The sequence below is a fragment of the Arthrobacter sp. fls2-241-R2A-200 genome, assembly GCF_030209745.1.
Lineage (GTDB): Bacteria > Actinomycetota > Actinomycetes > Actinomycetales > Micrococcaceae > Arthrobacter.
The window spans coordinates 1-57,671 of the sequence record NZ_JARVRJ010000002.1 but is presented as its reverse complement, the minus strand read 5'-3'; the positions used below and the strand labels follow the sequence as shown (position 1 = coordinate 57,671).

53 protein-coding genes and 3 pseudogenes are annotated in these 57,671 nt (G+C 61.3%); 33 read left to right on the top strand and 23 right to left on the bottom strand.

Annotated features, from left to right (window positions below; all coding sequences use genetic code 11):
* Positions 1–113: 113 nt before the first annotated feature.
* Positions 114–1,130, top strand: coding sequence for a DNA polymerase III subunit delta (gene holA / locus QRN42_RS02450; RefSeq protein ID WP_284977931.1), 1,017 nt, complete (start codon positions 114–116; stop codon positions 1,128–1,130).
* Positions 1,131–1,246: 116 nt separating this feature from the next.
* Here holA and rpsT read toward each other — a convergent pair whose 3' ends face one another.
* Positions 1,247–1,507: a 30S ribosomal protein S20 gene (gene rpsT / locus QRN42_RS02445; RefSeq protein WP_284974578.1), complete on the bottom strand. Its 261-nt coding sequence runs from the start codon at positions 1,505–1,507 to the stop codon at positions 1,247–1,249.
* Positions 1,508–1,673: 166 nt separating this feature from the next.
* Positions 1,674–2,222 (bottom strand): type II toxin-antitoxin system PemK/MazF family toxin, encoded by a 549-nt coding sequence (locus tag QRN42_RS02440; protein ID WP_284977930.1) that lies wholly within the window; start codon positions 2,220–2,222, stop codon positions 1,674–1,676.
* A 171-nt stretch (positions 2,223–2,393) separates the two neighbouring features.
* On the opposite strand from QRN42_RS02440, the gene lepA reads away from it, so the two are divergent.
* The gene (gene lepA, locus QRN42_RS02435; protein ID WP_284974580.1) at positions 2,394–4,247 is read left to right on the top strand and encodes a translation elongation factor 4; all 1,854 of its coding nucleotides are present in this window, start codon (positions 2,394–2,396) and stop codon (positions 4,245–4,247) included.
* Positions 4,248–5,477, top strand: coding sequence for a radical SAM family heme chaperone HemW (hemW, locus tag QRN42_RS02430; RefSeq protein ID WP_284977928.1), 1,230 nt, complete (start codon positions 4,248–4,250; stop codon positions 5,475–5,477).
* A 16-nt stretch (positions 5,478–5,493) separates the two neighbouring features.
* On the opposite strand, the gene QRN42_RS02425 is transcribed toward hemW, so the two are convergent.
* Entirely contained in the window at positions 5,494–5,907 is a 414-nt protein-coding gene (locus QRN42_RS02425; protein ID WP_284974582.1) for a DUF4870 domain-containing protein, read from the bottom strand.
* Between the two features lie 84 nt (positions 5,908–5,991).
* Entirely contained in the window at positions 5,992–6,840 is an 849-nt protein-coding gene (locus QRN42_RS02420; RefSeq protein WP_284977926.1) for a DUF3097 domain-containing protein, read from the bottom strand.
* A 165-nt stretch (positions 6,841–7,005) separates the two neighbouring features.
* Between QRN42_RS02420 and hrcA the strand changes: the two genes are divergently transcribed.
* The 3 genes from hrcA to QRN42_RS02405 are packed head-to-tail and all read left to right on the top strand — an operon-like array spanning position 7,006 to position 9,974.
* A complete protein-coding gene (hrcA, locus tag QRN42_RS02415) occupies positions 7,006–8,013 on the top strand; it encodes a heat-inducible transcriptional repressor HrcA (protein WP_284977924.1) in 1,008 nt (335 codons plus the stop codon).
* A 54-nt stretch (positions 8,014–8,067) separates the two neighbouring features.
* Positions 8,068–9,198: a molecular chaperone DnaJ gene (gene dnaJ, locus QRN42_RS02410; RefSeq protein ID WP_284977922.1), complete on the top strand. Its 1,131-nt coding sequence runs from the start codon at positions 8,068–8,070 to the stop codon at positions 9,196–9,198.
* Between the two features lie 2 nt (positions 9,199–9,200).
* Positions 9,201–9,974: a 16S rRNA (uracil(1498)-N(3))-methyltransferase gene (locus QRN42_RS02405; RefSeq protein ID WP_284977921.1), complete on the top strand. Its 774-nt coding sequence runs from the start codon at positions 9,201–9,203 to the stop codon at positions 9,972–9,974.
* A gap of 14 nt (positions 9,975–9,988) precedes the next feature.
* On the opposite strand, the gene QRN42_RS02400 is transcribed toward QRN42_RS02405, so the two are convergent.
* Complete coding sequence (locus QRN42_RS02400) at positions 9,989–10,861, bottom strand: GerMN domain-containing protein (RefSeq protein WP_284978044.1); 873 nt, start codon at positions 10,859–10,861, stop codon at positions 9,989–9,991.
* Between the two features lie 389 nt (positions 10,862–11,250).
* On the opposite strand from QRN42_RS02400, the gene QRN42_RS02395 reads away from it, so the two are divergent.
* The 5 genes from QRN42_RS02395 to QRN42_RS02375 all read left to right on the top strand — a co-directional run bounded on the left by QRN42_RS02395 (position 11,251) and on the right by QRN42_RS02375 (position 16,755).
* Entirely contained in the window at positions 11,251–12,336 is a 1,086-nt protein-coding gene (locus tag QRN42_RS02395) for a PhoH family protein (RefSeq protein WP_284977919.1), read from the top strand.
* Positions 12,333–12,806 (top strand): rRNA maturation RNase YbeY, encoded by a 474-nt coding sequence (gene ybeY, locus QRN42_RS02390; protein ID WP_284977917.1) that lies wholly within the window; start codon positions 12,333–12,335, stop codon positions 12,804–12,806. The genes QRN42_RS02395 and ybeY overlap by 4 nt, the downstream gene beginning before the upstream one ends.
* Positions 12,803–14,140 (top strand): hemolysin family protein, encoded by a 1,338-nt coding sequence (locus QRN42_RS02385; protein WP_284977915.1) that lies wholly within the window; start codon positions 12,803–12,805, stop codon positions 14,138–14,140. The genes ybeY and QRN42_RS02385 overlap by 4 nt, the downstream gene beginning before the upstream one ends.
* Positions 14,100–15,086: a GTPase Era gene (gene era, locus QRN42_RS02380; RefSeq protein ID WP_502869474.1), complete on the top strand. Its 987-nt coding sequence runs from the start codon at positions 14,100–14,102 to the stop codon at positions 15,084–15,086. Before QRN42_RS02385 ends, era begins: the two co-directional genes overlap by 41 nt.
* 115 nt (positions 15,087–15,201) lie before the next feature.
* Positions 15,202–16,755, top strand: coding sequence for an LCP family protein (locus QRN42_RS02375; protein ID WP_284977911.1), 1,554 nt, complete (start codon positions 15,202–15,204; stop codon positions 16,753–16,755).
* A 47-nt stretch (positions 16,756–16,802) separates the two neighbouring features.
* On the opposite strand, the gene QRN42_RS02370 is transcribed toward QRN42_RS02375, so the two are convergent.
* The gene (locus QRN42_RS02370; RefSeq protein ID WP_284977909.1) at positions 16,803–18,755 is read right to left on the bottom strand and encodes a M13 family metallopeptidase; all 1,953 of its coding nucleotides are present in this window, start codon (positions 18,753–18,755) and stop codon (positions 16,803–16,805) included.
* Between the two features lie 244 nt (positions 18,756–18,999).
* Between QRN42_RS02370 and leuA the strand changes: the two genes are divergently transcribed.
* The 3 genes from leuA (at position 19,000) to QRN42_RS02355 (ending at position 22,412) form a co-directional block, all read left to right on the top strand.
* Positions 19,000–20,739 (top strand): 2-isopropylmalate synthase, encoded by a 1,740-nt coding sequence (gene leuA / locus QRN42_RS02365; RefSeq protein WP_284977907.1) that lies wholly within the window; start codon positions 19,000–19,002, stop codon positions 20,737–20,739.
* Positions 20,740–20,832: 93 nt separating this feature from the next.
* Positions 20,833–21,585 (top strand): DNA repair protein RecO, encoded by a 753-nt coding sequence (gene recO, locus QRN42_RS02360; protein WP_284977905.1) that lies wholly within the window; start codon positions 20,833–20,835, stop codon positions 21,583–21,585.
* Between the two features lie 2 nt (positions 21,586–21,587).
* Complete coding sequence (locus QRN42_RS02355) at positions 21,588–22,412, top strand: isoprenyl transferase (RefSeq protein WP_284977904.1); 825 nt, start codon at positions 21,588–21,590, stop codon at positions 22,410–22,412.
* A 13-nt stretch (positions 22,413–22,425) separates the two neighbouring features.
* Here the strand turns inward: QRN42_RS02355 and QRN42_RS02350 are convergent, their stop codons facing one another.
* Both QRN42_RS02350 and QRN42_RS02345 read right to left on the bottom strand, forming a co-directional pair.
* Positions 22,426–23,388: an alpha/beta hydrolase gene (locus tag QRN42_RS02350; protein ID WP_284977902.1), complete on the bottom strand. Its 963-nt coding sequence runs from the start codon at positions 23,386–23,388 to the stop codon at positions 22,426–22,428.
* 9 nt (positions 23,389–23,397) lie between these two features.
* Positions 23,398–25,080, bottom strand: coding sequence for an FAD-binding dehydrogenase (locus tag QRN42_RS02345; RefSeq protein WP_284977900.1), 1,683 nt, complete (start codon positions 25,078–25,080; stop codon positions 23,398–23,400).
* Positions 25,081–25,148: 68 nt separating this feature from the next.
* On the opposite strand from QRN42_RS02345, the gene QRN42_RS02340 reads away from it, so the two are divergent.
* Entirely contained in the window at positions 25,149–26,225 is a 1,077-nt protein-coding gene (locus tag QRN42_RS02340; protein WP_284977898.1) for a quinone-dependent dihydroorotate dehydrogenase, read from the top strand.
* A 98-nt stretch (positions 26,226–26,323) separates the two neighbouring features.
* On the opposite strand, the gene QRN42_RS02335 is transcribed toward QRN42_RS02340, so the two are convergent.
* Entirely contained in the window at positions 26,324–26,914 is a 591-nt protein-coding gene (locus QRN42_RS02335) for a DUF3043 domain-containing protein (protein WP_284977897.1), read from the bottom strand.
* Positions 26,915–27,031: 117 nt separating this feature from the next.
* On the opposite strand from QRN42_RS02335, the gene QRN42_RS02330 reads away from it, so the two are divergent.
* The 5 genes from QRN42_RS02330 to QRN42_RS02310 all read left to right on the top strand — a co-directional run bounded on the left by QRN42_RS02330 (position 27,032) and on the right by QRN42_RS02310 (position 32,210).
* Positions 27,032–28,465, top strand: coding sequence for a dipeptidase (locus tag QRN42_RS02330; RefSeq protein ID WP_284977895.1), 1,434 nt, complete (start codon positions 27,032–27,034; stop codon positions 28,463–28,465).
* Between the two features lie 163 nt (positions 28,466–28,628).
* Positions 28,629–29,018 carry a HesB/IscA family protein gene (locus QRN42_RS02325; protein ID WP_284977894.1) on the top strand — a complete coding sequence of 130 codons (390 nt, stop codon included), beginning with the start codon at positions 28,629–28,631 and terminating at the stop codon, positions 29,016–29,018.
* A 183-nt stretch (positions 29,019–29,201) separates the two neighbouring features.
* Positions 29,202–30,080, top strand: a complete 879-nt coding sequence (gene ctaC / locus QRN42_RS02320) for an aa3-type cytochrome oxidase subunit II (protein ID WP_284977892.1) — start codon at positions 29,202–29,204, stop codon at positions 30,078–30,080.
* 10 nt (positions 30,081–30,090) lie between these two features.
* Positions 30,091–31,812, top strand: coding sequence for an aa3-type cytochrome oxidase subunit I (ctaD, locus tag QRN42_RS02315; RefSeq protein ID WP_284974603.1), 1,722 nt, complete (start codon positions 30,091–30,093; stop codon positions 31,810–31,812).
* Positions 31,809–32,210 (top strand): cytochrome c oxidase subunit 4, encoded by a 402-nt coding sequence (locus tag QRN42_RS02310; RefSeq protein WP_284974604.1) that lies wholly within the window; start codon positions 31,809–31,811, stop codon positions 32,208–32,210. The genes ctaD and QRN42_RS02310 overlap by 4 nt, the downstream gene beginning before the upstream one ends.
* Positions 32,211–32,284: 74 nt before the next feature.
* On the opposite strand, the gene QRN42_RS02305 is transcribed toward QRN42_RS02310, so the two are convergent.
* Positions 32,285–32,578 carry an HPr family phosphocarrier protein gene (locus tag QRN42_RS02305; protein ID WP_284977891.1) on the bottom strand — a complete coding sequence of 98 codons (294 nt, stop codon included), beginning with the start codon at positions 32,576–32,578 and terminating at the stop codon, positions 32,285–32,287.
* A 163-nt stretch (positions 32,579–32,741) separates the two neighbouring features.
* Between QRN42_RS02305 and QRN42_RS02300 the strand changes: the two genes are divergently transcribed.
* Entirely contained in the window at positions 32,742–33,530 is a 789-nt protein-coding gene (locus tag QRN42_RS02300) for a GntR family transcriptional regulator (protein WP_284977890.1), read from the top strand.
* Positions 33,531–33,641: 111 nt separating this feature from the next.
* Here QRN42_RS02300 and qcrB read toward each other — a convergent pair whose 3' ends face one another.
* From qcrB to ctaE, 4 genes are all read right to left on the bottom strand, one after another.
* Positions 33,642–35,315 (bottom strand): cytochrome bc1 complex cytochrome b subunit, encoded by a 1,674-nt coding sequence (qcrB, locus tag QRN42_RS02295; RefSeq protein ID WP_284977889.1) that lies wholly within the window; start codon positions 35,313–35,315, stop codon positions 33,642–33,644.
* The gene (gene qcrA, locus QRN42_RS02290; RefSeq protein WP_284974608.1) at positions 35,293–36,363 is read right to left on the bottom strand and encodes a cytochrome bc1 complex Rieske iron-sulfur subunit; all 1,071 of its coding nucleotides are present in this window, start codon (positions 36,361–36,363) and stop codon (positions 35,293–35,295) included. Before qcrA ends, qcrB begins: the two co-directional genes overlap by 23 nt.
* A 102-nt stretch (positions 36,364–36,465) precedes the next feature.
* Positions 36,466–37,254 carry a cytochrome bc1 complex diheme cytochrome c subunit gene (qcrC, locus tag QRN42_RS02285; RefSeq protein ID WP_284974609.1) on the bottom strand — a complete coding sequence of 263 codons (789 nt, stop codon included), beginning with the start codon at positions 37,252–37,254 and terminating at the stop codon, positions 36,466–36,468.
* 88 nt (positions 37,255–37,342) lie between these two features.
* Positions 37,343–37,981, bottom strand: coding sequence for an aa3-type cytochrome oxidase subunit III (gene ctaE, locus QRN42_RS02280; RefSeq protein WP_284977887.1), 639 nt, complete (start codon positions 37,979–37,981; stop codon positions 37,343–37,345).
* A 148-nt stretch (positions 37,982–38,129) separates the two neighbouring features.
* Between ctaE and trpD the strand changes: the two genes are divergently transcribed.
* On the top strand, positions 38,130–39,188 hold the full coding sequence (gene trpD, locus QRN42_RS02275; RefSeq protein ID WP_284977885.1) for an anthranilate phosphoribosyltransferase: 1,059 nt from the start codon (positions 38,130–38,132) through the stop codon (positions 39,186–39,188).
* Between the two features lie 14 nt (positions 39,189–39,202).
* On the opposite strand, the gene QRN42_RS02270 is transcribed toward trpD, so the two are convergent.
* Positions 39,203–39,481, bottom strand: a complete 279-nt coding sequence (locus tag QRN42_RS02270; protein ID WP_090821559.1) for an Lrp/AsnC family transcriptional regulator — start codon at positions 39,479–39,481, stop codon at positions 39,203–39,205.
* Between the two features lie 93 nt (positions 39,482–39,574).
* Positions 39,575–39,964: a DUF3054 domain-containing protein gene (locus tag QRN42_RS02265; protein WP_284977884.1), complete on the bottom strand. Its 390-nt coding sequence runs from the start codon at positions 39,962–39,964 to the stop codon at positions 39,575–39,577.
* Between the two features lie 138 nt (positions 39,965–40,102).
* Here QRN42_RS02265 and QRN42_RS02260 point away from each other — a divergent pair, with 138 nt between their 5' ends.
* Both QRN42_RS02260 and QRN42_RS02255 read left to right on the top strand, forming a co-directional pair.
* Positions 40,103–40,558: a VOC family protein gene (locus tag QRN42_RS02260; RefSeq protein WP_284977882.1), complete on the top strand. Its 456-nt coding sequence runs from the start codon at positions 40,103–40,105 to the stop codon at positions 40,556–40,558.
* Positions 40,559–40,669: 111 nt separating this feature from the next.
* The gene (locus QRN42_RS02255; RefSeq protein ID WP_284977881.1) at positions 40,670–41,098 is read left to right on the top strand and encodes a VOC family protein; all 429 of its coding nucleotides are present in this window, start codon (positions 40,670–40,672) and stop codon (positions 41,096–41,098) included.
* A 5-nt stretch (positions 41,099–41,103) separates the two neighbouring features.
* On the opposite strand, the gene QRN42_RS02250 is transcribed toward QRN42_RS02255, so the two are convergent.
* Complete coding sequence (locus QRN42_RS02250; protein ID WP_284977879.1) at positions 41,104–42,087, bottom strand: Lrp/AsnC family transcriptional regulator; 984 nt, start codon at positions 42,085–42,087, stop codon at positions 41,104–41,106.
* A gap of 96 nt (positions 42,088–42,183) precedes the next feature.
* On the opposite strand from QRN42_RS02250, the gene QRN42_RS02245 reads away from it, so the two are divergent.
* Together QRN42_RS02245 and QRN42_RS02240 are read left to right on the top strand one after the other, a co-directional pair.
* Positions 42,184–43,047, top strand: a complete 864-nt coding sequence (locus tag QRN42_RS02245; protein WP_284977878.1) for a sigma-70 family RNA polymerase sigma factor — start codon at positions 42,184–42,186, stop codon at positions 43,045–43,047.
* A gap of 407 nt (positions 43,048–43,454) precedes the next feature.
* The gene (locus QRN42_RS02240) at positions 43,455–44,777 is read left to right on the top strand and encodes an arylsulfotransferase family protein (protein ID WP_284977877.1); all 1,323 of its coding nucleotides are present in this window, start codon (positions 43,455–43,457) and stop codon (positions 44,775–44,777) included.
* Between the two features lie 21 nt (positions 44,778–44,798).
* On the opposite strand, the gene QRN42_RS02235 is transcribed toward QRN42_RS02240, so the two are convergent.
* The gene (locus tag QRN42_RS02235; RefSeq protein WP_284977875.1) at positions 44,799–45,281 is read right to left on the bottom strand and encodes a MarR family winged helix-turn-helix transcriptional regulator; all 483 of its coding nucleotides are present in this window, start codon (positions 45,279–45,281) and stop codon (positions 44,799–44,801) included.
* Between the two features lie 52 nt (positions 45,282–45,333).
* Here QRN42_RS02235 and QRN42_RS02230 point away from each other — a divergent pair, with 52 nt between their 5' ends.
* From QRN42_RS02230 to QRN42_RS02220, 3 genes are all read left to right on the top strand, one after another.
* Positions 45,334–46,410, top strand: a complete 1,077-nt coding sequence (locus QRN42_RS02230) for a substrate-binding domain-containing protein (RefSeq protein WP_284977874.1) — start codon at positions 45,334–45,336, stop codon at positions 46,408–46,410.
* 94 nt (positions 46,411–46,504) lie between these two features.
* Complete coding sequence (locus tag QRN42_RS02225) at positions 46,505–47,959, top strand: APC family permease (protein ID WP_284977873.1); 1,455 nt, start codon at positions 46,505–46,507, stop codon at positions 47,957–47,959.
* A 1-nt stretch (position 47,960) separates the two neighbouring features.
* Positions 47,961–48,968, top strand: coding sequence for an acetamidase/formamidase family protein (locus tag QRN42_RS02220; protein ID WP_284977871.1), 1,008 nt, complete (start codon positions 47,961–47,963; stop codon positions 48,966–48,968).
* A gap of 154 nt (positions 48,969–49,122) precedes the next feature.
* On the opposite strand, the gene QRN42_RS02215 is transcribed toward QRN42_RS02220, so the two are convergent.
* The 3 genes and pseudogenes from QRN42_RS02215 to QRN42_RS02205 form a co-directional block, all read right to left on the bottom strand.
* Complete coding sequence (locus QRN42_RS02215; RefSeq protein WP_284978043.1) at positions 49,123–50,283, bottom strand: metal-dependent hydrolase family protein; 1,161 nt, start codon at positions 50,281–50,283, stop codon at positions 49,123–49,125.
* 42 nt (positions 50,284–50,325) lie between these two features.
* Positions 50,326–51,671: pseudogene (locus tag QRN42_RS02210) on the bottom strand (hydantoinase B/oxoprolinase family protein); the annotation flags it as partial.
* A gap of 91 nt (positions 51,672–51,762) precedes the next feature.
* Entirely contained in the window at positions 51,763–53,814 is a 2,052-nt protein-coding gene (locus QRN42_RS02205; protein ID WP_284977870.1) for a hydantoinase/oxoprolinase family protein, read from the bottom strand.
* A 677-nt stretch (positions 53,815–54,491) separates the two neighbouring features.
* Here QRN42_RS02205 and QRN42_RS02200 point away from each other — a divergent pair.
* The 3 genes from QRN42_RS02200 (at position 54,492) to QRN42_RS17975 (ending at position 56,137) form a co-directional block, all read left to right on the top strand.
* The gene (locus tag QRN42_RS02200; RefSeq protein ID WP_284977868.1) at positions 54,492–54,929 is read left to right on the top strand and encodes a hypothetical protein; all 438 of its coding nucleotides are present in this window, start codon (positions 54,492–54,494) and stop codon (positions 54,927–54,929) included.
* Positions 54,930–55,152: 223 nt separating this feature from the next.
* The gene (locus QRN42_RS17980) at positions 55,153–55,791 is read left to right on the top strand and encodes an aldo/keto reductase (protein WP_350224861.1); all 639 of its coding nucleotides are present in this window, start codon (positions 55,153–55,155) and stop codon (positions 55,789–55,791) included.
* Between the two features lie 28 nt (positions 55,792–55,819).
* Positions 55,820–56,137: an aldo/keto reductase gene (locus tag QRN42_RS17975; protein ID WP_350224860.1), complete on the top strand. Its 318-nt coding sequence runs from the start codon at positions 55,820–55,822 to the stop codon at positions 56,135–56,137.
* Between the two features lie 346 nt (positions 56,138–56,483).
* Here the strand turns inward: QRN42_RS17975 and QRN42_RS18070 are convergent.
* A pseudogene (locus tag QRN42_RS18070) lies at positions 56,484–56,717 on the bottom strand (LysR family transcriptional regulator); the annotation flags it as partial.
* A gap of 152 nt (positions 56,718–56,869) precedes the next feature.
* Here QRN42_RS18070 and QRN42_RS02190 point away from each other — a divergent pair.
* Complete coding sequence (locus QRN42_RS02190) at positions 56,870–57,061, top strand: hypothetical protein (RefSeq protein WP_284977866.1); 192 nt, start codon at positions 56,870–56,872, stop codon at positions 57,059–57,061.
* 392 nt (positions 57,062–57,453) lie between these two features.
* On the opposite strand, the pseudogene QRN42_RS02185 reads toward QRN42_RS02190, so the two are convergent.
* Positions 57,454–57,671 (bottom strand): annotated as a pseudogene (locus QRN42_RS02185) (hypothetical protein); the annotation flags it as partial.

Here is a 57,671-nt window from a genome sequence, read left to right as displayed (position 1 = left end):
AACGCTGGTCAGTCTAGCCACAAAATCCATTCGACAGCGTAATTCCCGCAGACCGTCGCGGCGCTGGCATGACAGACTTAGGGGAGGCAATAAATCGTCCGGAAGGAATCCCTGTGGCTGCAGGCCAAAATGCGCGGGCAAAGAGTGGCGCGGCGAATATCGTCAGCTGGCGGGACGCGGCACCAGCTCCGGTGGTCCTGGTCTCGGGGCCGGAGGAGTATCTCGGAATCCGGGCTATGGACCACATGCGCACCACCGTTCGAGCGTCCGCACCGGACGTGGAGTTGACCCGGCTGGAAGCGGGGTCCTATGAGGCCGGATCTTTGGCCATGACCGTGGCCCCTTCCCTGTTCGGGGAAGCGAAGCTCATTGAAGTTTCCGGCCTCGAAGCCATGAACGATGCCTTCTCGTCGGATGCGTTGGCATACCTTGCCCACCCCGAGGAAGATGTGGTGCTGGTTCTGCGCCACTCCGGCGGGACGCGTGGCAAGAAGCTCCTTGACGCCGTCAAATCGGCCGGATGGCCGGTCGTCGAATGCCAACCACTGAAGAAGGACGTGGATAAGTCCGCGTTCGTCGTGTCGGAGTTCAGGGCAGGCGGACGGCGAATCGACGGCGAGGCGGTGCAGGCACTGGTGAACGCGGTGGGAGCCAACCTTTCGGAACTGGCAGCGGCATGCAACCAATTGATTGCCGACGCAACCACCACCGTTGATGCCTCGACAGTGGAGCGCTATTACGGAGGACGTGTGGAGGCGACGGCGTTCAAAGTTGCCGATGCTGCCATGGTCGGAAACGGGCCCTTGGCGCTATCTACCCTGAGGCATGCCCTGTCCACTGGCGTGGATCCCGTTCCCCTGGTGGCTGCGTTGGCTGCGAAGCTGCGGACCTTGGCAAAGGTTGCCGGTGCCAACGGCTCGTCTGCATCAATCGCCAAGAACTTGGGCATGCAGCCTTGGCTCGTCGAACAAGCACAACGTGACGTACGTCGTTGGACGCCGGAGGGGCTCATCCGCTCCATCCAGGTGGTGGCCGAAGCCGATGCTCAGGTCAAGGGCCTTTCGCGGGATCCTGTGTTCGCCGTTGAACATGCGGTAACCGTGATCGCGTCGTCGGCCAGTCGGCGCTGACCCCTGGCGCGCCGGCGGATGGGAACGCGCCTGTAGCGACGCCGTGCGGGTTAAACCCAAAGGCCGGCACCCAAGGGGCGCCGGCCTTTTGATCAGCTCAGTCGAACTGGAAAACCTTAGAGTGCGTTGACCTTTTTGGAGATCGCCGACTTGCGGTTTGCAGCGTTGTTCTTGTGAATAACGCCCTTGCTGACAGCCTTGTCCAGCTTGCGGCTGGCAGCAGCAAGTGCAGTTCCAGCGGCATCCTTGTCTGAGGACTCAACGGCCGTGTTGACGGCGCGGATGGCCGTCTTCAGTTCGGACTTGACGGCGTTGTTACGCAGGCGAGCCTTCTCGTTGGTGAGGATGCGCTTCTTCTGGGACTTGATATTAGCCACGTATGAACTCTCTTTTTAATGCGGAAATGGTCTAGAGGGTTATCAGGTTGGCCATCGACTGAGCGGCGTGGGGATACCTATGGCAGCCAACCATGCATGCCCGTCGACCTGCACGGACACACAGCTATAAAGGATAGCAGAAAATCAGCCTTTACCTGATTCGGCTTCAGCTCCACCCGTGCCGTGTGCGCAAGACGGCGGCGACTTGCCGGAATCGGGCCTTTTCCAGGACGGCACCTTCACGACGAACTTTGCCAGGATCCAGCCGGATGATCCGGTCGACTTTGACCTCGCTGGGGCGTCGCTGCGGATCCCACGTACCCGCCCCGATGTCCAGGTAATCCTCCGATGCGGGCCCGCCGTCGTGATCCTTGCTCGTCAGCATGAGCCCCAGCAACCAATCCCCGTCCCTACCGACCAGAAGCACCGGACGGTCCTTACCCCGGGAATAGTCCTCTTCATAAGGGACCCAACTCCAGACGATCTCCCCAGGGTCCGGCCTGCCGTCAGGTCGGGGAGAATAGCTGACTTTGGCAGACCCGCGGAAGTCGCCCGGATATGCGCCGGGAGCGGCGCCCGCGACAGGCCCGACGGCGGTTGGCTGGCGTTGCGCTCGGGGCGGACGTGTCGGGGTGGACCCTTTAGTGGCGCCAGCTCCCAGCGACTTGATGGAACGCAGAATGAAGTGGCCCAGCGGCCGCAGGTCAAAAGCCATGACACAACGCTACAACTCAGTACGGAGCAAAGGCCCGAAGGCGAAGTCGGGGCAATGTACGGCGAACCCCCGGTTCGTGGGAGACTAGAGAATCAGATGCGCGGCGTGTCCCGGCTGGCCTATGCCACGTCGGCCAGTTTGCCGTGCGAGCGTCGACAGTAAGGACCCTGCGTGTCTCCCATGGCCCGCACCGCACCGGTGCCCGCCGCGACAGATCCGGCCATCATCCGGAACTTCTGCATCATTGCCCACATCGACCACGGTAAGTCCACCTTGGCCGACCGCATGCTGCAGTACACCGGCGTCGTTCAACAACGCGACATGAAGGCCCAGTATCTGGACCGTATGGATATCGAGCGTGAGCGCGGCATCACCATCAAGTCCCAGGCGGTACGCATGCCTTGGGAGCTTGACGGCACGTCCTACGCACTGAACATGATCGATACCCCCGGCCACGTGGACTTCACTTATGAGGTTTCGCGATCGCTCGCGGCCTGCGAAGGGGCGGTGTTGCTCGTTGACGCAGCCCAAGGCATCGAGGCGCAAACACTGGCCAACTTGTACCTGGCGATGGAAAACAACCTCACCATCATCCCGGTGCTGAACAAGATCGACCTCCCGGCCGCCCAGCCCGAAAAGTACGCGGCGGAGCTGGCCAACCTTATTGGCGGGGATCCTGAGGATGTTCTCAAGGTTTCAGGCAAGACAGGCGTAGGTGTGGAGGCGCTGCTGGATAAAATTGTCCGTGACCTTCCGGGCCCCGTAGGCGATCCCGACGCTCCGGCCCGTGCCATGATCTTTGATTCTGTTTATGACACGTACCGCGGCGTCATCACCTACGTTCGTGTGGTGGACGGCATGCTGCATCCCCGTGAACGCATCCAGATGATGTCCACAAGGGCTACTCACGAGCTCCTGGAAATCGGTGTCAGCTCCCCTGAGCCCACACCTTCCAAAGGCCTCGGCGTGGGGGAGGTCGGATACCTGATCACCGGCGTTAAGGACGTCCGCCAGTCCAAGGTGGGCGATACTGTCACCAACCTCGCCAAGCCCGCGTCGGAGTCCCTGAGCGGTTACGCAGACGCCAAGCCGATGGTCTTTTCCGGTCTTTACCCCTTGGACGGCACGGACTACCCGGTACTGCGTGACGCGCTGGAAAAACTGATGCTTAATGACGCCGCGCTTGTCTACGAGCCTGAGACGTCCGCTGCGCTGGGTTTCGGATTCCGCGTTGGATTCCTGGGCCTGCTGCACCTCGAGATCACCCGTGATCGACTGGAACGTGAGTACAACCTTGATCTCATCTCCACCGCTCCCAACGTGGAGTATGAGGTAACGCTCGAGGACAAGAAGGTCATCCACGTCACCAACCCCAGCGAGTACCCCACGGGTAAGATCTCCGAAGTTCGTGAGCCGATGGTGTCCGCTACCATCCTTGCGCCCAACGAGTTCGTGGGTTCGATCATGGAACTGTGCCAGAGCCGCCGTGGCCAAATGAAGGGCATGGACTACCTGTCCGAGGACCGCGTGGAGCTCCGATACTGGATCCCGCTGGCGGAAATCGTGTTCGACTTCTTCGATCTCCTGAAGTCAAAGACGCGTGGTTATGCGTCCCTGGACTGGAAGGCCGACGGCGAGCAGGTCGCCGACCTCGTCAAGGTGGACATCCTCCTGCAGGGTGAACAGGTGGATGCGTTTAGCGCCATTACCCACCGGGACAAGGCCTACGCCTACGGTGTGATGATGACGGGCAAGCTCCGCGAGCTCATACCGCGTCAGCAATTCGAGGTGCCCATCCAGGCCGCCATCGGATCGCGCATCATCGCCCGTGAAAGCATCAGGGCCATCCGGAAAGACGTTCTTGCCAAGTGCTACGGCGGCGACATCACCCGTAAGCGCAAACTGCTGGAAAAGCAGAAGGAAGGCAAGAAGCGCATGAAGATGGTGGGCCGCGTGGAAGTGCCGCAGGAGGCCTTCATCGCAGCACTCACCACGGACGAATCCAAGGACAAGGCCAAGAAGTAGATGCCCAGCGTCCTCCCTTTGGGCGACCCGGCACCTGCGGATGGCATGTTGCCCCCGCAGGTGCTGTCCGGCGTCGAGCATCGCAAGTTCGGTCTCTACGTGCACATCCCGTTTTGCGCAGTCCGGTGTGGCTATTGTGATTTCAATACCTACACAGCTACCGAGCTCGGTGGTGGCGCTTCCCAGGACGCGTACGCTGAGACCGCCATCTCCGAGTTGCAGTTCGCCGGCACCGCACTGGACGCTTCGGGCGTTCCCAGCCGTCCCCTGAGCACGGTGTTCTTCGGCGGCGGAACTCCCACGTTGCTCCCGGCCGAAGACCTCGCCCGCATCCTCGGTGCCGCCGTCGAAAAGTGGGGCCTGGAGCCGGGTGCTGAGGTGACCACCGAGGCCAATCCCGATTCAGTGACGCAGGAATCGTTGAAGATACTGGCTGACGCCGGCTTCACGCGCGTCTCCTTTGGCATGCAATCAGCCGTTCCCCACGTCCTGAAAGTGCTGGACCGTACACACACTCCCAGCCGCGTTCCGCTCGTGGTGCAGTGGGCGCGCGAGGCCGGTTTGTCCGTCAGCCTGGACCTCATTTACGGTACGCCGGGGGAGTCCATGGCCGATTGGCAGTTGTCGCTGGAAACGGCACTTTCCTACGCACCGGACCACATCAGCGCCTATGCGCTGATCGTGGAGGACGGCACTAAGCTCGCCGCACAGATCCGTCGCGGCGACGTGCCCGGAATTGACGACGACGATCACGCCGCCAAATACGAACTCGCCGATAAATTGATCTCCGAATCCGGATTGAGCTGGTACGAAGTCAGCAACTGGTCCCGAACGCCGGAGCAGGCATGCCGGCATAACCTCGCCTACTGGCGCGGAGACGACTGGTGGGGCATTGGCCCCGGAGCCCACTCCCACATGGGCGGCGTGCGCTGGTGGAACGTCAAGCACCCCACGGCATACGCCTCACGGCTGGCTTCGGGAAGTTCGCCTGCCGCCGGGCGTGAGACATTGGACTCCGCTACCCGCGAGGTGGAGCGAATCATGCTCGAGGCGCGGTTGGGGACCGGATTGGTCGTTAACGCCCTGGATGCCGTGGGACGCCATGCGATGGCGGGCCTGATCGCGGACGGACTAGTGGACCCGGTGGCCGCTTTCAAAGGCCGCTTGGTGCTCACCTTGAAGGGCAGGCTGTTGGCCGACGCCGTGGTGCGCCGGATTCTTCCCGACTAGTCGACTCGCTGCGGAACTACTTGATCCAGCGCAGGTTCAGCTTGTATCGATGCGGTTGACCGTGGTTTACCCGGATCCCGGCCGATACGGAGAAGCACGTCAGCGCAACCCAAATGGCGGTGGCGATGATGGCAAAAACGTTGCCCACCACAGGCAAGAGGACCAGGATGTTTGCCAGCACAGCGGCGATCGTGGGAGGTAGCGTGAAGTTCAGCGCCTCCCTCGATTCCTGGGCGGTGAACGGCCCGCGATCGCGGAAAATCAGGTAGATCAGCAGGGATGGCAAGCACCCGAGGATCCCTCCGAAGTGCGCCAAAGTGGCCCACTGCCGGTCCTCGCCGGCAGTCAGCGGAAGTGCGTTGGCAGGCGCGCCATGGTACTGGGGCTGGCCTGCGGCTCTGCCTGGTTCGTCAGGAGCGTTCTCTGCCACGGTGTCTTCCCTTTGCTTTACGATGCTGCGGTGTTGCTGTCCCAGAATACTTGGTCCTGTGCCCGTCCCAAGACCAACGCCCTGTCACTGCGCTGTCAGGAAGTCGATCACTTCTTCCACCCTGCCCAATAACGACGCTTCCAGATCAGCGTAGCTGCGAACCGCGCCCAAAAGCCGTTGCCATCCCAAGCCGACGTCCTCGGCAGTTTCGTGCGGCCAACCGAAGGAACGCAAGATCCCGGTCTTCCAATCCAGCCCCCGAGGGACCGCGGGCCACTGCTCAATGCCCAGCACCTTCGGCCTGATGGCCTGCCAAACGTCCACGTACGGGTGGCCCACGATCAGTACATTGCCGGCCGCGCCCGGCACTGTCATCGCTTCCGCGGCAATGCGCGACTCTTTGGAGCCAGGCACAAGGTGGTCCACCAGAATGCCAAGTCGGCGTGTGGGACCGGGAGAGAAAGCGGCAATGGCTGATTTGAGGTCGTCCACCCCGTGCAAGGGTTCCACCACAATGCCTTCGACGCGGAGATCGTCTCCCCAGACCTTCTCGACCAGTTCGGCGTCGTGCTTGCCCTCAACCCAGATCCGGCTGGACATCGCTACCCGGGCGCGCTGGCCTTGAACCTTGACCGAGCCGGAGGCGGTGCGGCCGGTGGATGCCCCTGAAGCGGGACGCGGGGCAGGTGGCAGGAGCCGGATCGCTTGGCCCTCCAGGAGGAAGCCAAATCCAAGCTGAAACGACTTCGTCTTTCCACGCCGGTCCTCCAAGGACACGATGTGCATGCCGCCGGACTTCTCCACCCGTGTCACTTCGCCGACCCATCCGGACTGCACGTCTTCAAGGACCATGCCTCGCTGGACGGGTACCTCGGGAAGTTGGCGTTTGGCGGGGGCCGCCAGGTCCTGTGGGCCCCAATGGTCGAAAGCCAAGGTCTTCTTACCTCTTCGCGCTCGAATCAGACCGGTTTGCTGCCGGCCCCGCGCGCTTGAATCTCCGCGGGCGGTTTCAATGCTAGCAACGCGTTGGCTCATACTAGACTTGTTAGCACTTGGGCATGTTGAGTGCTAACCCATGAGATGTCAGGAGGTGGAGCAATGAGTGAGCCGCGCAAGTTGGAAGTGCTGCGCGCAATCGTTGAGGATTACGTTCATTCAAGGGAGCCTGTAGGATCCAAGGCCCTGGTTGAACGCCACCACCTCGGCGTTTCGAGTGCCACCATACGCAATGACATGGCTGTCCTCGAAGAGGAGGGCCTCATTGCCGCGCCCCACACCAGCGCTGGGCGTATCCCCACGGACAAGGGCTACAGGCTGTTCGTGGACCGCATCTCGCAGGTTAAGCCGCTTTCCGCGGCTGAGCGCCGTGCCATCCATTCGCTGCTTGAGGGCCCCGACGACGTCGATGACATTCTTGAACGTACCGTTCGGCTCCTTTCCCAGCTCACCAATCAGGTCGCCGTCGTTCAATATCCGCACTCAAGGAGAGCGGTCGTACGCCACGTCGAATTCGTGCTGCTGGCGCCCCAGCAGGTGCTGGTGGTCCTGATTGCCGATACCGGAAGCGTCGGGCAGAAGGTCATCGATGTAGGGTTCGACGTCGGCAATGAGGCGCTGATGATGTTGCGGTCCAGGTTCCTCGGCAGTATCTCGGGTACCCAGGTGGATCTCTTGCCCCAAGTCCTTCCGTCCGTCGTGGCGCTTTGCCCCCCTGAACTCCGTGGGGTCGCGCAAACCCTGGCGCATGGCCTTCAGGTGCTCAGCGGCAGCAGCCGTGAAGAACGCATCCTGATGGCCGGCACGGCAAACCTGGCGCGTTCCAACGTGGACTTCCCTTTGAGCATTGGTCCGGTGCTGGAGGCCCTTGAGGAACAAGTTGTCATGCTCCGGTTGTTATCGGATATGGGTGATGACCCCCGGGGAGTAACTGTCAGTATCGGGAGGGAAAATCCCTATGACGGTTTGGCCGAGGCGTCCGTTGTGGCAACTGGCTATGGATCCGGTGCCAAGGTGGGCATTTTGGGACCAACCCGCATGGATTACCCAACAACCATGGCCGCTGTGCGAGCGGTGGCCCGCTACCTTTCCCGCATTCTCGGCGACTAAGACGCCGTCCATCATCGGAATACCTGCAGTAACAACAAGGAAGAGATACAGACTTTGAGCAGCCACTATGACGTTTTGGGAGTCTCGCCGGAAGCCACCGGGGAAGAGATCAAAAAGGCGTACCGCAAGTTGGCGCGGAAGCTCCACCCGGACGTAAATCCCGGGGAGGATGTCGCTGAGCAGTTCAAGGCCGTGACGCATGCTTATGAAGTTCTGTCGGACCCGCAGAAGCGCCGTGTCTACGATGCAACCGGCAACGAGAACGGCACCGACAACGGCTCCGGCGCATATTCCGGCCAAGGGTTTGCCTTCCAAGACATCTTCGACACCTTCTTCGGAGGAGGCGGCGGCCACGGTCACGGTGGTCCTGCTTCCCGTGTCCGGCGCGGCCAAGATGCCCTCATCAGTGTGCGTATCGACCTCAAGGATGCCGTCTTCGGCGTCAACAAGAAGCTTGAGGTGGACACAGCCGTGGTCTGTCCCACCTGTGACGGCAGCTGCTGCCGTCCCGGAACCCAGCCGGAACGCTGTGACATCTGTGGTGGCAGCGGCCAGGTCCAGCGGGCCGTCAGGTCAATCCTGGGCCAGGTCCTGACCACCGCGCCCTGTGGGTCATGCGAGGGATTCGGTACGGTCATCAAGGATCCTTGCAACGAATGCAGCGGGCAAGGCCGGATTCGCAGCCGCCGCTCCCTGACCATCAAAGTTCCGGCAGGCGTTGCCACCGGTACCAGGATTCAGCTGTCCGGACAGGGCGAAGCCGGACCCGCCGGCGGCCCTGCTGGTGACCTCTACGTGGAAATCCGCGTCAACAGCGACTCGGTCTTTGTACGGGAAGGCGATGACCTCCACGCGACGCTCAGCGTCCCGATGACAGCAGCCGCCTTGGGGACTGAGGTGCAGTTGGAAACCTTCGACGGCGAGCAGGACATCGACGTCAAGGCGGGCACGCAGTCCGGGGAAATCATCACCCTCCGGGGCCTCGGGGTAACCCATCTCCGTGGCTACGGTCGTGGCGACCTCAAGGTGCACCTCCATGTGGAGACACCCACCAAACTCGACCCTGCCCAAGAGGAGCTGCTCCAGCAGCTGGCGAAGCTTCGTGGTGAGCAATTCACCGAAGGCAAGCTGGTGGCCAGCGGGGGCATGTTCGCGAAGCTTCGGGACAAACTCGGTAACCTTTAGCGGTGAGTAACCCCGTTTTCTTCGCAGAGCCCGGCAGTCTGGAAACCGTCACACCGGGCGCGAGGTTCGTCCTTGAGGGGCCCGAAGCCCGGCACGCCGTTACGGTCAAGAGAATCGGTATCGGGGAGTCGGTCGATATATCCGACGGCGCCGGGTTCCGGTTGACGGGAACGGTGGCCGACGCGGGAGCCGGGACACTGACCGTCACCGCGTCGGGTGTGGAATTCGAGGATCGGCCGGCCATTCGGCTGGTGCTGGTTCAGGCGTTGGCCAAGGGCGACCGTGACGAGCTTGCCATCGAGACGGCAACGGAACTTGGGATCGACGCCGTCGTGCCCTGGCAAGCGGAACGCTCCATCGTGAGGTGGAAGGGTGATCGCGCGAGGAAGGCGCACGCGAAGTGGGAGTCCGTGGTCACGGCCGCAGCAAAGCAGGCACGCAGGGCGTGGATCCCCGAGGTGCGCCCCATCGTGGAATCTGCCGGGTTGGCCCCGCTGGTTGCAGCAGCCGATCTGGCGATCATCCTGCACGAAGACGCCAAGAATTCGTTGCGGGGAGTTCTTGAGGCCGCTGCAGGACTTGAAATAACAGCATCGGCGCCTGCACGCGAGGTTCTGCTGATCGTCGGCCCCGAGGGGGGAATTTCTCCTCGCGAGGTCACACGCCTCAGCGACGCCGGGGCAGTGACCGCGCTCTTGGGTCATCACGTGTTGAGGTCCTCAACGGCCGGTCCGGCCGCCGTCGTCCTGGCAAGCGACATTCTCGGCCGATGGTAGTTGGGTGACCAGCTCTATCCGACAGTGAAAAGCTTGGTGTCCGTGCTCGTTTCGATCGTCGCGCCGGAGCCGTCCACCTGAGACACGCGGACCTCGTACTTGCCTCTCTTCAGGGTGGCGCTGAAGGTGAACAGTCCATACTGTCCGGCGTCCCCGCTGGCTTTGGTTTGCCCGGTTAGCAGGCTCGTTTTGTCGGCCGTTCCGTTGTCTTGGAGCAGCTGCCAGGTGATCGGCTTGGAACTGTCCGTGCTTCGGCCATTGAACTTGACCAGGCCTGCAGGAAGGGTCGTGTCTTCCTGGGGATCAATAATCCACAGCGGCGCCACGACGGAGGCGTCCCTATCCATCGGGTCTCCGAGTTTCACCTGACCGAATGCCATATAGTCCTTATGCCCGTCCACAAGGATGACCACTTGGATCTGCTGGCCGGAGTTGATGAGCCCGGATGATGAAGCAGCCGCCGTCGCTGTATAAACCAGCTGCTGGACCGCGCGCTGGGCCATTCCGGGATCGAGGTTCGAGTTGAATGCGTCTTTGGACAGATCCACCGTGATGACGTTCTTGCCGGAGATGGATGTTGCCAGGTTCGCCGGGCTCTGCCATGGCGTGAACAGGTCATGGTCCAACGGCTTTTGGGACATCATGATGCGCAGCGCGCTGGTTACCGGGTTCCCGTCTCCCGGGAGGTCCCGAAATTCGCGGTAGAGGTAGACCTCGTCCTTGCTGCGCCCGATCCAATACACCGGGATCTTGGTTGACGCTTGGGTGGTCTCCAACGGCGCGTTGCTTGCCGGAGCATCTTGGACGGACACCGTGGGGGAGCTCGGCACGGACTGGCTGGTTCCGCTGTTGGCGATACAGCCGGTGAGCAGGAAGACAGCAAGCATCGCAGGCACGGCCATGGCGGTTTTCCGCTTCCGTGCGCTGGATACGTGGCTTGCTGGCAGTGTGATGGAGCGTCCTGTCTCAGTGTGGTCCGTGGCATTGGACTGATGCACGGCGGCGTTCTCCGCCGGACCAGTTCTGCCGGTGCTTTGTTACCCCCTATGCCAGCTTTGCATACAGCCGACGGCGGTCCCTTGCGAATACGGTGAAGGGCGCTAACTGAAACGTGATTGATACCAGCCCGATGCGGAGTTGAGACCAACGCCGACATCGAGTCAGGCTGGCGTAGGATTGAAGTGGTTCGAGGACGCTGGTGAAGCCACAGCAAGCGCCGCTGGAATCGATGAATTGCCTAGACAACCAGAGGAGAACAGGCTTAGCAGCCAGCACCATGAGTGAATCTTTGAATGGGAGGCCGAGGACCGGTAACGGTAACCCGGCTCCAACTGAGTTCCCGCACACCTTGCCGGGCACGCGCACGGAAATCGTCACGTTCGACAACTCCGACCAGATGGTTCACTCACTAGGCAGCCATGACGAGGCCTTGCGGTACATCGAGGAACAATTCCCGGACGTCAACTTCCACGCACGCGGTAACGAGTTGTCCATGACTGGTCCTTCGATCGTCATACCTCGGATCATGCGCCTGCTTGAGGAAGTTCGCGGGCTCGTTGCCAAGGGGACCCTGGTTACCCCGGACGTTTTGCAGCAGTTGGTTTCCCTGTTGCGGACCCAGTCCGTCCAGAATCCAGCGGACGTCCTGACGCACAACATCCTTTCCAGCCGGGGCAAGACCATCCGCCCCAAGACGCTGAACCAAAAGAACTACGTTGACGCGATTGATGACAACACGGTGATTTTCGGTATCGGCCCCGCCGGAACGGGCAAGACATATTTGGCAATGGCCAAGGCCGTGCAGGCTCTTCAGCTGAAGGAAGTCAGCCGCATCATCTTGACCAGGCCTGCGGTGGAAGCCGGAGAGCGCCTGGGGTTCCTGCCGGGAACGCTGAGTGACAAGATCGATCCTTACCTTCGGCCGCTGTACGATGCCCTCCACGACATGATGGATCCGGAATCGATTCCCCGGCTGATGGCCGCCGGCACCATAGAGGTCGCCCCGCTGGCGTACATGCGCGGCCGTACCCTCAATGATGCGTTCATCATCCTTGACGAGGCCCAGAACACAACCCCCGAGCAGATGAAGATGTTCCTCACCCGCCTGGGCTTCGGCTCAAAGATGGTGGTTACAGGGGACGTTACCCAGATCGACCTCCCGTTTGGAGCCACATCGGGGCTGCGGATTGTCCGCGAGATCCTTGACGGCATCGATGACGTGAACTTTTCAATCCTCGACGCCGCGGATGTCGTCAGGCACCGCCTGGTGGCGGACATCGTTTCTGCCTATAGCTCATGGGATGACGCCCATCGCACGGAAAATCTTGCTGGGGCCCAGCACAAACGGGGAGACCGCCGATGAGTATTGAAGTCAATAACGAGTCCGGCGTGGACGTCGACGAGGCCCAACTGGTGACACTGTCACGCTTCATCTTTGAGCGGCTCTACATCCACCCGCAGGCGGAGCTGTCCATCCTCCTGGTTGATGAAGCCGCCATGGAGAAGCTCCATGTGGAATTGATGGACGAGCCCGGGCCCACGGATGTCCTTTCCGTACCCATGGATGAGTTGTCGCCGGGCACTCCGGATCGGCCGACCCCGCAGGGAATGCTGGGGGATATTGCGATCTGTCCGCAAGTGGCCGAAGTCCAGGCTCGAAACGCGGGCCATCCCACCCAGGACGAAATGCTGTTGCTGACGACACACGGCATTCTGCACCTGCTTGGTTTCGACCACGCCGAACCGACGGAAAAAGAAGAGATGTTTGGCTTGCAGCGGGAACTGCTGTCTGAATTCCTGGGCAAGGATGCCCCCATGGAGACCATGCAGTGACGTGGGCCATCCTGGTTGGCATGGCGCTGGTTTTTCTCAGCTTCGTTGCTTTGCTGACCGCAGCCGAGGCTGCCTTTAACTTCCTACCCAGGCACGAGGCCGAGCAGTCGCTTCACCGCGGGAAGGGGAGGGGCCTTGCGCTGGGAAGTATCCTGAAAAATCCGATTGCCCACATGCGTGCCCTCCGTTTTTGGCGGGTTTGGTTTGAAATGGCTGCCGCCGTCGCTGTTGCCTTGGTGTTGCTTGGTTTGCTGGACAACATCTGGCTTGCGGGATTAGTGGCCACCGTCGTCATGGCGGTTATCGGCTTCATGCTGGTGGGCGTCTCGCCCCGGCAGCTGGGACGGGCGCATTCCGGACCGGTGGTCAGGTTCACGGCGCCCTTGATCAGGTTCCTCTGCTGGATACTTGGACCCATCCCTGGATGGCTGGTTGCCCTGGGACAAGCGGTAGCCCCCGGAGCCCCCGGTGGGGACGACGCGTTTGTCAGCGAAGAAGAATTCCGTGAATTCGTCGATCGTGCCGCGGAATCGGACATGATCGAGGACAACGAAGCCGAACTCATCCATTCGGTCTTCGACTTCGGCGACACTTTAGTCCGTTCGGTAATGGTTCCCCGCACCGACATCGTCAGCATCGGCACAGGCTCAAACCTCGATACGGCGATGGGCCTCTTCCTCCGGTCGGGCTATTCGCGGATCCCGGTGATCGGCGAGAACACGGACCAGATCCGTGGCATTCTCTACCTCAAGGATGTTGCGGCTGCCATGTACCGTGTGGAAGCCGCCGTCGAACCCCGGTACGTCGACTCGCTCGCGCGCGAGGTGCGTTACGTTCCGGAATCCAAGCCTGTCAGTGACCTCCTCAAGGAACTCCAACAGGAATCAACGCATGTGGCCATTGTCATTGACGAGTACGGCGGAACTGCCGGCTTGGTCACCCTCGAAGACCTCATCGAGGAAATCGTGGGTGAAATCGTGGATGAGTACGATTCCGCCGCTGAAGAGTGCGTCGACTTGGGAGATGGCACGTACAGGGTAAGCGCCCGCATGAGTATCGACGACCTCGGCGAGCTGTTCGACCTCGACCTCGACGACGACGAAGTGGACACCGTGGGCGGCCTGCTGGCCAAGGCACTCGGCCAAGTGCCCATCGTAGGCAGCTCGGTCGATGTGAATGGTGTGTCCCTCAGGGCAGATAGGCTGGAGGGTCGCCGGAACAGGGTGAGCCACGTTATTGCGGCAGCCATGCCAAAGGAAGACACTGACTTTGAAGGCCTTCTCGACGAGGCCGATGCAACACAACAGGGAGAACCACGTGAGCAAGCAATATAAGAAATTCGACGCCGATGAGGACTTCGGTGGCTTCCACGCTGGTTTTTCCGTGCTCGTTGGCCGTCCAAACGCGGGGAAATCGACCCTGACCAACGCTTTGGTGGGCCAAAAGGTGGCCATCACCTCAGCAAAGCCGCAGACAACCCGGCATACCATTCGAGGCATTGTTCATCGTGACGATGCTCAGCTGATCCTGGTGGACACCCCGGGCCTTCACAGGCCCAGGACGCTCCTTGGCAAAAGGCTCAATGATTTGGTTGCGGATACCCTCGCAGAGGTCGACGCGATCGGATTCTGTTTGCCGGCCAACGAAAAAATTGGTCCGGGCGACAAATACATTGCGGCCCAGTTGGCTGCCGTCGGCCGTAAGCCAATTGTTGCCCTCGTGACGAAGACCGACTTAGTGGATCGCCAGGCGTTGACGGAACAGTTGCTTGCTGTCGCCGCGCTGGGTCGGGAAGTCCTCGGTGAGCAGGGGTGGGCAGACATCGTCCCCGTCTCAGCTGCCGACGGCTTCCAGGTCAGCACCGTTGCCGACGTCCTGATCAGCCACATGCCGCCGTCGCCTCCTTTGTATCCCGATGGCGAGTTGACCGACGAGCCAGAGGCCGTCATGATCGCCGAACTTATTCGGGAAGCCGCCTTGGAAGGGGTGCGGGACGAGCTTCCCCACTCGTTGGCCGTGGTGGTGGATGAGATCGTTCCCCGCGAGGGTCGGACAGAAGATAACCCCCTCTTGGATGTACGGGTCAATCTTTACGTCGAGCGGCCTTCCCAGAAAGCAATCATCATCGGCAAGGGAGGAAGCCGGCTCCGCGAAGTTGGTACCAATGCCCGTAAAGGTATCGAAACCCTGCTTGGTACCCGCGTTTACCTCGACCTCCATGTCAAGGTAGCCAAAGATTGGCAACGGGATCCCAAGCAATTGGTCAAGTTGGGTTTCTAGGCAGCGGTCTCGCCACATTGTTGGCCCGGCGTGGCTTTGCGTGGATGGAGAACTTCCCGTTTTCGGCAACTATGATTGCGGGACTCCACGTGTTTGAGGAAAGGTAAACCGAATAGTGCGACGTCGTGAGGCCCGCCGGCAGGGCACCGGCATCGCTGGAACCCCGGCGGGAGCGCCAGGAGAAGATGCCCCGGGCACTCCCCGGCATATGAACGCTCCTAAAGGCCTTCCGCTTTGGATAAAGGTTGTCAGCGGAATTGTGGCATTGGTCCTCCTGGGAGGTTTTGCCTTTGCCGCTTTTTGGTTGGTCCGGTTGCAGTCGAACATCACCAAGGCACCCCTCAGCGCGGCGGAGACCCGGGATGCCAGCGAAGCCGTAGCAAATGACAAGTCCGATCGCTTGCAGATCCTTATTCTCGGCTCGGACACCCGGGACGGGAAAAACTCCCAATACGGCAACAGCGCCGATTCCACCGGATACGGCCATTCGGATGTGATGATGCTGTTGGATATCTCGGCCGATAACAAACGCGTCAGTGTGATGAGTTTCCCGCGTGACCTGCTGGTTGATGTGCCGCAATGCACCGACCACACCAACAACCAAACCTTTCCCGCCCGCAGTGGCGTGATGATCAATGAGGCCATGGCTGAGGCAGGTATCGGTTGTGCCGTGGATACCATCGACAAATTGACCGGTTTGAAGGTAGACCACTTCATGATGGCCGACTTTAATGCGGTCAAGGAATTATCCAAGGCTGTAGGCGGCGTGGACGTATGCGTCAGCGATCCCGTTTTTGATCCGGATTCCGGTCTCCGGCTTCCCAAAGGCAACTCACTCGTCGAAGGCGAACAAGCACTTTCGTTCCTCCGCACACGCCACGCTTTTGGTGATGGCAGCGACCTGGGCCGGATTAAGGCACAGCAAGCGTTCCTCTCGTCGTTGACCAGGAAGCTTAAGGCCGACGGCACACTTGGCAACCCGCAAAAACTCCTGCAGATTGCCGACGTCGTCACCCAGAACCTTACTGTCGACGAGGGTCTCGCGTCCGTTCCTTCGCTGCTGACAATCGGGGGACGCCTCAAAGACATCGACGTGTCCAAAGTGGCGTTCGTTTCGGTGCCCACCCAGCCAGCGGCGGTGGACCCAAACCGCTTGGAACTTGTAGAGCCCCAAGCGTCGCAGCTGTTTGCCGCGCTGCGCGCTGACCTGGATCTGACCACCCCCGGCGCAACGTCGAGCCCGGCTGCCAGTGCATCATCGCAACCGCCAGTCGCCGCTCCTCCCGCTCCCGCGTACAACAAAGCCATCCAACCTGTGGCGGTTGCAAACGGCAGCGGCGTCGCAACCCGCGGCCAGGAACTGACGGCGGCCTTGGCTGCCAACGGTTTCACGGACTCCGTGGCCTACCTTGCTAATCCGGTGGACCAGACGGTGGTGTACTACGGTGCGGGGTTCGCGGACGTCGCCACCGACGTGGCAGCCCTGTTCAAGATACCGGCCGCGCAGGTGAAACAGGCTCCCGCGGTATCCGGGGTCCAGCTGTCCGTGGGCACGGACTTCCTGACTGGGACGGCCTATGGCACGGCATCCGTTCCTGCGAACGTTGTCAACCAAACGGCCAACGATGCCGTGTGCCAACAGGTCAACCCGCTGAACATCACGCAGTAGTGCTGAAGCCTGTGCCCACCAGGCCCGGCCTGGTGGGCACAGGCTGCCTACCAGATGCTGACCCTGTCAGCGGGCTCCATCCACATTCCGTCCTCGGGCGCCACGTTGAACGCTTCATGGAAGGCGTCGAGGTTTCGGGCGATGGCGTTGGTCCGGAACTCGTTGGGTGAGTGCGGATCCGTAGCCAGCCTGCGAATGGCTTCTTCGGTGCGGATGACCTGGCGCCAACCCGCTGCCCACGACATAAAGAACCGTTGAGGGCCGGTGAAGCCATCAAGAACCTCCGGCTGCTTTCCGTCCAGGCTGAGCATATAAGCCTTATATGCGATGGTCAGGCCTCCCAGGTCCCCGATGTTCTCGCCTAGCGTCAACTTTCCGTTCACTTTGTGATCCGGCGCCGCGTAGGGGGAGAGGGCGTCGTACTGAGACACAAGCTTGGCGGTACGGGTTTCGAACGCGGCGCGGTCCGAGTCCGTCCACCAGTTCCGCAGCGCTCCGCTCCCGTCGAATTGGGACCCTTGGTCATCGAATCCGTGGCCGATCTCGTGGCCGATGACCGCGCCGATACCGCCGTAATTCACGGCGTCATCGGCGTCGGCGTTGAAAAACGGCGGCTGCAAAATCGCTGCGGGAAAAACGATCTCGTTCAGCATGGGGTGGTAGTAGGCGTTCACCGTCTGTGGGGTCATCAGCCACTTGTTGAGATCCACCGGCTTGCCGATTTCGTCCAGGTGCCTGTCGACGTCGGCATTGTGGGCACGCTCGACGTTCCCCAGCAGGTCTGCCGGGTCGATACGCACGTCCGAATAGTCGATCCACTGGTCGGGGAACCCGATCTTCGGGCGGAATGCCTGCAATTTCTTGAGGGCCTCCGCCTTGGTTTCTTCACCCATCCAATCCAGGGACGAGATGCTGTCGCGATAGGCGGCGATCAGGTTGGCGACCAGGGTCTCCATCCGCGCCTTGTGACCCTCGGGAAAATGCCGCTGGACGTAAATCTGGCCCACGGCCTCGCCTAGCGCAGCTTCGACGACGGCGACGCCCCGCTTCCAGCGTTCCTTGTTCCGCGGCGTGCCGGTAAGCGTTGTGCCGTAAAAGTTGAAGTTGGTCTCCACGAAATCGCTGGACAAGTACGGAGCAGCGGAGCTGATAATCCGCAGCACAAGCCATTCCTTCCAGGTGGACAGCGGCTGGGACTCAAGCAACTCCGCGGCCCCGGCAAAGAAGTCCGGGGTGCTGACTACCAGCTCGGAACGCTTGTCGCTGTCGATGCGCGCGGCCTCGAACCACGTGTCCAGGAGCGGGAACAGGGCTGTCGCTTCCTCAGCGGATTTGAGATTGTATGTCTTTTGCGGGTCGCGCAAGGTGACGTTGTCCCAGTGATGTGAGGCCAGCGCCGTCTCCAGTGCGACGATGCGTTCCGACGCGCCTTCGGGGTCAGGGACGGCTGCCAACGTCAGCAGCCGCGAAATGTACTCGCCGTAGGCCGAGACAACGGGGGCAAACTTGTCATCCCGGTAGTAGGACTCGTCCGGAAGACCTAAGCCACCCTGGCCGATATAGAGAAGAATACGTTCAGGGTTGCCGGCGTCGGGGGCCGGGTAGATCGAGAACAATCCGGAGACGTCCGCCCGGAACAGTTTGCCCACCAGGGCGGCCAGTTCCGCAGACGATTCCACCGAACGTACCTCTTCGAGACGGCCCTTGATGGGTGTCATTCCCTTTTCTTCCGCCGCGGCCTCGTCCATGAAACTGGAGTAAAGCCCGCCAATTTGCTGTTCGACTCCGGTTGCTGCCGCACCCTTGGCCGCAGCTTCCTCGATGATCGACCTAACAGCCAATTCGGCGCCATCGCGCAATGCGGTGAAAGTTCCCTCAAGAGCTCGGTCGTCGGGAATTGAGGTGCTGTTCAACCAGGCACCATTGACGTGCTGGTAGAGGTCGTCCTGGGCGCGGACTCCAGGATCGATGTTGGAAAGAGTAATCCCCGACTGTGGCACTGTGGCTCCTCGTGTACCGTGCAGCGGCGTTGCCCCGCTGCCGCGTCTGCATGGTGGACGTTGCTAGAGGTGTTGCACTGTCATCATACGCACCGTGCTACTCTGGCCATGTGCGTGCGGGAATGCTTCTTCTTAGCTGCCGCGGCGAGGCCTGAAAGCTATCTGACGCTGGGCCATCCTCGCCGCGGAGTTTCGGTGTGCCCGGCTAAGCTTTCCAATAGTTCTTAGAGAAAAGGCCCACGCCATGCGTAATGCACAAAAGCCCTCCGGTATGCCCACCCATCGCTACCTGCCGTTCCAAGACCAGATCACTGTCGACGTTCCGGACCGTACTTGGCCTGACAAGGTCATCACCAAGGCTCCGCGCTGGTGCGCCGTTGATTTGCGGGACGGCAACCAGGCCCTGATAGACCCCATGAGTCCCGCCCGCAAGCTGAAGATGTTCCAGTTGCTGGTCAAAATGGGCTACAAGGAGATCGAGGTTGGCTTTCCCTCTGCATCGCAGACAGACTTCGACTTCGTCCGCCAGCTCATCGAAGGTGGCCACATCCCGGACGACGTCACCATCCAGGTATTGACGCAGGCACGTGAGCACCTCATTGAACGGACCTACGAGTCCTTGGTGGGGGCAAAACAGGCCATCGTGCACCTGTATAACTCCACATCGGTGTTGCAGCGCCGTGTCGTCTTCAACCAGGACGAAGACGGCATCCTGGACATCGCCTTGCAAGGCGCCCGGCTCTGCAAGAAGTACGAGGAAACCCTCGCGGACACCCACATCACGTACGAATATTCGCCGGAGTCCTTCACGGGAACAGAACTCGAATATGCGGCACGGGTGTGCAATGCCATCGCCGACATCTTTGAGGCCTCTGCCGACAAACAAGTCATCATCAACCTGCCCGCCACCGTGGAAATGGCGACCCCCAACGTTTATGCCGATTCCATCGAATGGATGCATCGGAACCTGCACCCGCGCGAAGGCATCATCATCTCCCTGCACCCCCACAATGACCGTGGCACGGGTGTCGCTGCTGCTGAGCTCGGCTACCTGGCCGGTGCTGACCGTATTGAAGGCTGCTTGTTTGGCAACGGCGAGCGTACGGGCAACGTGGACCTGGTGACGCTGGGGCTGAACATGTTCGTGCAAGGCGTCGACCCCATGATCGACTTCTCGGACATCGACGAAGTGCGGCGCACGGTGGAGTACTGCAACCAGTTGCCTGTTCCGGAACGGTCGCCCTATGGCGGCGACCTCGTCTTCACGGCATTTTCCGGATCCCACCAGGATGCGATCAAGAAGGGCTTTGAAGCCCTCGAAAAGGACGCCGCAGCAGCAGGCAAGGCCGTGGAAGACTTCACGTGGCAGGTCCCGTACCTGCCCATCGATCCCAAGGACCTGGGCCGCAGCTACGAAGCCGTGATCCGCGTCAACTCGCAATCGGGCAAGGGTGGCGTGGCGTACCTGCTGAAAAACGAGCACAACCTGGACCTGCCGCGCCGGGCCCAGATCGAGTTCTCAGGAGTGATCCAGCGCCGCACCGATGCTGTTGGAGGTGAGGTAAGTGGCAGTCAGCTGTGGCAGATGTTCCAGGACGAGTACCTGCCATCACCTGAAAAGGAAGCGCAATGGGGCCGTTATTCCTTGGGCAGCGTCAGCACCGAAACCGATGAGTCGGGCGCGATGACGATGACCGCGAACCTGCGCATCGATGGTGTGGAAGTCCGCCGAACCGGGCACGGCAATGGTCCGATCGCTGCATTGCTGGACATCCTGCACCACGACGGCGTGGATGTCCGCGTCCTCGACTACAGCGAGCACGCCCTCTCCGAGGGCGGGAGCGCCAGTGCAGCTGCGTACGTGGAGTGCGCCGTTGGTGACCGCGTCCTTTGGGGCGTCGGGATCGATCCCAGCACTACCACGTCCTCACTGAAGGCCCTGATTTCGGCCGTCAACCGGGCCGTTAGGGACGCGCAGGCATAGGGTCATTCCCGGACCGCCGTGTGGTGACGGGAAATACCGTCTCCACACGGCGAAACTGCCGGTTCCTTTGTCCCTGTAGTGCGAAGATTAGTTGTGGCCAATCCGTCTTTTGCAGCCCGGTCCTACCGGGATGATGCCGTGGTGCTCCGTACCCACAAGCTGGGGGAAGCCGATCGCATTATCACTTTGCTGACCAAGCATCATGGCCAGGTTCGTGCGGTGGCGAAGGGTGTGCGGAGGACTACCAGCCGGTTCGGCGCACGTTTGGAACCATTCATGGTCGCTGACTTGCAGCTCGTCGCTGGACGCACGTTGGATATCGTGACGCAAGCGGTTGCGAAGGGGGCCTACGGGACCAGTATCGCGGCCGACTACGGGCGGTTCACCGTCGCTGCGGCAATGACGGAGACCGCGGAGAAGCTTACGGATGTTGACGCGGAGTCGGGAACTGCACAATACACCCTGCTGGTCGGGGCTTTGGCCGCATTGAGCCGCTCCGACCACCCACCGGAACTGATCCTGGACTCGTATCTCTTGCGGGCACTTTCAACCGGTGGGTGGGCGCCAAGCTTTACCGATTGTGCCCGGTGTGGACGCCCGGGGCCCCATACGGCTTTCGCTGCACCCCTGGGCGGCATGGTGTGCAACGACTGCAGGCCACCGGGTTCCCCTGCACCCGCTCCCGAGACGGTAGGTTTGCTCGGTGCCTTGCTGACTGGCAACTGGTCTGTGGCCGATGTTTCTGATGCACGGCACAGACGCGAAGCGGCCGGGCTGGTGGCAAGCTATTTGCAATGGCATTTGGAACGGGCCGTCAAATCACTCAAACATGTGGAGCGTAGCTGACTGTGGCACTTGGAAAGAAGACTAAGGCACGCGCGCCCAGGACGAACCCGGTCATTGCGCCCTACAAGCATCCCTCCGGTGCTGAGCCGCCGCGTATTCCCAGCGAGCTGATCCCGCAGCATGTAGCTATCGTCATGGACGGCAATGGCCGTTGGGCAAATCAGCGTGGCCTGCCGCGCATCGAGGGCCACAAAGCAGGGGAGCCTGCGTTGCTGGACGTGATGGCCGGAGCCATAGAACTCGGCATCAAGTACGTGAGCGTCTACGCCTTTTCCACGGAGAACTGGCGGCGGTCGCCCGAGGAGGTGCGCTTCCTGATGGGATTTAACAAGGACGTGCTACGGCGCCAGCGCAACCAGCTCGACGAATGGGGCGTCCGCATCCGCTGGGCCGGCCGGCGGCCCAAGCTATGGGGCTCGGTCATCAAGGAGTTGGAAGACGCTGAAGACTACACACGCGCCAACGAGACCTGCACGCTAACCATGTGTGTTAATTACGGCGGCCGCGCTGAAATAGCCGACGCCGTTGCAGCGATAGCGCGCGACGTCGCCGAAGGGCGGCTCAAGCCGGGTTCGGTGTCCGAGAAGACAATCCAGAAGTACTTGGACGAGCCGGACTTGCCGGACGTGGACCTGTTTTTGCGTAGTTCGGGCGAGCAAAGGCTCTCCAACTTCCTCCTGTGGCAATCCGCTTACGCCGAGTTTGTCTTCATGGATACCCTGTGGCCGGATGTTGACAGGCGCACGCTGTGGGACGCCGTCGAAATCTATGCCAAACGTGACCGCCGATATGGGGGAGCGGTGGACGCCGCAACCGCAGTTGGTTAGCAGGCTTGTGCTACTACTGAAGGAAGCTCTTCACCCAGCGCGCCACGCGCGCGTATGCGTCCCCGCGAACGTTCGGCGCTGACAGGAAAACGTCATGTAGGGCGCCGTCGATCCGCTCGATGGTGACCGTTTTGCCTAGCGACATGGCACGCAGGCCGATAAGCCTTACGTCCAAGACCGCATCCGAGCGTCGCATGGACTCGTTCCACACCATGCCTGTGGAACTGCCTGCGGAGATCAGCACCAACACCGGGATTTCCAAACCCAGGCCCCGGGCTACTTCGGCGTGACCGGCAAAGACGGCTCGGAGCCACCCCACCCTCACCGGGAACGCAAAAGGTGGCCGAAGCTTCTGGTCCAAGGCCCATTCTCCGTCGGCCGAATCACTGATGCTGCGAAAGTAGAATCCCCGTTGTGGCAAGCGAAGGACCGCTTCGGGCCTGATGCTTGCAGCGGGCGCCAAGAGGGCATGCGCCACCCGTCGAACCAAGGCACCCCCATGCATCTCCAACCAGGGACTGTCGAGGATCAACCCGTGAAGGCGCCCAGGGTGGCGGCTTGCCCACAGGGCGGCTATCAGCCCTCCGGTTGAATGACCCATCAAGATCACGCCCGCCGGTGCCGCAGCGTCTCTGTCTTCCTGCACCGTTTCGATGGCCCAGCCGATCTCGGCGTCGTAATCAGCCAGGTCCGCGACATATCCCGCCGGGATTCCCGGCTCTATGTTGCGCCCATGGTTGTGCAGGTCCAAGGCGTAGAAATCGTAGCCCTGCGCGTCCCAAAACCCTGCCAGCTCCGTGTTGAAGAAGTAGTCACTCCAGCCATGGAGGAACAACACGGCAGTGGAATGCCTGGGGCTGCGACCGCCGGACCTGTACCTGACCAGCGTGGCGCGGCGGATTCCACCGTCCGGTGCCGGCGACTCATACCGGTAGGCCTCGAAGCCAGGTCCCAAGATGTCTTCAGTCCAGCCCATGGTCCCAGCCTAGGTGCTGGCTGCGGCATCCCGGCCTGCCGCCCTCCCGGAGAACAGGCATCCACCCAGGAACGTCCCTTCCAGTGCCCGGTACCCGTGAATGCCACCCCCTCCAAAGCCTGCAGCTTCTCCTGCCGCGTACAGCCCCGGGATGGGATCCCCGGCAGCATCCATTACCCGCGATCTCAGGTCCGTCTGGAGGCCCCCGAGGCTCTTTCTGGTCAGTACTGATAACCGGATGGCTAGCAGTGGTCCGTGGGCAGGGTCCAGGAGCTCGTGCGGGGGAGCAACCCGCATCAGTCGGTCTGTGGCGAAGCGGCGGGCTGCCCGGATGGCGGTAAGCTGTGGATCCTTGCCCAGACCGGAGGAGACCTGCCGATCGCGGGCACGGATCAGTGACTCCACAGAATGCGCGTCCAGCAGATTATTTCCAACCAACGCGTTCATCTTGGAGACCAGTTGGGGCACGGATTCCGCCTGGAGGAAGTCCACGCCGCGATCCAGGAAACGCTGGATGGGCGTATCACTGCCGGGCCTGAGACGTGAGAAGAGCATCTGCACACTCTGCCCCGTAAGGTCCGGGTTCTGCTCAGACCCGGACAGGCCAAGTTCCTTGAGCGCGATGGTCCGGTCGAGAACGAACCACGAGTAGGGATGACCCGATGCAGTGATGTGTCGAAGTGCGCCAAGGGAATCGAAACCAGGGAAAAGCGGTGCGGGAAGTTGATGCCCTTCAGCATCCAGCCATAACGACGACGGGCCGGGAAGGATGCGGATGCCGTGGAGTGGCCAAACAGGGGCGTAGTTGTGGATGCCCTCAGGGTAGTGCCACATGCGGTCGCCGTTGATAAGGGCCCCGCCCTCTGCTTCCACGACCGGGAGGAATTCGCCATCAACGGAGGAAGGCACACCGCAGAGCATCTCCGCAGGGGCGGCGGCCCCCGGCCACTGCCGGCGCACAGTCGCGTGATTGCCTCCGATCCCGCCCGTTGACACGACGACGGCGCCCGCTGTGGCACGGAAGTGGCCGGTGACAGCCCTCGACGAGGCCTCGCCGCGTGCCGCCGTCGACAGTTCCAAAACATCGCCGGCAACGCCCACCACGCGGCCATTGGTTTTCGTCAGCGCACCGGCCCGATGGCGGAAGTGCAGGGTGACCCTTCCGGCGTCGACCCCTTCCTGCACCTTCGCCACAAACGGCTTGACCAATGCAGGACCAGTACCCCAAGTGACATGAAAGCGCGGAACCGTGTTGCCGTGGCCGGTTGGCCCGTAACCGCCACGCTCGGCCCATTGGACCAGGGGAAAGAATCCGACGCCGAGGCTCCTGAGCCATGACCGCTTTTCTCCTGCCGCGAAGTGGACGTATGCTTCGGCCCACTTCCGCGCGAGCGAGTCCTCCGGCCGGTCGAAAGCCGCGGAAGACAGCCAGTCGGAAAGGGCGAGCTCCGCGCTGTCCTTCACGCCTAATCGTCGCTGCTCGGGTGTGTCGACCATGAACAGGCCTCCGAATGACCAATGGGCTTGGCCACCCAAAGAAGCTGCTGGCTCTTGGTCGAGGATGGCAACGCGCTTGCCAGCGGCGTACGCGTGGGCTGCAGCAACCAGTCCGGATAATCCGGCACCAATCACCACTACGTCCGCATCGATCCTGCTCCCTGCATGATCTGCGTCACCATTGAGTCCGGGCATGGCTACATGCTAGCGGCATCCCCGTACATGGGTTTGGTGTGGGGTCCGTAAGCGGGAAAACTAGGAGCATGCGTGTATACCCCACCTTCTTCAAGTTGGCCTTCTCATGGATGGATGCCGAAAAGGCCCACAGGATCGGTTTCCAAGCCATCCGCGCGGCCCACCGGTCCGGTGCAGGCCGCATCCTGGCGAGGATCACCCAGCCCGAGTCCTGCCTTCGGACCGAGGCGTTCGGACTTACCTTCCCCTCCCCGTTTGGGCTGGCGGCAGGTTTCGACAAGGAAGGGCATGGCATCGAGGCGCTCGTCGAGTTGGGTTTCGGCCATGTTGAAGTGGGGACCATCACCGGCCAACCGCAACCGGGCAACGACAAGCCACGCCTCTTTCGACTGGTTGAAGATCGGGCGGTCATCAACCGCATGGGATTTAACAACGACGGCGCTGCCGCCGTTGCGCCGCGGCTCAAGTCTGCCCGGGCTGCTTTGCAGCGGACGCACCCTGACGTGCGCCCGGTGATCGGCGTCAACATCGGCAAAACCAAAGTTGTCGAGCTTGAGGACGCAACCGAGGACTACCTGGCCAGTGCCCGGAGCCTGGCTCCCGCGGCCGACTACCTGGTGGTCAATGTCAGCTCGCCCAACACGCCGGGCCTCAGGCTCCTGCAGAACGTCGAAACCTTGCGCCCGTTACTGCGCGCCGTCGGCGACTGCGCCGATGAAGCGGCCGGACGCCATGTTCCGCTGCTGGTCAAAATCGCGCCGGACCTGGACGACGCCGACGTCGACGACGTCGCAAGGCTCGCTTTGGACCTCAAATTGGATGGCATCATTGCCACCAACACCACGATTTCCCGCGAAGGCCTGACCTCAGATGCGCACAAGGTGCAGGCACTGGGGGCCGGCGGCCTCTCAGGTGCGCCGCTGAAGGGCCGTTCTTTGGAGGTCTTGCGAAGGCTGAAGAGTGCGGTGGGGGACAATCTCGTCCTCATTGCAGTGGGTGGAGTCGAGTCCGTCCAGGATGTCCAGGACAGATTGGATGCAGGTGCAACCCTGGTACAGGGCTACACCGCGTTTCTCTACGAAGGGCCGTTCTGGGCTGCCCGCATCAACAAAGGGCTGGCGAAGATCCGCAAACGCGGCGCCTGATATGGCATACGAAAAGACCCTGGACCGGCGGTCCAGGGTCTTTTGCTGCGTGTGGGGTCTACGGCTAGGGAGGCTCCCTTAGCCGGGGTGCTGGTCCCTTAGCCCGGGTACTGGCCGCGCTTGACCAGTGGCTTGGGAAGGCGGAGCTTCCTGAACTGAAGGGAACGCATGCAGCCGTACCAAATGGTGCCGCGTTCCACCTGGCCAAACTTGGCCGTGAGCCGCTTGCGCAGTTGCCGCGACAGGATGAAGGCATCGACAAAAACGGCGAGGAACATGACCCAGAAGGCGACAAGGACGTAACTGATCCCCACACCGTTGGAGGGGATGACCAGCGTGATTACCACGAACAGCAGCGCGCCGAACATCAAGTATTCGCCCAAGCTAAAGCGTGCATCGACAAAGTCCCGGGTGAAACGTTTCTGGGGTCCCTTGTCCCTGAGGGGCAGGAACTTCTCGTCACCGGTGTCCAGCGCCCGACGCATTTTTTGACGTTGGTCCTGAATGGCGACACGCTCGGCTTCTTTCGAAGCTTTCCGGTCAGTCTGGACCAGCGGACGTTTGCGGGCCGCTTCCTGAACCTTCCGTTTGGGCGTGGGGGAGCCCTTTCCAGGGCCCGTCTCCGAGGCGGCATACGCCTGGTCTACTACTGATTGAGCGCTGGGCTCTTCCTTTTTGCGTCCGAACACCCATACAGAATACCCCGCAGGAAGGTGGCGCAGGTTACGCGTAGCCGGTCAGGTGGCGCTCATCCAACAGCCCGGCCCAGCCAAGCACGGGGGACGCGCGGCGGTAAAGTGTGGGCCATGACTTCAGCACGCGGAGAGATCCCGCAGAACAAGCACAGCAATTCCGGTGACACGCCAGTAGAAGCGCTTGCCGCCGCCGTCGAGGCGTCCTTCGAAACCACCCTGGCTTCACTCAAAGACTTGGTCGGTATACCGGGTATCGCCTGGGCCAGCTTCGATCCCCGGGAACTCGACAGGAGCGCCGAAGCAGTGGCCGCACTGGCCACGGCCGCCGGCATGGAAGAGGTCCGTATCCTCCGTTGCGACAAAGCGGACGGCACGCCCGGCGGTCCCGCCGTCGTTGCACGACGCCCGGCCGCCGTCGGCAAGCCGACCATCCTGCTCTATGCCCACCATGACGTGCAGCCGCCTGGTGATCCTGCCCTATGGATGTCTGAGCCGTTCGTGGCCGAAGAGCGAGAAGGGCGGCTGTACGGTCGTGGCGCCGCCGACGACAAAGCCGGCATTATGGCCCACCTGGCTGCGTACGCAGCAGTGACAGAAGTTCTCGCCGACGACTTCGGCCTGGGGGTGACGTTCTTTTTCGAAGGCGAAGAGGAAGCAGGATCACCGACGTTCAGGACGTTCCTCGAAGAGCATCAGGAACTGCTCCGGGCCGATGTCATAGTTGTCGCCGACTCCAGCAACTGGAAGGTCGGCGTGCCCGCGCTGACCACGAGTCTGCGTGGGCTGGTGGACGGAACGTTCGAAGTGCGGGTCCTGGACCACGCCGTCCACTCCGGAATGTTCGGAGGCCCTGTGCTGGATGCGCCAACCCTCCTGTCCCGCCTGATTGCCACCCTCCACGATGATGAGGGAAATGTGGCGGTGCCCGGCCTGGTGTCCCGGGACGATGTGGCGGTCGATGTGGATGAAGCCGATTATCGTGCGGATGCCTCAGTGCTCGACGGCGTGAGGCTCGCCGGGAGCGGGACGATCGCTTCCCGCATGTGGACGAAGCCCGCGCTTTCCATTATCGGTATGGACGTCCCGGCAGTGGATGTAGCCTCGAACACCTTGATTCCTGCTGCACGGGCCAAGTTCAGCATGCGTCTGGCCCCCGGCCAGGATCCCGATGCCGCCATGGACGCCCTGAGGGAGCACCTCCTGGCCAACGCTCCCTTCGGCGCGAAAGTGACATTCGCCCCGGGGGAGCGGGGTACTGCCTTCTCCACCGATACCACTTCACCAGCCGCGCGCGTGGCTCTTTGGGCGTTGGAGGAGTCTTGGGGAGTCAAGGCTGTGGAGATGGGCATCGGTGGTTCCATTCCCTTTATTGCAGACCTCGTGGACATCTATCCGGAAGCGCAAATCCTGGTGACCGGCGTCGAGGATCCCGATTCCCGGGCCCATAGCGCCAATGAGTCGCTGCACATCGGAGATTTCCGCCACGCGGTCCTCGCGGAGGCGCTGATGCTTGCACGGCTCAACGCATCCGGGCTCGGCGAATAGACTCCAGCCAGGTGGGAACAAGTAGTGGCAGCACACGGTTACGCCAAGAGTTATAGCTAGGCGTCCGCGCGACGTAGCATATAGGTATAACCCGTACGTAATTTGGGTAAGGGCAGGCAGTGCTCCGACACTGTCGCCAAAAGCTTCATAAGAAGGTAGGCCAATGAGCACTGCAACCAACGAAAACAGCACCGGAGCGCAGGTCATTACCGGCGATGAGCTCCCCACGCACGAGGTCGCCCTGACCGACGTCGCGGCAGGCAAGGTCCGCAGCCTCCTGGAGCAAGAGGGCCGGACGGACCTGCGCCTGCGGGTCGCAGTGCAACCCGGCGGTTGCTCCGGCCTGATCTACCAGCTCTACTTCGATGAGCGCCTGCTCGACGGCGATGCCGTGCGTGACTACGACGGCGTCGAGGTAGTAGTGGACAAGATGAGCGTGCCCTATCTCAGTGGCGCCAGCATCGACTTCGAGGACACGATCTCAAAACAGGGTTTCACCATCGACAACCCCAATGCGGGTGGCTCGTGCGCCTGCGGCGATTCGTTCCACTGACGTAGGTCATTGCCCCATGTCGGCGCCGTTTCCTGACCGTTATATCGCCTCGGGAGCCACGGCGCCGACATGTGCGCAAAAACCGCTTCGTAGCGGTAAGCTCTACATCGGGTAGTAAAACTTTTAGTGTGCCCGGTTGGCCTCCGGCCTGCCGGGAGATAGCAACAAGAGGAAGGGCCGTCTGTGAGTTCGCAGAACCGAACCGGCAGCCGACGCGTAAAGATCACCTCGATCACTGGCTTGGCAGTTGCCGGCGCGTTGGTTTTGACCGGATGTTCACCAGAGGTAGAGAAGGGTTGGCTGCCGACAGAGCGCGGCACTACCGACCACACCGACCGGATCATGGACCTCTGGGTCAACTCATGGATCGCCGCCTTGGCAGTGGGCATCATCACTTGGGGTCTCCTGGTTTGGTGCATCATTGCCTACCGTCGCCGCAAGGGCACCACGGGTTTCCCCAAGCAGTTGAGCTACAACCTGCCGCTCGAGGTCTTCTACTTGACCATCCCGCTCTTCATGGTGTTGGTGTTCTTCTACTTCACCGACCAGGATCAGCGCGCCATCGATGACCGATCGCAGCCGGCCGACGTCGTCGTTGACGTCCGCGGCAAGCAGTGGGCTTGGGACTTCAACTACAAAAAGGGCCAGGTCATCACTGAAGACCTGCACGAGGCCGGTGTCCAGGCACACCTGACGGGTAACGACGTCAACAAGGACCTCCTCCCCACGTTGTACTTACCGGTCAACAAGTCCGTGGACCTGGAACTCAACTCTCGCGACGTCATCCACTCTTTCTGGGTTCCCGCCTTCCTCCAGAAGCGCGACATGATTCCAGGTAAGACGAACTACATCAGGTTCACTCCCACCAAGGAGGGCACTTACGATGGCAAGTGCGCTGAACTTTGTGGCGAGTACCACTCCGAAATGCTCTTCCGTGTCAAGGTTGTCTCCCAGTCTGAGTTCCAGGCTCACATGGACGATCTCCGCAAGGCAGGCAACACGGGTCTCCTCGGTGCGGACTACGACCGCAACCCGGACCTGACCACCACGCAGACCAAGTAAGGGGAGCGACGTGGCTACGTACACTCAATCCGCCGGGGTCCTTGAGACTCCAGTAGTTCCAAAGTCCAAGGGGCGCATCGTCGTCAACTGGATCACCTCCACGGACCACAAGACCATCGGGTACATGTACCTGATCGCATCGTTCGTCTTCTTCTGCCTTGGTGGCGTGATGGCGCTGCTGATCCGCGCTGAACTCTTTGAGCCGGGTATGCAGATCCTGCAGACCAAGGAACAGTACAACCAGTTGTTCACGATGCACGGCACCGTGATGCTCCTGATGTTTGCTACGCCCCTCTTCGCAGGCTTCGCAAACGTGATCATGCCTCTCCAGATCGGCGCGCCCGACGTCGCCTTCCCGCGACTGAACGCCTTGGCTTTCTGGTTCTTCCTTTTCGGTTCCACCATCGCCGTCTCCGGATTCATTACTCCGCAGGGTGCAGCGTCCTTTGGTTGGTTTGCCTACGCTCCCTTGTCCGACACCACGTTCAGCCCGGGTGTTGGCGGTGATTTGTGGGTCTTCGGGCTTGCGCTGTCCGGTTTCGGAACCATCCTTGGTGCGGTCAACTTCATTACCACCATCATCTGCATGCGTGCCCCCGGCATGACCATGTGGCGCATGCCGATCTTCACGTGGAACACCCTGGTGACCGCGATCCTGGTACTCATGGCCTTCCCGCCGCTTGCAGCTGCTTTGTTCGCACTTGGCGCTGACCGCCGGTTCGGGGCGCACATTTTCGACCCGGCCAACGGTGGCGCCGTGCTGTGGCAGCACCTGTTCTGGTTCTTCGGACACCCTGAGGTTTACATCATCGCCCTGCCGTTCTTTGGCATCGTGTCCGAGATCTTCCCGGTCTTTAGCCGCAAACCGATCTTTGGTTACAAGGGTTTGGTCTACGCGACAATTGCCATTGCAGCGCTGTCCGTCACCGTGTGGGCACACCACATGTATGTCACCGGCTCCGTGCTCCTGCCGTTCTTCTCCTTCATGACCATGTTGATCGCCGTACCTACCGGCGTGAAGTTCTTCAACTGGATTGGAACCATGTGGCAGGGTTCGATCACCTTTGAAACTCCGATGCTCTGGAGCATTGGGTTCCTGGTGACCTTCCTCTTTGGCGGCCTCACCGGCATCATCCTCGCCTCACCGCCGCTTGACTTCCACGTTTCGGACTCCTACTTCGTGGTGGCCCACTTCCACTACGTGGTGTTTGGCACCGTGGTGTTCGCAATGTTCGCCGGCTTCTATTTCTGGTGGCCAAAGTGGACGGGCAAGATGCTCAACGAGCGTCTCGGCAAGATCCACTTCTGGTTGTTGTTCCTGGGCTTCCACGGAACCTTCCTGATCCAGCACTGGCTTGGCGTTGAAGGTATGCCGCGGCGTTACGCTGACTACCTTCCGCAGGACGGTTTCACCTGGATGAACCAGTTCTCCACCATCTCTTCGTTCGTCCTTGGTGCCTCCCTCCTGCCGTTCTTCTGGAACGTCTACATCACGTGGCGCAGTGACAAGAAGGTCGAAGTTGATGACCCGTGGGGCTTTGGTGCCTCGCTGGAGTGGGCAACCTCTTGCCCGCCTCCTCGCCACAACTTCACCTCCTTGCCCCGCATTCGCTCCGAGCGCCCGGCCCTGGACCTGCACCACCCGGAACTCGCCCAGATCGTTACCGCCGGGGCTCCGTCTCCCGCAGCTGCCGCCTTGGGTAACGCCGACCAGAAGGACGTCCGAAAGTGAAAGTCGAATCATGGCTCTTCGGAGCCGGCATCTTCTTCTTCGTCCCCGTAGCTATTGTTTATGGCTTCCTGACCGGCTGGTCTGAGTGGGTAGGCATCCTCGGTATCTTGCTGGTGGGTGGGTTGGCCGGCATGATCGGCGCGTACCTGGGATTCACCGGACGCCGGGTTGGATTGCGCCCTGAAGACCGCGCCGACGCTGAGGTACACGAGGGCGCCGGCGAACAGGGGCATTTCAGCCCCTGGAGCTGGTGGCCGCTGGTACTGGGTATCTCTTGTGCAAGTGGGTTCCTTGGTTTGGCCATTGGCTTCTGGATCACGTTCATTGCAGCCGGGTTGGCTGTCGTAGCCCTCGTGGGATGGGTGTTCGAGTACAGCCGCGGCGATCACGCCCACTAGTAAGTTCTCTTCAATAGCGCGATGGGCCCCACCACTGGTGGGGCCCATCGACGTTTAAGGCTGCCGTTCGTGCCCTAGTTGAGTCCAGGACGCTCCAGGACCGCGGAGAGTGACCTCAGCGCGGCGGCAACATCGGACACGCTGGTAGGGCCAGGTAGGGCGTCAGGCGCAACCTCAAGCAGGACCTCGCATCCATGGCCAAAATCTTCACTCATTACTTCCAAGAGGGAGCGGGCGTCCACGGCTGATCCGTTTGGTTTCCGGATTGTCACCGGCAGTCCTGTGTCCGTGACTGTGCGGACGAAGATGGCAGCCGCCCGTGCGTGCAGGCCAAGGGCCGCAGCCACAATGGATCTTTGTTCGGGCAACACTGCTCCTCCGCTCGGGCGGTCCCGCCGCCACAATAAATTGACCTTACAAGCGTAGCCTTCGAGGTTTCCGTTGAACGAACGGCACCGCCACACTGGTCTAGACCTGTAGCCAGTGTGAACTACGCTTGAACCATGAGCGATCCTCTGCAGGACCAATATCGTGGCTGAAGCGGCGAACATTGCGGGCGACATTGACCGCACCAGCGCGACTCCCATCTACGTGCAACTCCGGGAGATACTGCGGTCTTTCATAGCGCAATCGTGCCCGCCCGGTTCTGCCCTTCCCTCGGAACGGGATCTTTCTGAGCGCTTCGGACTGGCGAGGATGACGGTCAGGCAAGCAATCGATGCCCTCGTTGGTGAAGAAGTCCTCGAGCGCGTTGTTGGACTGGGCACGTTTGTGAGGAAGCCCAAGTTGGACCTGCAGGTGAAGCTCACCTCCTACAGCGAAGAGATGCAACGGCGTGGCATGGTACCCGCTGCTAAGGTACTGAGTTTTGAGCAGATAGCCGCCAGTGCCTTTCTGGCTCGCGAACTGCAGCTCGAGGAGGGAACGCCCCTGGTTCGCTTCCGACGCCTCCTGCTGGCCGATAACGAGCCGATGAGTGTGGACGAGAACTTCATTCCGGCCCATCGGGTACCCGGTCTTTTGGATGAGGCACCGCCCACATCCCTATACAACATTCTCAGTGAGCGTTATGGACTGGTGATGGAATGGGGCGAGGACATGATCGAGGCCACGGCAGCCTCCCCGTCAACGGCCCGCCTGCTGAATGTCGATGTGGGGTCGCCACTGCTGAAGATCCAGCGCCATGCATTTGTTGCCAGGGCGATGGTGGACTATTCAGTGTCCTATTACCGCGCTGACCGATACAAGCTGTGGGTGCCGTTGCAGCGCCCGGGCGTCCGTCCCACCAGGAATTACGCTTCGGGATATCGCACCCATTAGTCAGCGCTTTGCGCGGACACATGAATGTCCTGGAGCGGGCAACTGAATGTACAGCAAAGGGGAAGGCCCAGTCCTTATGGACTGGGCCTTCCCCTTTTGGAAATGAGCTGGTTAGTGGCTCAGGCTCTTCTGGTCTGCGCCTGCTTCGATGGTCTCGTGGTGACCATGTGCGTGGGCTGCCTCGAGCTCGGCAGGTGTTGCCGGAGCAACCCTGTCCTCAAAGAACCACTTGGAAAGAGCCGCGCGTCGCTTCTCACTCCGCGTCACCACGCCGTGTCCGTTCGGCTGGGCCGGCAGGGGGAGCGGTGACTCGAATCCTACGAGCTTGTAACGCTTGTATTCATCCAAAGGCGCGTGCACCTCGATGAACTCACCGTGGGGAAGCCGGACGATACGGCCGGTTTCGCGACCATGAAGGGCGATTTCCCGGTCCTTACGCTGAAGTGCCAAGGCAACTCGTTTGGTAACGAAGAAGGCGATGAACGGTCCGACGAAGAACAGTGTCCGGAGCCAGTAGGTGACGTCGTTCAGCGAAACGCTGAAGTGCGTCGCGATAAGGTCCGAACCGGCGGCCGCCCACATGACGCAGTACCAGGTGAATCCTGCGACGCCGATGGCCGTACGGGTGGGAGCGTTCCGCGGACGGTCAAGAACGTGGTGTTCCCGGTTGTCTTTGGTGATCCAACGCTCGATCCACGGGTACGTGAACAACACGGTGAAGATGATGCCGGCCGGAACGAGCGCCGGGAGCAGGACATTCAACGTCAGCGTGTGTCCGAAGATGGTCTGCTCGACGTGCCAGCCGTTGATAACACCCGGCATGAGTCGGAGGGCACCATCAACGAAACCGATGTACCAGTCAGGCTGTGTTCCAGCGGAGACCGGGGAGGGGTCGTAAGGACCGTAGTTCCAGATCGGGTTGATCGTGAACGCAGCGGCCATGAGTGCCACGACGCCGAAGACGATGAAGAAGAATCCACCGGCCTTGGCAGCGTAAACGGGTCCCAGGGGGTATCCGACGACGTTCCCATCGTTGCGGCCCGGGCCGGGGTACTGGGTGTGCTTATGGACCACAACCATGAAGAGGTGGATGACGATCATCAAAAGGATCAACGCCGGTACCAGCAGGATGTGGAGGACGTAGAGGCGCCCAATGATTGCCGTTCCCGGGAATTCCCCACCGAAGAGGAAGAACGAGATGTACGTTCCAATAATCGGGATGGACTTGATGACGCCGTCAATAATGCGCAGTCCGTTGCCGGACAGGAGATCATCAGGCAATGAATAGCCGGTGAAGCCGGCAGCCATCGAGAGGATAAGCAGGACACCGCCTACTACCCAGTTCATTTCACGTGGCTTGCGGAATGCTCCGGTGAAGAAGACGCGCAACATGTGAACGCTGAGCGATGCGACGAACAGCAGTGCAGCCCAGTGGTGCACCTGGCGCATGAACAGCCCACCGCGTACATCGAAGGAGATGTTCAGTGAGGAGTTGTAGGCCACCGACATATCCACGTTGTACAGCGGAGTGTAGGAACCTTGGTAGTGGGTTTCCGCCATGGACGGATCGAAGAAGAACGTCAGGAACGTACCTGACATCAGCAATATGACGAAGGAGTACAACGCCACTTCGCCGAACATGAATGACCAGTGGTCGGGAAAGACCTTGCGGCCAAACTCGCGCAGGATGCCGGAGCCGCCCACCCGCTCATCCACGAAGTTGGTGAAACGGCCAACTTTGGATTCCGGTACGAAGGGGGCTTCAGCTGTTGATGAGGCGCTCATGCTCGTCACGCTCCCAGTAACTCGGTCCTACAGGTTCTTTGAAGTCGCTGGTTGCGACGAGGTAGCCTTCAGCGTCAACTGCGATGGGCAGCTGGGGGAGCGGACGGCTGGCCGGTCCAAAGATGACCTTGCATTCCTGCGTGAGGTCGAACGTGGACTGGTGGCAGGGGCACAGAAGGTGGTGCGTCTGCTGCTCGTAGAGGGCAACGGGGCAACCGACGTGCGTGCAGATCTTGGAATACGCGACGATGCCGTTGTAGCTCCAGTTTTCCCTTCCCGCGGACGGGTTCAAGGAACTGGGATCGAGCCGCATGAGAAGGACTACGGCCTTGGCCTTGGCATTAAGCTTGCCTTCCGGAAGTTCGTTGAGACCTTCGGGAATGACGTGGAACGCTGAACCAATGGTGACGTCTGAGGCCTTGATGGGCGTGCCGTCGGGGTCGCGGGTCAGGCGCTTGAGCTTGCCGCCGTCGGGAGCCCACATGGTGTGTGCGAGCGTGTTGTCGGGACGGGGACCCAGGTCGCCGAAGACGGCCAACGCCGGAAGTGGTGCCAAGGCAATAGCGCCAAGAAGGGTATTGCGGATCAATGGCCTGCGCTTGATGCCGGTCTCTTCGACGATATCGTCAACGATGCGGACAGCCGCTTGGCGATCTTCCTCGGTGCGAATGGCATGGCGTTCCTCTGACACTTCGTGGTCGGGCATGAGGGCCTTGGCCCAGTGCACGATACCGGTGCCGATTCCGAGCATTGCAAATGCAGTACCGAGCCCCAGCAAGAGGTTCTGCGTACGAATCGTTGCAATGGTTGAATCCTTGCCCAAGTCGATGGCAAAGTACGCCACCAAGAAGACCAGCGTGCCAATGACAGAGATGCCAAACAGAATGGCTACCTGACGCTCCGCACGCTTTGCGGCTACCGGGTCCGTGTCAGCCAGGCGCAAACGATGCGGAGGAAGTCCAGGATCCTGGAATTTCTCCACCTCATTCTGACCAGCCGTAGCTACGGTGCCCGAGTGGTTCGGACTGCCGTCACTATGGTTGCCCATAATTCGCCTCATCCTTCTCTCGTTGTCTCGACCTGAGCCGAGTTAATTTTCAGTTCCAAACTGCTGTTGTTCCAGCAGAAGTTTTCTAATTGCCGGGAAAGGCTAGGACGTGCGGGACGTCAGCCAAATCGTAAAGGCGATGATGACGCCGAGTCCGGCCACCCAAACGAAGAGCCCTTCGGACACAGGGCCCAGGGAGCCGAGTTGGGCACCGCCCGGTGAACCGTTGGCGTCAATGGTCTTCAGGAAGGTGATGATGTCGCGCTTGCCTTCAGGGGAGACGTTCGAGTCATTGAAGACGGGCATGTTCTGCGGTCCCGTTGCCATGGCTTCGTAGATGTGCTGGCTGCTGACATCGGACAAGGAAGGAGCGAACTTACCCTGGGTCAGGGCACCGCCTGCGGCTGCGGCGTTGTGGCACATGGCACAGTTCACACGGAAGAGCTCGCCGCCCTTGGCGGCATCACCCTTTCCGTCCAAGAGGCCGGCTTCCGGGATGGCCGGGCCTGCGCCCAGCGAAGCTACGTATGCTGCCAGCTGAGAGGTCTGCTGGTCGTTGAACTGCACTGGCTTCTGTTGGGCCTGTGGTCCGTTCATCTGCATGGGCATACGACCGGTTCCAACCTGGAAGTCAACCGCTGCGGCACCGACGCCGACCAGCGAGGGCCCGTCTTTGGATCCGCTGGCACCCATGCCGTGGCAGGTAGCGCAGTTGGCGGCGAACAACTTGCCGCCCTGCTCTACGTCACTTGCGCTGGCAGTGGGGGTGTCGGCTTTGGCCTGGTTGACAGATGTGGCGACGGCGTACAGCCCACCAGTGAGGAGTAGGCCCATCAGCAACAGCGCAATGGCTGCCAGTGGGTGACGTCGCTTCTGCGATAGTGCCTTCACGTGGTGGTTCCTTTTTTCGATCCTGCGTCGGCTCTATGAGCCGCTTCTTGAAATTCTGCCTCTTGTAGAAAAAGAGTCAAGGCCGGGCTTACTTGAGGACGTAGATGACCAGGAAGAGGCCGATCCACACAACGTCGACAAAGTGCCAGTAATACGAGGTGACGATCGCTGACGTTGCCTCAAAGTGCCCGAACTTCTTGGCTGCGAAAGCGCGGCCGATGATGAACAGGAAGGCGATCAGTCCACCGATGACGTGGAGGCCGTGGAAGCCGGTGGTCATGAAGAAGGCGGATCCGTAGGCGTTGGCGGACAGCGTGACGTGCTCGGAGACAAGCATGGCGTATTCCGTTGTCTGGCCGGCAACGAAGAAGGCGCCCATCAAGAACGTCAGGGCAAACCACTCCGTCATACCCCAGCGGGTGAACTGCAGCAGCCTACCCCTGCGGCGCGGTTCGAGGCGTTCAGCGGCGAAAACGCCCATCTGGCACGTAAACGAACTCGCCACGAGGACGATGGTGTTCACCAGCGCGAACGGGAAGTTGAGCTTAGCTGTCTCCTCCGCCCACAAGGATCCTGAAGTGGACCGGAGGGTGAAGTACATGGCAAAAAGGCCGGCGAAGAACATCAACTCACTGGACAGCCAAACTACGGTTCCAACAGAAACCAAGTTGGGGCGGTTCAGCGTCGGGTGCGCCGGGGTACTGGGGGCATGGGTCGCAGATGTCACAAGGACATTATGTCTGTAAAAGTCCAGAGTTCCCAATGCAAACCACCGTTTGGGGGGACTTTTTCTACAAAGACGCGAAATCGCGCGGAAAAGTTCCCGCGTCGGTTCACATTCGTCATGGGCATGGCTACCTAGATAGCATCAGAGGGTGACTTCTCCGGCATCGGCACCCGCAGCCAGCAATACGTGGCCCGGGCTCATCTCTGCACTGATTAATGGCGACGACCTTGCGGTGGAGAACACCGAATGGGCCATGAACACGATCATGGCCGGCGAAGCGACTCCGGCGCAGATTGCCGGATTCCTGGTGGCGCTTCGCTCCAAGGGCGAAACGGTCGAGGAACTGGCCGGTCTCGTGGCGGCGATGGTGCAGAACGCCAACCCCATATCGATTTCCGGAGAAAAGCTGGACATCGTGGGCACCGGAGGCGACCGCCTCAATACCGTCAATATCTCGACGATGGCCGCGTTGGTCGCCGCCGGGGCGGGCGCAAAAGTGGTCAAGCATGGAAACCGGGCCGCGTCGTCGACGTCCGGTTCCGCGGACGTACTGGAGGCGCTGGGCGTCCGCTTGGACCTTTCCATTGATCGCGTGGCCCGCAACGCCGAAGAAGCTGGCATCACTTTTTGCTTTGCTCAGGTGTTCCATCCTTCGTTCCGGCACACAGCCGTGCCGCGCCGTGAGCTGGCCGTGCCAACTGCGTTCAACTTTTTGGGGCCGATGACCAACCCGGCGCATGTGCAGGCTTCCGCCGTCGGTGTGGCGAACGCCCGCATGGCGCCCCTTGTGGCTGGCGTATTGGCCCGGCGGGGGAGCCGGGGCCTTGTTTTCCGCGGTGACGACGGCTTGGATGAGCTGACGCCGACCGGGCCGTCCACCGTGTGGGAGATCCGGAACCGTTCTGTCACGGAACAGGTTTTTTCGCCCACCGAGTTGGGGATTAAGGCGTCTACAGTGGCCGACCTCCGGGGTGGCGATGCTGCGGCGAACGCCGTCGTCGTCCGGGAAGTGCTGGACGGGAAGACCGGGCCCATACGCGACGCCGTTCTCCTGAATGCTGCAGCAGGCCTGGTGGCCGTGGACCTGAAGTCCGAGGGCAGCTTGGTTGACCGAATGCGGGCCGCCTATGCGCGCGCGGCAGAGTCAGTGGATTCGGGCCGGGCTGCGGAGGTCCTGAAGAAGTGGATTGAGCTCAGCCAAGGCTGAACCTCCTCCGGTACTTATTCGAAACCGAGGGCGAAAGCCGCATCCAAGTCGTGTTGCGAGTAGGCACGGAACGCAATGTGGGTGGTGGTGTGGACTACCGATGCCACCTTGGATAGACGGTCGGCGATCACATCCGCAAGCTCTTCATGCTTGGTGACGCGAGCGACTGCAATCAGGTCCCATTCCCCGGTCACGGAGTAGACCTCGCTGATGCCCTGGATGGCTGAAATTTGCTCAGCAGTTTCCGGGATGCGTGAAGCATCGGTCTTGATCAGAACGAATGCAGTGATCACATGGAACCTTTCCGGGAGGGCATCATTGCGGTGTGTTTACAGCCTAGTCCATGGGGCTGCACGGGGATGGCGCAGGGGTCTACTCGGTGATGGTCAGGCCCTGCGCTGCCGCCTGCGCGACATCCGGATGACCAATGCGGTGACCGCTCGGTAACCCAAGAGGAACACTCCAAGGGAGATCAACGCAACGATCACGAACGCCAGCACCACAGTTTGGCCGGTGGCCGCCCTCAGCAGCATTCCAACGATGACGGCGCCGATCCAGATGCCTACCCCGGACGGCCAAAGGACCAACGGGGAACGCCATGCCCGCAGGGCTATCCATCCGATCGCGGCACCCGCCAGGAACGGCCAAGCCGTCGTGAAGGCACCCCCGATAATGTCGCCGCGAGCATGGGCGTCGCGGCCGATGGCGGCGAAGGCAAGGATCAGCAGGAGGTCCGCGACGGCGGCGTAGATCCCCGCTTTGAATGGTGATGTCATGACTTCGACCATAGCGGGGTGCTGGCCCCGGGACGAAGTTTGGACGCTACCGCCGTCGACCGTTGTGTGGGCGGGACGGCAGTATTAGCCTCGGACGGGGGGGACAACCGGGTCCCGACATGAATCGAGGAGCGGTAGATGCAGAAAATTTCCACCTGTTTATGGTTTGACGGACAAGCGGCCGAGGCCGCCGAGTTCTACACCTCGATCTTCGACAACTCGTCCATAAGGGAAACCGTGCTTGGACCTGACGGCAACGCCCTTACCGTTGGGTTCGAGATCGAGGGCAGGCAGTTCGTAGGCCTTAATGGTGGCCCCATCTTCACGTTCAATGAGGCCGTCTCGCTCGTGGTTAACTGTGATTCCCAAGAGGAAGTTGACCGTTATTGGGAGGCACTTTTGGTTGGTGGCCAGGAGAGTCAGTGCGGGTGGCTCAAGGATAAGTTCGGCTTGTCCTGGCAGATTGTCCCCACGGCCATGCCAACACTCCTCAATGGACCGGATCCTGAAGGGTCCCAGCGCGCCCTCGAGGCAATGATGAAGATGCGCAAGCTTGACATGGACCTTTTGCAAAAGGCCTACGACGGCGTTTGAAAAGCGTGTTTGAAAAGCGTGTTTGAAAAGGTGGGGACACGCAGCACCCGCCGCTGTTAGCATGACGGCACGGCCGCCACTGGCCCACGACAACCCGAGGAGATCTGACCGATGGCAACCCGCCTGAACCCCTATATCTCATTCCGTGACAACGCCCGCGACGCGATCACTTTCTACCAGTCCGTCTTCGGCGGGGAGCTGAATGTCAGCACTTTCGGTGACTTCCAGGCAAACGAGGACCCTGCGGAAGCTGACAAGGTGATGCATGCCATGTTGGTGGCGCCGAACGGCTTCACGCTGATGGCCGCGGATACACCCAGCAGCATGCAGCACAACCCCGGAGATAACATCTCCGTGTCCCTCAGCGGCGAGTCCTCGGATGACGCAGAGCTTCGTGACTACTGGGAAAAGCTTATCGACGGCGGCACGGTCACCATTCCGCTGGAGAAGGCCCCTTGGGGAGATGCCTTTGGCATGTGCGTGGATAAATTCGGCATCGCGTGGCTGGTCAACATCGCAGGGGCTCCCCAAGAAGATTGATCCGGCTATAGGTCCCTCCGTCCGTCCGTGGTGAGCCGAATACCCATGTGCTTTGGGGTACGGAGCACTATCGAGCGGTCCATGATCTCGGCGAAAGGCAATCTTTCGCCAAGCTGCCTCTCAAGTACTGTCATGTCTTCAACGCGACGAAGCCATACCGTCATGAGAATCGAATACATACCTGCCGTGGTTGCTACCAATCGCACTTCGTTGAGTCCGGTCAGTTTTCCTGCAACGTCTTCAACATGGGTTGCCGGCACGCGGAGAAAATACCACACGGCGAGCGGCCACGGCGTATAGGGCCGGGCCACTTCGAGGCGCATGATCAGGCGCTTCTCTGCCAGGAGAGCGGACAACGCGTTCTTGGCCCGGGTCTGGCTTATTCCCAGCCAACCTGCGATGTCAGCTATGGTGGCCCGGCCGTCCAGCGCGAGTATTTTGGCGAGTCCACTCTCGACGTCGGCCGGGACTCCTCGCTGCCCGTTCCCCGGCTCCGGGAGATCGATCGCCAACCGACTGGCTTCGCGTTCATTCAGCGACCGCAGCCTCCATACTTGTGCGTCGGCGAGAAGTTTGATCCCCCGGTGGGTTCGAGTGCTGGTGACGCCGGACACGGACGGTAGTTTGTCCAGCACGAATTCGCCGAGGGCTGCTTCGGAGCGGCACTGAACCGTCACCACCAAATCCCGCCCACCGGCGGCTTGATCGATGGACAGGACCTCCGGGTCGCGGGCGAGCTCTTCCGTGACGGGGGCAATGCTTGCCGGTACGCAGTCGACTTCCACGATCGCCCCGGCATATTTGGCGCCTGGACCCTTGTAGGAGGTAATCCAGGCAAGACCTGAGTCTTGGAGAGCCTGCCAGCGTCGTGCCAATGTGACCGCGTCTGCGCCGACCACCGGGGCTAACACTGTCCAGGGCGCCCGCGGACGTATCTGAAGTGCATGCAGTAGACGGAGATCCCGCTCATCGAGCAGATATTCCTGCATCGGACGCTCTTTTCTCGGAAGAAGCCTGCATTTTGAGTGTATTCGATCACTTGCTGGCTAGGTTTGGTTCGCCCGTTCCTCACTTGAAAGCCAGCCATGTCTCCTCTCATCAGCACATCAGCTGCCAGCCGCCTGGAACCCATCTTCGGTATCCCTCGCCCCGGCGAGACCCCCGCTCCCAACAGCCGCACGGACGATGAGGTCCGTGCCGGTGCAGGGTCGGATGATGCAGGCCTGATCGCCCTGGTGCGGGAGGGGGACCACGAAGCATTCGCGGAACTGTACAGGCGCCATCGTAAGGTCGCGGGCTACGTGGCGCGGGCGGAATCAGATAGTTCCAGCGAAGTCGAGGATGTTGTTTCCGAGGCGTTCGCGGCGGTGTTTGCAGCGTTGACCTCAGGAAAAGGGCCCCGCGAATCATTCCAGGCATACCTGACCACTACCGTAAGGCGCATGGCCCACCGCAGGAACCTGAAAGTGCGGCGCTCTGCGACGTTGGGCTATGGAAGCGCGCTGGATGTTTTGACACTCGAGGAAAACGCCAGCATCGCAGCTTTCGAATCAACCATCCTGATGCGGGCATTCCGCTCCCTACCGGTGCGGTGGCAGGCCGTTCTATGGTGCATGGAAGTCGAAGGCCTCAAGCCGGCTGCCACGGCCCGAGTGTTGAACTTGACGCCGAATGGTGTGTCCTCGTTACTGATACGCGCAACGGAGGGACTGCGGCAAGCGTACCTACAGCAGCACGTGGGCAAAGCCGCCATTGAGGAATGTACGGACTTCGCACGGCATTTGGGCAAGTTCGTGAGGAACGCGGTGCACAAGGCTGCACGCTTGCGCGTGGACGAGCATGTTGCCATGTGCAGGCATTGTGCCAATGCGCTGGCTGACCTGCAGCATATCCAGGCAGGCATGAACCCACAGCCTCGCGCGGTGATCCCAGCGGTATCAGCACGATAGGTGCCCCGCTCACGACGGCGTTGCAGCCCTTTGTGTACTGACACCCTCCAGGGTCCACCTCATTCAGTCACAGCGGATTCAAAGATTTCTCGACGCGCCCACATAGCATCCGTGCCTACCCTGAGTGGGTGAAGGTTGAACGAGACCCTGGAACCAACGACGACGGCAAGCTCGCTCCGGCCGGTGAGCACGGGCGAGTATCTCTGCCGCTGAGCCGGCGTCGCCTCTTGCACGGAGCCGGACTGATAGGTGTTGGAGCGCTTGGCGCGACCGGCCTATCCAAAACGGGACTTATGCCTGGATTGGCTGCTCAGACAACGACGGTCTCAGCCTCCCCATCTCTTCCCACCGCTTCCCCTTCATCCTCACCTTCGCCCCGGGCCGTGGCGCCGCCTGACCGTACCTTCGTGACGACGCACCTCACCGCCCCGCATGTGGCCAGTTGGTCCACGGGATCTCCGGCGCCCGGGCTGTTGTTTACAGGTCCCATGGGACATGGTTCGAACGGAATGATCATGAACAACGTCGGCGAGCCTGTCTGGCTGGAACCGACAGGTGCCGGTGTGATGGATCTGCGCGTGCAATCCTTCGAGGGCCAGCCTGTGCTCACCTACTGGACCGGAACCGGCGTCGGCGGCCACGGCATGGGCAAGGGGGTAATCATGGACAGCAGCTATCGGATTATCGCCGAAGTCACGGCAGGCAAAGGGATGCAGGCAGACCTCCACGAGTTCACCCTGACATCGGCGGGAACCGCATTACTGACCGCCTATCCCACCGTTCAGCATGACCTGTCCGCGGTAGGCGGGCCGGTCGCCGGCAATATGTTCAACTGCCATGTGCAGGAGGTGAATGTCCGGACCGGAGCTGTCTTGTTGGACTGGGACGCCTTGGAACACATTCCCTTGACGGATTCCTTTCTGCGTCCGTCTGACGACGCCGGCAGTGACGGCTCGACGCCGGACAAAGCCTACGACCCGTACCACCTGAATTCCGTGGAGGAGAGCGGAGACGCGTTGCTGATTTCATCCCGGCACACGCACGCTTTGTATCTGGTGGACAGGATGACCGGAACCATCCGGTGGCGGCTGGGTGGCAAGCAAAGCGACTTCAAGCTCGGGCCAAATGCAGCATTCGCTTGGCAGCACGATGCACGACGGCGGCCGAACGGACTGATCAGCATGTTCGACAATCACTACTATTCCGGCACGGCGGGGACATCGCGTGGTCTGGTGCTCGCCGTTGACGAGAAAGCCCGGACGGCCGCGGTCCACCAAGAGTTCAACAACGCAGGTCACCGGGGCAATGCCATGGGTAGTCTCCAGTTCCTGCCTAACGGAAATGTTCTGGTCGGTTGGGGCGCAGACCCGGCTGTCACCGAATTCACTGCTCAGGGCTCCGCCATTTATGAGGCGACCCGTGTGGGTACCGGTTCCTATCGGGCTTACCGAAGCGCATGGAGCGCGCAGCCTGCCGCGCTCCCCGACGTAGCTGTGGTTCCAGGTAATGGCTCAACGATGGAGGTCTACGCGAGTTGGAACGGCGCCACGGAGGTTGCCAAGTGGCGATTCCTCAGCGGCACCAGTCCAAGTGCGCTTCGTGAGGCTGGAACGTTCCCTAAACGCGGCTTTGAGACCTCAGCTGCGATCGCAGCAGCTGCGCATGTATCGGTACAGGCACTGGATAAGAACGGTGCCGTGTTGTCGACGTCGGTAACGATCGCAGCTTAACCGCAGCTACTGGGTTTGCGCCTAATGGGCCACGATTTCCGGAGCCGGGCGCCCGGCTGCTTCCCGTAGGCCTGCCAAGTGGACGGCGTGGGACAGGGCGTCGACGGTGTCGCTACCCAGTCGCTCCCGAGTCGCCGCGTCCCATGCAGAGACGAGGCTGTCCATCCTGTCGAGTCTGGCGCTGCCGTGGTCGGAGATCTGGACGGTGACTCGACGGCGGTCCTCGGGGCTGGGAATCCGGAAGACAGAGGCGGCATCTTCCAACGAGTCGATCACCCTGCTCAGGGACGCGTTGGCCATGCCCGAGGAGGCGGCAAGTTCGCCCATCGTCGGGGAATCAAACTTCGAGACCAAGCTGAGTATCCGCCACTGTTCCACGGTGGCGTCCTCCTCGCTAAGAGCTAGTGCGAGACCGTCGAGTAGCTCTTTTTCGATGGCCGAGAGGGCGGAGATAACCTGGGCGAGCGGGACGCCGGGTCCGTTTTTATCCCAAACCGGGAACATGAGTCGTCCTCCTGAATCGCTCTGTGGCTCCCCGATGCGGCAAGATCGGGTTGTGACCTCTGCCACCAGCCTAGTGCTTCCGAGCACTCTCTTGCTGCGGGGCCCTACTCCGGGAACCCTGAGTATTGGGCTGCTCGCTCCGCTGTCGGGGGTGATGGGTATCTCGGGTCCGTCAATCCTGAACTGCGCAGTCCTTGCTGCCGAGCACGTGGTTGAACGGGCCGGCGTTGTACCTGAGCTCGTCGTGATCGACGCCGGTCGGGGACCCGCCGAGGCGGCACGTATCGTAAGTCAGCTTGTCGGCGCCGGACTTGTCCAGGGCTTCGTCGGGGCCCACACCTCGGATGTCCGTGCGGCTGTTTCGCGGGTGGTTGGTGACCGGGTGCCTTACGTCTTCACGCCTCCACACGAGCGGGAACCAGGAGGGGCGGGTACGATCTTTATCGGTTCGGGTCCGCGGTTGCAGCTTCAGGGGCCCCTCGAATGGATTATCGCGCACCGCCGGGTGCGCCGGTGGGCTTTGATCGGCAACGATTACATCTGGCCACGACAGGTTCACCGCGCCGCCGCCCAGCTTCTACGAGGGCTAGGGCAGGACGTTGTTATGGACCGACTCGTTCCCGTGGGCTCGGTCGATGCGGAGCAGCTCTTGGATGAGTCACGGAAGAATGGCGCGGATGCAATCTTGATCTCGCTCGTTGGCCGCGACGGCATCACCTTTCACCGTTCGACAGCGGAGATCGGCGCTGACCAGCGCTTCATCCGGCTGTGCACCACGCTGGATGAAAACAGCCTCTTGGCGGCCGGAGGGGACTCAACGGGCACGCTGTACTCAGCGATGCCCTCATTCATTGGCCAGAGTGATGAGCGGCATCAGGGCTTACTTGAGCTGTATAGGGATCGCTTTGGGACATCCGCACCCCTTCCGGCGTCGTATGCCCAAGGCTGTTATGACGGAGTCGTCCTGCTGGTGGAATTGTGGCGGAGCGGGCTCTTGGAGTCGATGCCGCCTAGTAGGGCCGCTCGGCGTCTAACTTCGACGACGGGGTCCGCAGGCTCTGCCTTTGCTCGTCCAACCGCCGGTTGGGAAATTGCCGTGGCCGCAGGGAACGACCTGTTTGTGATCTAGGCCTCATCCCAGTAGTATCCAATCATTCCATCTGGAAATAAATTCTCCACCCCCGCAGACGATGCCGTCTGCGGCTGACCATTGGATAAAATTGATGTCTATCAAGGGATCGAGCGCAACAAACGACGGCGCTGTTTCGCCTGAGATTGCGGGCGAGACGGGCGACGGGATCGAGGGTTTCGGTTACCGCCAGGAGCTTAAGCGCAGTCTGAAGTTCTCCGACTTGCTGGTCTACGGGTTGATCTTCATGGTGCCGATCGCCCCGTTTGCGATTTTCGGGAGCGTCTTCCAGGCCTCCGGCGGCATGGTCGCGATGGCCTACATCGTCGGGATGCTTGCCATGATGTGTACGGCGAACTCGTACGCGCAGATGGTCCAAGCCTTCCCGATGTCGGGTTCCGTCTACACCTATGTTGGCCGCGGAATTACACGGATACTGGGCTTCGTAGCTGGCTGGATGATCCTTCTGGACTACGTGCTCATCCCTGCACTCCTATATTTAGCGGCGTCGATCGCCATGAACGGGATGATCCCCGCTGTGCCCCTGTGGATCTGGCTGATCGCATTCGTCGTGCTCAACACCGTGGTCAATTATCTTGGCATCGAGTTCACCGCCCGGGTCAACAAGGTCATGCTCGTGTTGGAACTGCTCGTATTGGCGGTGTTCCTTGTGATCGGATTTACGGCTGTCGCCAACGGTCAGGGCACCTTCAGCTTCGACGCTTTCTTCAACTCCCACACGTTCGACTGGTCCTTGATATTCGGAGCGGTCTCGATCGCAGTGCTGTCCTTCCTCGGCTTTGATGGCATATCCACCCTTGCCGAGGAAAACTCGGGGACCACCAAATCATTGGGTCGGTCAATGATCGCCGCACTGCTCCTGGTCGGCGTGCTCTTTGTTGTACAGACGTGGGTGGGATCCATGCTCGTACACGACCCGGCCAGCCTCATCGCCAATGGCGATCCCGACGGAACGGCCTTCTACGCTGCCGCCCAGAACGCCGGTGGCCCCTTCCTGTTTATCCTCACGGCTGCGGCGACCGCCGTCGCGTGGGGTTTCGCCAATGCCTTGGTCGCTCAAGCAGCGACATCCCGGCTTCTGTTCGCCATGGCACGGGACCGCCAGCTTCCAAAGTTCCTGAGCCGCGTGCACCCCAAACGCGGTGTACCGGTGAACGCCACATTCCTTGTCGCCGGTATCTCACTCGTACTCGGCCTTTACCTGGTCACCCAGCCCAACGGCCTCACTGAAATCTCCACCCTGGTCAACTTCGGCGCATTGACTGCGTTCTCCCTGCTAAACGTCGCAGTGGTGTGGTGGTTTGTTGTCCGCCAGAAGTCGCGTCGGTGGATGGTGCACCTGGTGCTTCCGGTTCTCGGCTTCGCCATCCTGGTCTCGGTCATCATCAACGCCAACATCGCCGCGCAGATCCTTGGTGTGGTTTGGCTCGTTGTTGGTGTCATCGTGGCCATCATCCTGCAGAAGGCAGGACGAATGACGGATCCCTCCGGAGCCGCCTCCCCGCTCGAGTTCAATGAGGTGGGCTGATATGACAATCCACTCTCTCAAGCCCCGCCCGGATCAGTACTCTTACGTCTTTGGGGGAGTCGAACCACTCATCAGCGTGAAGCCCGGCGACGTCGTCGAACTGAGCACGGAGGACTGCTACGGAGGCCGGGTAACCAGCGCAGAAGACCTGCCGAGCAAGGTGGTCCCGTTCGCTGAGCTTAATCCGGTCTCGGGTCCGATCCACGTCGAAGGAGCGGAGATCGGCGACGTTTTGGCCGTCCACTTCGTGTCGATCGTACCTGCCCGCGCCCACGCAATCTCCAGCACTTTCCCGCTCTTTGGGGCATTGACCCCAACCCGCGAGACGGCGATGCTGTCGGAACCGCTTGAGGAACGCGTTTGGTTCTATGACCTCGATCTTGAGTCGTGGACGGCTACGTTCCGTGCCCGTCGGTCCGATTACGTACTCAGGCTTCCCCTGGATCCGATGCACGGTACTGTCGGCGTAGCCCCCGCCAGTGGGGAGGTCCGTCTGGTGGTGACCCCTTCAACTCACGGGGGCAACATGGATACCCCTGAAGTGCGGGCAGGGACAACGCTTTACCTCCCGGTCAACGTGTCAGGGGCGATGCTCTCCCTTGGTGACGGTCACGCGCGGCAGGGGGAAGGCGAGGTCTGCGGGACCGGGCTGGAATCGGCGATGAACACCGCAATCGTGGTCGACGTCGTCAAGGGAGGGGCCTTGGCATGGCCAAGGCTCGAAAATGACGACTACATCATGAGCACGGGCTCAGTTCGGCCCCTCGATGACGCGTTCCGGATCAGTCAAGCCGACCTTGTGTCCTGGACCTCTGACCTCACCGGTATGGACACCCTCGATGCTTACCAGCTCGTCAGTCAGCTCGGTCTTGCTCCAGCTGCGAATGTCTGCGACCCGAACTACACGATGCTGGCGAAGTTACCGAAGTGGTCGCTGAAATCAGCCGAGGCCTACGGTGGAGTCCACCGCAGGCTCCGTACTGCCGCCGAAGAGTACAAGGGACGCTAGCAAGAAGGCTGGCCCGGTTCGGGGCGCCGCAGAACCGGGCCAGCCTCAAACGTTCGAGGGGTTTGCCCTAAATTTGCGTTGAATAGGGGAGAGGCGGGCCCACATTCAGCTTTGCTTTTCGTGCCGCGGCCCGGGGAAGAGGTCAGTTCCCCGTTCATTCATAGGTTGCGAACCCGCTTATGTCATGGGCCAAGGGCAGCTCGAACGGCAGTTCTTGGCCTGCCAGTCCGCCTGAAGAGACAATGCGGCCAGCCTTGATGACGGTTCGGGGCCGGCTCGCGTCCCAGAGCACCGAGGGCTTCTCGAAGGGATTGCCGTCCAGCATCACAAGGTCCGCGCAGGCCCCCTCCGCAATGCGTCCCAGGTCGTCCCGCCGGAGCAGTGCCGCGTTGGTCGACGTCGCCGAGCGAAGTGCGTCGTGGACCCCCAACACCTCGCACTGCAGGCGAAGCCCGGTCAGCTGCTCATCCTCAAGCTCACCCATAAGGTCTGTGCCAAAGCCAATCCGGACACCGGCCTCCCGTGCCAGTGAGACGGCCTTCTTGCCTGCGGCCAGTACTTCCTGGTTTTTGGCCGCACCCACCTCGGTAAGTCCGATCTCGGCGCCGCGGCGGCCCATGGCATCGTACGTTACCAAGGTAGGCACCAGACAGACGTCGTGCTCCGCCATGAGCTGGGCCGTCTCAGCATCCAGCAGGTTGCCGTGTTCAATGCAGCGAACCCCATTGAGCACAGAATGCCTGATCGCTTCCGGCGAGTAGGCATGCGCCGTGGCGTAACTGCCACGCCGGGACGCCTCTTCCGTAACCGCCCGGATTTCCGCAGGGCTGTACTGCGGGACACGGATTGGATCGACCGGTGAGATCACGCCTCCGGAGGTCATGAGCTTGACGGCCGTGGCGCCGGTTCGGAACCTGTGGCGCACCGCGAGCAGCAAGTCCTCAACGCCGTCCACCACTTCGCACATGTGGCCGCCATGGAAGCAGCTTCCGTCGTTTGCGGCGCGGATGTCCCCGTGACCGCCCGTCTGGCTCAACGCCGGACCGGTAAAGAAGTAACGGGGACCGGGGTAAAGTCCTTCTTCGATGGCAGTTGCAAGCCCGATGTCGCCCCCGGCCACGTCCCTAACGGAGGTGAAGCCCCGGCGGAGCGCAGCCTCAAGCCTGCGGGCACCGGCCAACGCCGAGTAGCTCAAGGGCCCGGTTTCATTGACGGCCGAGGTCAGGCTGAGCGCGTAGGCATGGAAGTTGGTTTTGATCTTCCGTGCGTTGGCTTTCAGCGTCCGGACCTCATCGGGACGGCCGGGATTAATCACTACTTCAGGGCCTTGGGCATCAGAACCGCCGAAGAGGCCCCAAGCCGGCGTCTTGGATCTTTCGAACCAGAGGCCTACCACGCAGTCGGCAAGGAACTCGTATTCACGGATCACTCCGTTGCCGCCGCGCCACTGACCGGGCCACCAGAGTTCGGGCGGATGGAGTACTCGTTAATCCGCAGCGGGTAACGGGTTTCCATCATTTCGATGGGTAGGTCCTTCAGCGAACCGTTGACGTTGTTGATCATGGCGGATTCGCCGTCCGTGCCCTGCCAAGCGCCCCAGCCGCCCAGGGTGGCTTCCATGCTGACAAAGTTCCGGCCAAAGCGGGGATCGAAGCCCGCTGCAGTGATGATCATTGAGTCGCCGTGGCTGGCACTGGCTACTCGTTCAGGCATGGCGGGTGCCATTGCCTTGGAGACCAGATCGATCAGCAGTCCCAGATGCGAGAAGTACCACTGGCAGGGTGCCGGGGCCACCGCGCCGAGCACCGAGCCGGAGCGTACTTGGGTGGTCAACGGGCGGAAGGATCCGCCGTTGGAGTTGGAGTCCGGGCTGACAAGGAGCTTGTACCCCACACGCAGGGCCGACACGGCTTGGGCTGCGCCACAGTTGACCGGGCCCGTGGTCTGGTCAGCGGAGCCTCTGACGTCGAAGTCCACAGTGTCGCCTGCGACGGTAATCTTCAACCTGATGGGAATGGGGGTGTCCAAGTTGATGCCGTCGTTATCCAGAACGCCTTCGGCTTCATAAACGCCGTCGGGGATGTTGCGGACGGTTTCCCGCTCGATCTCCTCCGTCTGCCGGAAGATCTCATCGCGGGCAGCGTCGAGCTGCTCCATGCCGTACCGGCCCACCAGTTCCTTCATCCGGGTGGTTCCCATCCGGAGGGCGGCTATCATCGCGTGCATGTCGCCGATGGTCTGGTAGGGGAAGCGGACGTTGGTGCGGATCAAATCCACCACTGAGGTTTCAATGCCGGCTTCCATGAGCTTGACCGGCCCCATGCGGAAGCCTTCTTGGAAGATGTCCGTGGCATCCATGGAGCCGCCCACATCCTTGGAACCCATGTCCATCCAGTGTGCGCGGGTGGCGGCGAAGCCAACCAATGGGCCGTCATCGAAGATCGGCGCGAAGATGGTCACATCGTTCAAGTGCGTGCCGCCGAGGTATGAGTCGTTAAGGATCCAGACGTCCCCTTCCTGCCAGACCTCACGGCCGTACAGCTCCTCCACTGCGATGGAGCAGGTTTCGAGGTTGCCGAGGAACAGCGGGAGGCCGGCGGACTGTCCGAGTACACGGTGTTCGGTGTCCAGCAGTGCCACCACACAGTCCCCGCCTTCGTAGAGGATGGGGGAGTAGGCGGAGCGGATCAGGGTAGCGTTCATATCGTCCGCGGCGCTGGTGAGCGCGTTTCGGATGATTTCCACGGTTACCGGATCCAGGGTCTTGACTGCAGCGATTGTCATCGGTGGTTCCTCAATTTCCTTGTGTGTCTTCAGTGCGGATGACCAGGGAACCGAACTCGTCCACTGTGACGTTGAATCCCGGTGGCACCACGGTGGTGGCGGTCTGCTCAACGATGATGGCCGGACCTTCAAAGGTGTGCCCGGCGGCCAGGTCGTCGCGTCGTACTACCGTGGTCTCGTGTTCTACGTGGTCAAAGACCACCCGGCGTATTTCGTGCTTGAACTCCGAGCTCTGTGCCGTTTCGAAGAGCGGTGCCTCCAAGCGGCCCAAGTCGCCCACTGCCTGCGTCCGCAGCGCGACGATTTCTATGGGTGCGCCAAGATTGGAGTGCCCGTAGCGCTCGTGGTACATCGCGGAGAAGCGGGCTGCCAGGTTGGCGACGAAGCCCTCCGCCTCAGGTTCGTCGGCGGACGTCAGGGGCACGTTGAGCGTAAATTCCTGCGACTGGTAGCGAACGTCCACGGAGGCGCTGGTTCGGCGGCTTTCCTCGGGGACGCCCTCGGAGATAAGGGACCTCAGACCCTCCACTTCCATCCTTTGCAGGACACCGGTCATGTCTGCCACATCGATGTCCTCATCGAGGAAGAAGTACGGCTCGGAGAAGTCCTTTCGGATGTTGGTTTGCAGCATGCCCCATGCCGAGAACGCGCCGGGGAACCTGGGAACAACGGTTTCCGGGATTCCCAGTTCCTTGGCCAGGAAGACTGCGTGCATGGGCCCGGCGCCGCCGAACGCGACGAGGGCAAAGTCGCGCGGTTCGATGCCGCGGGAGATAGTGATGGTCCTGATGGCTTGGGCCATCTGGGAGTTGGCCACATCGCAGATTCCTTCGGCCATGGCGATCGGGTCCAGGCCGAGTTCGTCTCCCACGGTTTTGAGGGCGGTGATGGCTGCCTCACGGTCCAGGGCTACTTGTCCGCCCGCAAACCAGTCAGGGTCCACTCGGCCGAGCACGAGGTTGGCATCGGTCACGGTGGGTTCTGTGCCGCCGCGACCGTAGCAGGCCGGACCCGGGGTGGCCCCGGCCGAACGCGGACCCACCCGGAGGCCGCCGGCTTCCAGCCATGCCACCGAGCCGCCGCCGGCTCCCACGGTGTGGATGTTAACGACGCTCATGAGCATCGGCAGGCCTTCGAGGTGGGCTTCGGTGGACACGTCGGGTTTGCCGTCGACAACCAGGGAGACGTCGAAGGATGTGCCGCCCATGTCAACCCCGATGAGATTCCGGTTGCCTGACACGCCGGCCAGCTCGACGTCGCCCATCGCGCCGCCCACAGGCCCGGACAACAGGGTCTGAAGGGGACGCTTCCGGGCGGACTCAGCGGTAAGCACGCCGCCGGAGGACTGCATGATGTGCAGCGGGGCCTCCACGCCGCGGTCCGCTAGCTTCCCTTCAAGGTCAAGGAGGTAGTTGCGGACCACGGGTCCCGTGTACGCCTCGACGACGGCGGACGAGGTGCGTTCGTATTCGCGCCACTCTTTCGCTGCTTCATGCGACAGCGAGACGGTGAAGTCTTCGCCCAGTTCCTCAAGCAGGATCTCGCGGGCACGAACCTCATGGGCCGGGTTCTTGTAGCTGAAGAGGAAGGCAACGGCCACGGCGCCATATCCTTCGTCCAGTGCTCGGCGTGCTGCTTGACGGACGGCCACTTCATCGAGCGGCCGGATCTCATGGCCCTGACCGTCGAGGCGTCCGCCGACGCCGATAACGTCCTTCCGCTCGACGAGGGGAGTCGGCTTGCGGTACTGGGCGTTGTAAAGCTCCAGACGTGGGCCCCGGGCAATATGATAAGAATCCTCGACGCCGGCGGTCGCCAGCAGCAGCACGGGAACGCCGCGACGCTCCAGGAAGGCGTTCAGGCCCTGGGTTGTGCCATGGACCAGGAACTCGATGTCTGAAAGGTCGGTAACAATGGACTCGAGGCCGGCAATCACGCCGACGCTCAAGTTGCCCGGTGTAGTGGATGCTTTCGTCGCCTGATAGGTCCCTGCGGTTTGGTCGTACGCCACGATGTCCGTGAAGGTTCCGCCGATATCCATCGACACCCTGTAGTTCGGCATGTGTATCTCCTCATGGTTCTGGGACGTGCACTTGTTGTGTGGTAAGTCACGTTAGCGGCGAGGATCTCGCAGGCCTGTGCATTCTGCACATTCTCAGTGAGGGCCAAAGGGCTTGCTGCCCAAGATCGCGCCTTGAAGGCCTGTTAGTGCGCGATTCTTTCGGTCGAATAAAGAAAACGAGAGTATGCGTGAAGGGCTTGACCACAGTGACCCCGTCCCCGAAGCCCGAGACCGGAACCGCCAACCCGGACCCGACAACGTCGCCGCCTGTCGCCCCGCCTGTTGCCCCGTCCGCACCAGCCGCGCCAGCTCCGGTCCCGCCGGTCGTCGTCGCTCCGCCCGCCCCTCCGGCACCTGCGGTAAATGATCACGACGCCGACAACAGTGGAGGTCCGGACGATGGTGACGGTAACAAGTAGCGTGAAGGGGGCGGGCAACACTCTCCGCGTCCCGGGGTGGGCCGTTGCCCGAACTGGCGATGGTGAACATACGAACCTTTGCGCGTCCGCGGGCTTTCGGAGGTCAAAGAGTCATGTGGGCCTTGTCGAAGTCGCGGTGGTGCTGCTCATCAGTGCTTGCGCTGCGATGGACCAGAAGCAGGTGACGGCGAGTGGCTCATCCGGGGTACGCAGTTCGCATGGTTTCAGTCCGGCCTCGCACCCGATGGATGGAAAACGATGGAACTTCCGGACCGAACGGCGGTACTGTCCATCCCGCCCGGTGCCATTGCGGTGCAAAGCGATCCCGGGAGTGTTTCGGCGGGAATCACAGCACCGAATGGTGACCTTCAGGTTTACTTCAATTCCACCCCCCAACAGGGGGATGAGTCGCAGGCCAACTGGCCGGGATCCCGCCTCGACCACCTATCGGGCGAACACGCCGCATCCGTAACCCAAACATCGAGCAGTAACGGAATGGTGTTCCGTGGTGGCACCGGTTCGTGCGTGGCCGACACTTACATGACCACAATCGGCGCGCATCGGTACAGTGAGATAGCCTGTTTGGTTGCTGGCGGCCGGGGCAGCAGCGTACTCGTCGTCGCCGCCCCTGCCGACGCCTGGATCCGTTGCGCTCCCTTGCTGGAGCAAGCGGTGCACTCATGCCTGGCCGAATAGATCGGGCGGGGGAGTGGCCATCAGCCCGTTGTGAGCATTGTTCCGGGACCCTCAGGACTGCAGCCGCGCGGGGTAGCAAGCAGGAAGCTGAATATCGCTTCAGCTTATGGAGGAGCGTGATGTAATGGGTCTACTTTTGACGCCTGCGCCCGCTTCCCCCAGCTGGTTGCGCTGGAGCAGTTCGCAGCACAGGTTCCGCGCTCAACTGAACGAGGATCAAGAAATGACGCAAACAGATGTCTTTCAACGGCGTGGCATCCCCAGGACCCGGGTCCAGTTGCCCGTGCTGGGATTAGGAACAGCACCCATCGGGAACCTTTACCGGCAGGTCCCGGAGCAGGAAGCCGTCGACGCCGTCGCAGCGGCCTGGGACCGCGGCATCCGGTACTTTGACACTGCGCCTCATTACGGGCTGGGACTCGCTGAACGCAGGCTCGGCCGCGCGCTCTCGGGCCAGGACCGGAGCGAATATGTGGTGAGCACCAAGGTGGGTCGGCTCCTGCGTCCCAACCGGGCCCCCAGAGGTCTGGACACTGATGGCTTCGATGTCCCCGACGACGTTGTCCGGGTCCGCGACTACTCGCGGGATGGTGTGCTCCGGTCAATAGAGGAAAGCCTGGAACGCCTCGGCACAGACCGGATCGATATCGTCTACATCCACGACCCTGATGACTACTGGACGGAGGCCCTCGAAGGTGCGGTCCCGGCGCTCTCCGCGCTGCGCGACGAAGGTGTCATCGGAGCCTGGGGTGCGGGGATGAACCAAGCCGAAATGCTTCAACGATTCGTCATCGAGACCGACATTGACGTGATCATGCTGGCCGGCCGGTACACCCCTCTTGGAACAGGGAGCGGCAACTGAGTTGCTTCCTGCTTGCCTGGAACACGATGTGGCCGTGGTGAATGTGGGCGTCTTCAACTCCGGCCTGCTGTCCAAGAACAGGCCCGCGGCCGATGCCACATACAACTACGAGGCGGCGCCCCGGGAACTGTTGGACAGGGCCAACCAGCTGGCGGACATCTGCTTGGCGCACGGCACCACTCTGCCTGCCGCCGTCGTCGCATTCCCGTACCAGCATCCTGCCGTGACAAGCGTGGTCTTGGGCATGCGCACCCCGGAGCAGGTGCAACAAAACCTCGATTTGGTCGCCCGGTCCATCCCGCAGGCGCTGTGGGATGATCTGCGAGAGGGCGGCTTGATCCGCTAGAACAGCGGCACCAGCATCCCCACTGACTCAAGACCTACAGAAGGGGGAACTGGGAAGCCACGCAGCGTCCGAGGGAGCCACTCACGGCCGTGAGTTGCAGCCACGGTCGCCCGCCATTGTGGGAGGTTCCTCGTCAATTATTCGCTCCTGTTGATCTTGGGTTCGGGCCTCGCCTTCGTTGTCACGTGGCGGAACGGACTACCGAATTCCTCCATCTTTATCCTGAGCAGTTCGCTGAGAGCACGGGGTAGGGGCCGAGGCGAATGTGGTCGTTTTCATCGACGATGCCGGAGAAGTAGGTGATCACGTGATGCTGCATGGCTGGCGCCTGCAGATGACGGTGGCGGGTCGGCCGCACGCCCCGGCCGTCCTTCGTCAACAGCTGCATTCCAAGCACGCGCTGGAGCTCACGCACCTGCGCGGGGACGGGGGAGCAACCCGTGAGCTACGCGTTGCGCCTCTTGTGCCGTCCGGGCAAAAACGCGACGCCCTGCGGATCGGTGTTGATCATGCACCCATTCTGCACTGTTATCTCCCAAATCTTGCGCTTATATTGCAGACAATTTGTGACTAATCTCATGGCTACAGCGTTAGCGACAACGCCGATTGCACCCGCCGTCCGGGCCTGGACAGTAATTAGCTTGCTCACCTGATGCACCAACCCGCCTTAGAGGCGCGTGGCTTCGCGGCCCGTGCCGCCTAGACACAGCCCAACTCTAGAAAGCTTTTACTATGACTCAGCTCAACGACCAAGTACAGACTCTTCGAGTTAGCAGCAACGGGGAGGACTCGGTGGATATTCACCTGGACTCATCCAGTCCAGTGACCGTTCGGCTACAGCTGGATGGTCACTGCAGTTGCCAGCACGACGGCGAAAACCGGCCTGGTTCCTACGTTGACAGTGATCTTGGCGGCATCCGCTGACGGTGGCTGCCGCCCAGTACCACTCCCAGGTTGACGGAAGATCCGTCATGGGTTGGTCGTGGACCGTCGCTGGGGGAGTGCTGCCGGGCGGCCAGGATTTTCCAACGTCAGCTCTCACTGCGAAGGATGAAGCCCTGAACTGATCGCTCGGTGGCATCTGCGCCGTCCTGAGGCGCCTTGGCATGAGATGGCAGCAGATCTGGTCGGTTGTCCGCACGGATGCATGACCAAGCCAACGTAAAACTGCGGACGGCGGCATAGTTCACCAGATTGGGTTCCTGTCATGACCAGGAACTGCATAGCTCTTGGAGGAGGGGTGATTGTGCGTTGAATCCAATAATCACTGTTCTGATGGCAAAGTACGTTATCCGTTTTCTTCCCATGCGCGGGCGTTAGGGACGCTGATTCTTCTTGAAGACGATGTAGTCGGACATTCGCGTGGCTGCGCGGGCTGCGTGCTGTGTGATGACCGCGGGGCTGTAGTCGAGTAGATCAATGAGTGTTCGGGCGTCGACTTCCTGGGTGAGGTCGCGGAGTGTGGCGTTTCGGGCCCGCTGTGCGTCGATTCCAAGGACTTTGAGCCGCTCGGAAAGGGTCGCCGGATGAAGGT

Bases quoted from the DNA above. Each gene is read 5' to 3' on its own strand.
- QRN42_RS02340 (WP_284977898.1), top strand. From the start codon at position 25,149: ATGCGTGTATACCCCACCTTCTTCAAGTTGGCCTTCTCATGGATGGAT.
- QRN42_RS02260 (WP_284977882.1), top strand. From the start codon at position 40,103: ATGCAGAAAATTTCCACCTGTTTATGGTTTGACGGACAAGCGGCCGAG.
- QRN42_RS02250 (WP_284977879.1), bottom strand. From the start codon at position 42,087: ATGCAGGAATATCTGCTCGATGAGCGGGATCTCCGTCTACTGCATGCA.
- QRN42_RS02350 (WP_284977902.1), bottom strand. From the start codon at position 23,388: ATGGGCTGGACTGAAGACATCTTGGGACCTGGCTTCGAGGCCTACCGG.
- QRN42_RS02440 (WP_284977930.1), bottom strand. From the start codon at position 2,222: ATGGCTTTTGACCTGCGGCCGCTGGGCCACTTCATTCTGCGTTCCATC.
- QRN42_RS02245 (WP_284977878.1), top strand. From the start codon at position 42,184: ATGTCTCCTCTCATCAGCACATCAGCTGCCAGCCGCCTGGAACCCATC.
- QRN42_RS02205 (WP_284977870.1), bottom strand. From the start codon at position 53,814: ATGCCGAACTACAGGGTGTCGATGGATATCGGCGGAACCTTCACGGAC.
- QRN42_RS02220 (WP_284977871.1), top strand. From the start codon at position 47,961: ATGACAATCCACTCTCTCAAGCCCCGCCCGGATCAGTACTCTTACGTC.
- qcrB (WP_284977889.1), bottom strand. From the start codon at position 35,315: ATGAGCGCCTCATCAACAGCTGAAGCCCCCTTCGTACCGGAATCCAAA.
- QRN42_RS17980 (WP_350224861.1), top strand. From the start codon at position 55,153: ATGACGCAAACAGATGTCTTTCAACGGCGTGGCATCCCCAGGACCCGG.
- era (WP_502869474.1), top strand. From the start codon at position 14,100: ATGCAACACAACAGGGAGAACCACGTGAGCAAGCAATATAAGAAATTC.
- QRN42_RS02395 (WP_284977919.1), top strand. From the start codon at position 11,251: ATGAGTGAATCTTTGAATGGGAGGCCGAGGACCGGTAACGGTAACCCG.
- qcrA (WP_284974608.1), bottom strand. From the start codon at position 36,363: ATGGGCAACCATAGTGACGGCAGTCCGAACCACTCGGGCACCGTAGCT.
- QRN42_RS02400 (WP_284978044.1), bottom strand. From the start codon at position 10,861: ATGCTTGCTGTCTTCCTGCTCACCGGCTGTATCGCCAACAGCGGAACC.
- QRN42_RS02265 (WP_284977884.1), bottom strand. From the start codon at position 39,964: ATGACATCACCATTCAAAGCGGGGATCTACGCCGCCGTCGCGGACCTC.
- hrcA (WP_284977924.1), top strand. From the start codon at position 7,006: ATGAGTGAGCCGCGCAAGTTGGAAGTGCTGCGCGCAATCGTTGAGGAT.
- QRN42_RS02345 (WP_284977900.1), bottom strand. From the start codon at position 25,080: ATGCCCGGACTCAATGGTGACGCAGATCATGCAGGGAGCAGGATCGAT.
- QRN42_RS02235 (WP_284977875.1), bottom strand. From the start codon at position 45,281: ATGTTCCCGGTTTGGGATAAAAACGGACCCGGCGTCCCGCTCGCCCAG.
- QRN42_RS02190 (WP_284977866.1), top strand. From the start codon at position 56,870: ATGACTCAGCTCAACGACCAAGTACAGACTCTTCGAGTTAGCAGCAAC.
- QRN42_RS02330 (WP_284977895.1), top strand. From the start codon at position 27,032: ATGACTTCAGCACGCGGAGAGATCCCGCAGAACAAGCACAGCAATTCC.
- QRN42_RS02255 (WP_284977881.1), top strand. From the start codon at position 40,670: ATGGCAACCCGCCTGAACCCCTATATCTCATTCCGTGACAACGCCCGC.
- ybeY (WP_284977917.1), top strand. From the start codon at position 12,333: ATGAGTATTGAAGTCAATAACGAGTCCGGCGTGGACGTCGACGAGGCC.
- leuA (WP_284977907.1), top strand. From the start codon at position 19,000: ATGCGTAATGCACAAAAGCCCTCCGGTATGCCCACCCATCGCTACCTG.
- QRN42_RS02200 (WP_284977868.1), top strand. From the start codon at position 54,492: ATGGAACTTCCGGACCGAACGGCGGTACTGTCCATCCCGCCCGGTGCC.
- QRN42_RS02225 (WP_284977873.1), top strand. From the start codon at position 46,505: ATGTCTATCAAGGGATCGAGCGCAACAAACGACGGCGCTGTTTCGCCT.
- QRN42_RS02325 (WP_284977894.1), top strand. From the start codon at position 28,629: ATGAGCACTGCAACCAACGAAAACAGCACCGGAGCGCAGGTCATTACC.
- hemW (WP_284977928.1), top strand. From the start codon at position 4,248: ATGCCCAGCGTCCTCCCTTTGGGCGACCCGGCACCTGCGGATGGCATG.